General features: G+C 37.9%; 39 protein-coding genes and 2 pseudogenes. 22 read left to right on the top strand and 19 right to left on the bottom strand.

Features of this window, described 5'->3' with window-relative positions; genetic code table 11:
- Positions 1–312: 312 nt before the first annotated feature.
- Positions 313–522, bottom strand: a complete 210-nt coding sequence (locus HWX04_RS03730; protein ID WP_175868875.1) for a cold-shock protein — start codon at positions 520–522, stop codon at positions 313–315.
- 258 nt (positions 523–780) lie between these two features.
- Entirely contained in the window at positions 781–4266 is a 3486-nt protein-coding gene (gene carB / locus HWX04_RS03725; protein ID WP_175868874.1) for a carbamoyl-phosphate synthase large subunit, read from the bottom strand.
- Between the two features lie 712 nt (positions 4267–4978).
- Between carB and HWX04_RS03720 the strand changes: the two genes are divergently transcribed.
- Positions 4979–5524 carry a methylated-DNA--[protein]-cysteine S-methyltransferase gene (locus tag HWX04_RS03720; RefSeq protein WP_175868873.1) on the top strand — a complete coding sequence of 182 codons (546 nt, stop codon included), beginning with the start codon at positions 4979–4981 and terminating at the stop codon, positions 5522–5524.
- Here HWX04_RS03720 and HWX04_RS03715 read toward each other — a convergent pair.
- The 9 genes from HWX04_RS03715 to thiC all read right to left on the bottom strand — a co-directional run bounded on the left by HWX04_RS03715 (position 5511) and on the right by thiC (position 17128).
- Positions 5511–7832 carry a sensor histidine kinase gene (locus HWX04_RS03715; RefSeq protein ID WP_175868872.1) on the bottom strand — a complete coding sequence of 774 codons (2322 nt, stop codon included), beginning with the start codon at positions 7830–7832 and terminating at the stop codon, positions 5511–5513. The two genes, HWX04_RS03720 and HWX04_RS03715, sit on opposite strands and share 14 nt — an antisense overlap.
- Positions 7833–8119: 287 nt before the next feature.
- Positions 8120–10747, bottom strand: a complete 2628-nt coding sequence (gene pepN / locus HWX04_RS03710; protein ID WP_175868871.1) for an aminopeptidase N — start codon at positions 10745–10747, stop codon at positions 8120–8122.
- 68 nt (positions 10748–10815) lie between these two features.
- The gene (locus HWX04_RS03705) at positions 10816–11655 is read right to left on the bottom strand and encodes a uracil-DNA glycosylase (RefSeq protein ID WP_175868870.1); all 840 of its coding nucleotides are present in this window, start codon (positions 11653–11655) and stop codon (positions 10816–10818) included.
- A 371-nt stretch (positions 11656–12026) separates the two neighbouring features.
- Complete coding sequence (locus tag HWX04_RS03700) at positions 12027–12809, bottom strand: hydroxymethylpyrimidine/phosphomethylpyrimidine kinase (RefSeq protein ID WP_246257399.1); 783 nt, start codon at positions 12807–12809, stop codon at positions 12027–12029.
- Complete coding sequence (locus tag HWX04_RS03695) at positions 12779–13384, bottom strand: thiamine phosphate synthase (RefSeq protein ID WP_175868869.1); 606 nt, start codon at positions 13382–13384, stop codon at positions 12779–12781. Before HWX04_RS03695 ends, HWX04_RS03700 begins: the two co-directional genes overlap by 31 nt.
- The gene (locus HWX04_RS03690; protein WP_175868868.1) at positions 13384–14154 is read right to left on the bottom strand and encodes a thiazole synthase; all 771 of its coding nucleotides are present in this window, start codon (positions 14152–14154) and stop codon (positions 13384–13386) included. The genes HWX04_RS03695 and HWX04_RS03690 overlap by 1 nt, the downstream gene beginning before the upstream one ends.
- Before the next feature lie 5 nt (positions 14155–14159).
- Positions 14160–14357: a sulfur carrier protein ThiS gene (thiS, locus tag HWX04_RS03685; protein WP_175868867.1), complete on the bottom strand. Its 198-nt coding sequence runs from the start codon at positions 14355–14357 to the stop codon at positions 14160–14162.
- Positions 14358–14360: 3 nt separating this feature from the next.
- The gene (locus HWX04_RS03680; RefSeq protein WP_175868866.1) at positions 14361–15311 is read right to left on the bottom strand and encodes an FAD-dependent oxidoreductase; all 951 of its coding nucleotides are present in this window, start codon (positions 15309–15311) and stop codon (positions 14361–14363) included.
- Positions 15308–17128 (bottom strand): phosphomethylpyrimidine synthase ThiC, encoded by a 1821-nt coding sequence (thiC, locus tag HWX04_RS03675; RefSeq protein ID WP_175868865.1) that lies wholly within the window; start codon positions 17126–17128, stop codon positions 15308–15310. The genes HWX04_RS03680 and thiC overlap by 4 nt, the downstream gene beginning before the upstream one ends.
- A gap of 1409 nt (positions 17129–18537) precedes the next feature.
- Between thiC and bgtC the strand changes: the two genes are divergently transcribed.
- Positions 18538–19512: a gene transfer agent tail collar protein BgtC gene (gene bgtC / locus HWX04_RS03670; RefSeq protein WP_175868864.1), complete on the top strand. Its 975-nt coding sequence runs from the start codon at positions 18538–18540 to the stop codon at positions 19510–19512.
- Positions 19513–20356: 844 nt separating this feature from the next.
- Here bgtC and HWX04_RS03665 read toward each other — a convergent pair.
- From HWX04_RS03665 to HWX04_RS03645, 5 genes are all read right to left on the bottom strand, one after another.
- Positions 20357–21190 (bottom strand): heme ABC transporter ATP-binding protein, encoded by an 834-nt coding sequence (locus HWX04_RS03665; RefSeq protein WP_175868863.1) that lies wholly within the window; start codon positions 21188–21190, stop codon positions 20357–20359.
- Positions 21187–22266 carry a FecCD family ABC transporter permease gene (locus HWX04_RS03660; protein WP_175868862.1) on the bottom strand — a complete coding sequence of 360 codons (1080 nt, stop codon included), beginning with the start codon at positions 22264–22266 and terminating at the stop codon, positions 21187–21189. The genes HWX04_RS03665 and HWX04_RS03660 overlap by 4 nt, the downstream gene beginning before the upstream one ends.
- Before the next feature lie 20 nt (positions 22267–22286).
- Entirely contained in the window at positions 22287–23192 is a 906-nt protein-coding gene (locus HWX04_RS03655) for a heme/hemin ABC transporter substrate-binding protein (protein WP_175868861.1), read from the bottom strand.
- Positions 23193–23203: 11 nt separating this feature from the next.
- A complete protein-coding gene (locus HWX04_RS03650; RefSeq protein ID WP_175868860.1) occupies positions 23204–24247 on the bottom strand; it encodes a hemin-degrading factor in 1044 nt (347 codons plus the stop codon).
- Positions 24248–24511: 264 nt separating this feature from the next.
- Positions 24512–26689 (bottom strand): TonB-dependent hemoglobin/transferrin/lactoferrin family receptor, encoded by a 2178-nt coding sequence (locus HWX04_RS03645; protein ID WP_175868859.1) that lies wholly within the window; start codon positions 26687–26689, stop codon positions 24512–24514.
- Positions 26690–26928: 239 nt separating this feature from the next.
- On the opposite strand from HWX04_RS03645, the gene HWX04_RS03640 reads away from it, so the two are divergent.
- Positions 26929–27714 carry an energy transducer TonB family protein gene (locus HWX04_RS03640; RefSeq protein ID WP_175868858.1) on the top strand — a complete coding sequence of 262 codons (786 nt, stop codon included), beginning with the start codon at positions 26929–26931 and terminating at the stop codon, positions 27712–27714.
- Between the two features lie 1020 nt (positions 27715–28734).
- On the opposite strand, the gene HWX04_RS03635 is transcribed toward HWX04_RS03640, so the two are convergent.
- Positions 28735–30828 (bottom strand): lytic transglycosylase domain-containing protein, encoded by a 2094-nt coding sequence (locus HWX04_RS03635; protein ID WP_175868857.1) that lies wholly within the window; start codon positions 30826–30828, stop codon positions 28735–28737.
- A gap of 250 nt (positions 30829–31078) precedes the next feature.
- Between HWX04_RS03635 and dapA the strand changes: the two genes are divergently transcribed.
- Both dapA and smpB read left to right on the top strand, forming a co-directional pair.
- The gene (gene dapA / locus HWX04_RS03630; protein WP_175868856.1) at positions 31079–31963 is read left to right on the top strand and encodes a 4-hydroxy-tetrahydrodipicolinate synthase; all 885 of its coding nucleotides are present in this window, start codon (positions 31079–31081) and stop codon (positions 31961–31963) included.
- 18 nt (positions 31964–31981) lie between these two features.
- On the top strand, positions 31982–32458 hold the full coding sequence (gene smpB, locus HWX04_RS03625; protein ID WP_175868855.1) for an SsrA-binding protein SmpB: 477 nt from the start codon (positions 31982–31984) through the stop codon (positions 32456–32458).
- A gap of 24 nt (positions 32459–32482) precedes the next feature.
- Here smpB and HWX04_RS03620 read toward each other — a convergent pair whose 3' ends face one another.
- Complete coding sequence (locus HWX04_RS03620) at positions 32483–33151, bottom strand: uracil-DNA glycosylase (RefSeq protein ID WP_175868877.1); 669 nt, start codon at positions 33149–33151, stop codon at positions 32483–32485.
- 562 nt (positions 33152–33713) lie between these two features.
- Here HWX04_RS03620 and rpoZ point away from each other — a divergent pair.
- The 11 genes from rpoZ to panB all read left to right on the top strand — a co-directional run bounded on the left by rpoZ (position 33714) and on the right by panB (position 43084).
- Complete coding sequence (rpoZ, locus tag HWX04_RS03615) at positions 33714–34112, top strand: DNA-directed RNA polymerase subunit omega (RefSeq protein ID WP_175868854.1); 399 nt, start codon at positions 33714–33716, stop codon at positions 34110–34112.
- Between the two features lie 128 nt (positions 34113–34240).
- A complete protein-coding gene (locus HWX04_RS03610; RefSeq protein ID WP_175868853.1) occupies positions 34241–36502 on the top strand; it encodes a RelA/SpoT family protein in 2262 nt (753 codons plus the stop codon).
- Positions 36480–37058: an orotate phosphoribosyltransferase gene (gene pyrE, locus HWX04_RS03605; RefSeq protein ID WP_175868852.1), complete on the top strand. Its 579-nt coding sequence runs from the start codon at positions 36480–36482 to the stop codon at positions 37056–37058. The genes HWX04_RS03610 and pyrE overlap by 23 nt, the downstream gene beginning before the upstream one ends.
- Before the next feature lie 91 nt (positions 37059–37149).
- Complete coding sequence (locus HWX04_RS03600) at positions 37150–37722, top strand: DUF2062 domain-containing protein (protein WP_175868851.1); 573 nt, start codon at positions 37150–37152, stop codon at positions 37720–37722.
- A 37-nt stretch (positions 37723–37759) separates the two neighbouring features.
- The gene (acpS, locus tag HWX04_RS03595; RefSeq protein ID WP_175868850.1) at positions 37760–38161 is read left to right on the top strand and encodes a holo-ACP synthase; all 402 of its coding nucleotides are present in this window, start codon (positions 37760–37762) and stop codon (positions 38159–38161) included.
- Positions 38162–38241: 80 nt separating this feature from the next.
- Complete coding sequence (lepB, locus tag HWX04_RS03590) at positions 38242–39054, top strand: signal peptidase I (protein ID WP_175868876.1); 813 nt, start codon at positions 38242–38244, stop codon at positions 39052–39054.
- Positions 39035–39742: a ribonuclease III gene (gene rnc / locus HWX04_RS03585; RefSeq protein WP_175868849.1), complete on the top strand. Its 708-nt coding sequence runs from the start codon at positions 39035–39037 to the stop codon at positions 39740–39742. The genes lepB and rnc overlap by 20 nt, the downstream gene beginning before the upstream one ends.
- Positions 39735–40640 carry a GTPase Era gene (era, locus tag HWX04_RS03580; RefSeq protein WP_175868848.1) on the top strand — a complete coding sequence of 302 codons (906 nt, stop codon included), beginning with the start codon at positions 39735–39737 and terminating at the stop codon, positions 40638–40640. The genes rnc and era overlap by 8 nt, the downstream gene beginning before the upstream one ends.
- Before the next feature lies 1 nt (position 40641).
- Positions 40642–41388, top strand: coding sequence for a DNA repair protein RecO (gene recO, locus HWX04_RS03575; RefSeq protein ID WP_175868847.1), 747 nt, complete (start codon positions 40642–40644; stop codon positions 41386–41388).
- 23 nt (positions 41389–41411) lie between these two features.
- Entirely contained in the window at positions 41412–42272 is an 861-nt protein-coding gene (panC, locus tag HWX04_RS03570; RefSeq protein WP_175868846.1) for a pantoate--beta-alanine ligase, read from the top strand.
- Positions 42269–43084: a 3-methyl-2-oxobutanoate hydroxymethyltransferase gene (gene panB, locus HWX04_RS03565; protein WP_175868845.1), complete on the top strand. Its 816-nt coding sequence runs from the start codon at positions 42269–42271 to the stop codon at positions 43082–43084. Before panC ends, panB begins: the two co-directional genes overlap by 4 nt.
- Before the next feature lie 123 nt (positions 43085–43207).
- Here panB and HWX04_RS08535 read toward each other — a convergent pair.
- Positions 43208–43288: pseudogene (locus HWX04_RS08535) on the bottom strand (DUF4102 domain-containing protein); the annotation flags it as partial.
- An 883-nt stretch (positions 43289–44171) separates the two neighbouring features.
- Between HWX04_RS08535 and HWX04_RS03560 the strand changes: the two are divergent.
- From HWX04_RS03560 to HWX04_RS03535, 6 genes and pseudogenes are all read left to right on the top strand, one after another.
- A complete protein-coding gene (locus HWX04_RS03560; protein ID WP_175868844.1) occupies positions 44172–45797 on the top strand; it encodes an ABC transporter substrate-binding protein in 1626 nt (541 codons plus the stop codon).
- A gap of 370 nt (positions 45798–46167) precedes the next feature.
- Positions 46168–47769 (top strand): ABC transporter substrate-binding protein, encoded by a 1602-nt coding sequence (locus HWX04_RS03555; protein WP_175868843.1) that lies wholly within the window; start codon positions 46168–46170, stop codon positions 47767–47769.
- Positions 47770–47881: 112 nt separating this feature from the next.
- Complete coding sequence (locus tag HWX04_RS03550) at positions 47882–48955, top strand: ABC transporter permease (protein WP_175868842.1); 1074 nt, start codon at positions 47882–47884, stop codon at positions 48953–48955.
- 2 nt (positions 48956–48957) lie between these two features.
- Positions 48958–49887, top strand: coding sequence for an ABC transporter permease (locus HWX04_RS03545; RefSeq protein WP_175868841.1), 930 nt, complete (start codon positions 48958–48960; stop codon positions 49885–49887).
- A gap of 79 nt (positions 49888–49966) precedes the next feature.
- A pseudogene (locus HWX04_RS03540) lies at positions 49967–50764 on the top strand (ABC transporter ATP-binding protein); the annotation flags it as partial.
- Positions 50751–51533, top strand: coding sequence for an ABC transporter ATP-binding protein (locus HWX04_RS03535; protein ID WP_175868839.1), 783 nt, complete (start codon positions 50751–50753; stop codon positions 51531–51533). The pseudogene HWX04_RS03540 and the gene HWX04_RS03535, both read left to right, overlap by 14 nt.
- Positions 51534–52116: the final 583 nt, after the last annotated feature.

Below are 52116 nucleotides of genomic sequence, written 5' to 3'. Positions count from 1 at the left end.
TCCTTATATTATATCAACAAATGATTATTGCTTTAAGGATATTCTATAAGAGATTATATTGTATGCAATAAAAAACTTATAAAATACTCTGAAACAGGTTTTATATTGTTGTTTCTTGAGAATTTTAACAAGGAATTCTTCTCTTAAGGATTATAAAAGTTTTATAGAAAGGATAGGAATGTCTTGATAAATTGTGCAAAATAGATAAGCAGAGTTTTCTTTTATCAAGGTCAATTTCGCTTTATACAAAGCAAAAAAATCTTCGTCATTATAGACGAAAATTTTTAGATAAAATATTGCAGAATTTAAACTTTAAAGAGCTGCAAGGTTGCTTGCGGCAAATTTTCCTGAACGACGAACTTGAAGAACTTCATAAGAATTTTTTTGCCTTTCATTAAGATTGCTTAGACCAGAACGCTCAACGGCTGAAATGTGTACAAATACATCTGCACTGCTATCACTAGGCTGAATGAATCCGAAACCTTTTGTTGTATTAAACCACTTAACTGTTCCTGTAGACATAGGAAACTCCTTAGACATATAATTATATTGTATACTGAAGCTTATAATTCTTCAATACGGTTGTAGATCGAAATTAGGTGGGAGAAGCTTCGCCAAAAGTGCAGAACGCACAGGAAAGAAAGTCACGTAACCGAAAATTCAATAGAACTTATATAAAAGCCTTTAGCATAAAAAGCAAGCTTTAATTGCTACTTTTTATACAAAGAAACAATCGAGAAAGAGCATCAAAAGCGTATGCTTTTCCACATAGCAAGAAATTCAACTGAAATAACTTTGCAGGGCACGTACTTCAAGGCGCTTTTTTTTGAGTGCTTTGATCGCTTCTACGACAGCTTCAGCTCCTGCTATTGTTGTATAATAGGGGACATTTTGCATGAGTGCTGCATAGCGTAATGATTTGGAATCTGATATGGCACTGGGAGTGCTGGTTGTATTAAAAATCAATTGAATTTGGCGATTACGAATAGCATCTTCAATATGCGGGTGTCCTTCTAAGACTTTGTTGATTTTTTTTGCCTCAACATGATGTTCGGTGAGAAACTTTTGTGTTCCACTTGTGGCAACAACAGAAAAACCAAGCTCTATTAAACGTTTTACAGAATTTAAGATGCGTTTTTTGTCTTCATCTCTTACAGAAACGAATAAAGTTCCCTCCTTAGGGAGCTTTACACCAGCTCCAAGTTGCGCTTTAGCAAAAGCAAGCGCAAACTCATAGTCAAGTCCCATAACTTCACCAGTTGAGCGCATTTCTGGACCAAGAAGTGTATCAACACCTGAAAAACGAGTAAAAGGAAAGACGGCTTCCTTAACGGCAATATGTTGTTTTTTCTTCGAAGAAGGTAATCCACCATAAGCTTGAAGAGCATTGTGAAGCGTTTCTCCTGCCATAATACGTGCAGCCATTTTAGCAATAGGGCGACCAATTGTTTTTGCAACAAATGGAACTGTTCGTGAAGCACGGGGATTGACTTCTAAGACATAAATAGTGTCATCTTTAATGGCATATTGTACATTCATTAAGCCACGAACATGAAGTGCTTGTGCTAATGCTTTTGTTTGGCGTTCTAATTCAGCGACGATGCTATGTGAGAGCGTATGGACTGGTAAAGAACATGCTGAATCACCGGAGTGAATTCCTGCTTCTTCAATATGTTCCATAATCCCCACAATCAGTGTTTCTTTGCCATCACACAGACAGTCAACATCTACTTCAATGGCTTCTGTTAGATAGGTATCAAAGAGAAGCGGATTTTTACCAAGCAATATATTGATTTGTCCTGTTTTATCATTGGGATAACGGGCTTTGATATCTTCTGGAATTAATTCAGGAACACTTTCAAGTAAATAATTTTGCAAGCTCCGTTCGTCACGGATAATTTGCATAGCACGCCCCCCTAAAACATAAGAAGGACGTACAACCAATGGGAATCCTAGCTCATGGGCAGTAAGGCGTGCTTGTTCGATTGAGTGGGCAATTCCATTTTTAGGTTGTGTTAAGTTCAGTTTAAATAACAGTTTTTGAAAGCGATCTCTATCTTCTGCTAAATCGATGGCGTCAGGTGAAGTCCCTAAGATGGGAATGTTGTGTTTTTCGAGGGCGCTTGCCAATTTCAATGGTGTTTGTCCGCCAAATTGAACGATGACTCCAACGAGTTCGCCTTTTTCCTGTTCTGCTTCTAAAATAGCAATAACATCTTCTGTGGTTAAAGATTCAAAGTAAAGATGATCAGAAGTATCATAGTCAGTTGAAACGGTTTCAGGATTGCAGTTAATCATAATCGCTTCAAAGCCTGCATCACGAAGGGCAAAGGCCGCATGGCAGCAACAGTAATCAAATTCAATCCCTTGTCCAATGCGGTTTGGACCACCGCCTAGAATAGCAATTTTTTTGCGTTCAGAAACGTATGCTTCTGAGTTTTCTATACCGGCAAAGGGAACTTCATATGTTGAATACATATAGGCTGTAGGAGAAAAAAATTCAGCAGCACAAGTATCAATCCGTTTGAAGACTTGTTTAACATTCAGTGATTTACGCAAAGTGGTGATATCATCGGGTTCTTGTCCGGTAAGGGTGGCTAATCGCGCATCTGAAAATCCCATAGCTTTTAACATACGTAAGTTATCTGGATCTTGAGGCAGTCCATAGATGCGGATACGCTGCTCCATTTCAATGATGGAGGCTATTTGTTCTAAAAACCACGGGTCAATTTTGCTGATTTGATGAATTTCATTTAAGGGTAAGCCTGCGCGCATGGCTTCAGCAATATAGCGTAGACGGTCAGGACTTGGTATAGCAATGGCTGAGCGTATAGAACTTTTTTCATCACCTTCAGCATGTTCTGGGATGATAATTTCATCAAGACCTGTCAGTCCTGTTTCAAGTCCACGGAGTGCTTTTTGTAATGATTCTTGAAAAGTACGTCCAATGGCCATGACTTCTCCTACAGATTTCATAGCCGTCGTGAGGACAGGTAATGTCCCAGGAAATTTTTCGAAAGCGAAACGAGGAATTTTTGTCACGATATAGTCAATAGAAGGCTCAAATGATGCTGGTATCGCACCACCTGTGATATCATTTTTTAATTCATCAAGTGTATAGCCAACGGCTAATTTTGCGGCTATCTTGGCAATAGGAAAACCCGTTGCTTTTGAAGCAAGCGCTGAAGAGCGAGAAACGCGGGGATTCATTTCAATAACAATGAGACGCCCATTTTCAGGATTGACAGCAAACTGTACATTGGATCCTCCCGTTTCAACACCAATTTCACGCAAGACAGCAATCGAAGCATTGCGCATACATTGATATTCTTTATCGGTTAAGGTGAGAGCAGGTGCTACGGTAATCGAATCACCGGTATGAATCCCCATCGGATCAATGTTTTCAATAGAACAAACAATGATACAGTTGTCGTTCTTATCACGAACAACTTCCATTTCATATTCTTTCCACCCTAAAACACTTTCTTCAATTAAAACTTCTGTTGTAGGAGAAGCTTCAAGCCCACGTTCAATAATTTCATAAAATTCAGAGCGATTATACGCGATTCCACCCCCAGTCCCACCAAGGGTAAATGAAGGACGAATAATAGCTGGAAGTCCAACAACATCAAGCGCTTGAACTGCCTTTGCTGTTGCGTGGGCGATATAATGTTGTTTGCGATCAGCTTCGGTATGTCGCCAGTTGCGTTCAAGTTCTTCGAGGGCTTTTTCAAGGGCTGCACCAGAAAGTTTTTCTTTAAGTTCATCACGCATTTTTGCATATTGTTGGCGATTTTCTTCTTTCAGTTCTGTTGCATTGGCTAACATAGACCGTGGTGTTTCCAAACCGATTTTTGCCATCGCTTGGCGGAATAAAGCACGATCTTCCGCTTTATCAATAGCTTCGGCATTGGCCCCTATCATTTCAACATCATAGCGGTCTAAAATACCCATACGCTTTAACGATAAAGCGGTATTGAGAGCTGTTTGTCCTCCCATGGTGGGCAAAAGGGCATCGGGACGTTCGTGGGCAATAATTTTAGCAACAATCTCAGGCGTAATGGGCTCTATATAAGTTGCATCAGCCAAATCTGGGTCTGTCATAATCGTGGCGGGATTAGAATTGACCAAAATAATTCGGTACCCTTCTTCTTTTAACGCTTTACAGGCTTGTGTGCCTGAATAGTCAAACTCACATGCCTGACCAATGATAATAGGTCCTGCTCCGATGATAAGAATAGATTTTATATCTGTGCGTTTGGGCATGGTTTTTTCCTATAACAAATATCCGTGTACGATTGTGGCAAGAAAAATATTTAAGTTTTGAGGCTACAGTCATTTTATAAGTTAAGTGACAAAGAAAGTAAGCACTAAAATACCTTTTCCATGCTTTTTTTCATAAAATTTGGAGATAAATTCCTTTTGGGGGTTGAGTTACCTTATCAGTATATCAAAAGGATAAACCTTTTATAAGAAAATAAGAGAGTTACGAAACACAAGAATATTCAAGAATTCGTGAGGAATAAAACATAAATCATTACGCTTTGATGAAGGTTCGTAAAATGAAATGGGAAGTTTATCTTTGTGGTTTTGTAAAACACTACTGTTTAAAGCGGTGATATAGGGTATAAAATTATACATGAGGTATTTTTTGTTAGAGTGTGTAACAAAATTCAATCTAGGACTTGTCAGGAAAGTTTATGAAGTGAATTATATTGAAGAAGTTGAGGTCGGAAACTGTGAGAGAAGAAGCTGGTTTATTTAAAAATTGGCTCTGGTCTCAGTCTTGCTTCTTTAGGGAAAGCAGAAAGCAAATCTCTGTCTGTTTCCATTCCATAAAATAGTAAGGGGGTATTTTAGTACAATAACGAAGAAGATAATTCCAGAATAATCATGTTTGGTTTTAAAAGATGGTCAATAGTCTCCCTTTATTTTATAGATGATGTTCAAAACTTTTAAAAACATAAAGAAAGTTAAAATGCTGAACATTTCTCAAAAGAGAATATTCTGTCTGACAGATGTATCCATAGGAAAACTTTTGGTGGCTAAATCTCAAAAAGGGATTTGTCATGTAGCGTTGGGAGATACGACAGAGCAATTATTACAGGAGTTTTCGGTACGCTTTGGTGATGCGCAACAAGTTGGGGGAGATACTATATTTATTCGAGAAGTTTCTCATATTATAGCCATGATAGAAACGCCTAAATTGGTGAAAAAATATGAATTCCCCTTAGATATAAAAGGGACAGTTTTTCAACGGCAAGTATGGTCACTATTATGCAATATACCGTGTGGTGAAACAACTTCATATGAGGGATTAGCGTGCCGTGTGGGGGTGCCAAATGCTTTTCGTGCCGTGGCGAATGCATGTGCACGTAATGAATTAGCTGTGATCATTCCTTGTCATCGTGTTGTGCGTAAAAATGGTTTTATTTCAGGGTATCGTTGGGGCATTAAACGGAAAAAGATTTTGCTACAACGTGAACAAACAGAGGAGATTAAAAACAAATTTAACTTTGTGTAATGGGCATTATAATCGTTACCGTAGTTCCTTTCATTTCTTTTGAAGTAATTTCAAGTTTTCCTTTGTGTAGTTCTAATAAGGAGCGTGAAATAGCTAATCCAAGACCTGAGCCCGTATGGGATTTAGTAAGCTGATTTTCAACTTGTTCAAAAGGTTGACCAAGTTTTTTGATGGATGATTGCGGAATACCAACACCTGTATCTGTAATTTTAAAAATCAGGTTATCTTTTTTCTTGAAAGCGCAGACATCAATATTTCCACCAGAAGGCGTAAATTTAACCGCATTAGAGATGAGATTAAGGAAAATCTGTTTCATTGCACGTCCATCAACTTCAGCATGAAGTTCTGGGGTGATATTTGTTGTAACAGCAATATTTTTTTCTTGAGCTTGAGGCGTTAGTGTTCGTACTGCTTCACTAATGATGGGCTCAAGATCGGCATTTTTACAATCAAGCGTAAATCTTCCAGCTTCGATTTTTGACATATCAAGGATATCATTGATAAGGGTTAGAAGATGGGTCCCTGAATTGTAAATATCATGCATATATTCCTTATAACGTTTTGAACCAAGGGGGCCAAAAGTCGATTGTAACATGATATCTGAAAAGCCAAGAATAGCATTCAGAGGTGTGCGCAATTCATGAGACATATTGGCTAAAAATTCTGATTTAGCTTTATTAGCACTTTCGGCACGCTCTTTTTCTGCTTTTAGACTTTTATTAAGTTTTTCAACTTCTGTTGCGCGTTGTTGAGCACTCCCTCGTGTACGTTTGAGTTCTTGAATAAAAGAAAAAAGCCGCCGTTCACTGTCTTCAAATTTTTCCTGTTGTTGTTTAAGCTCAGAAATATCCGTACCAATACAAACCAATCCTCCGTCTTGGGTTCGCCGTTCATTAATTTTAAGCCAACAACCATCTGCCGTTTGGCGAATACTGGTTAAGTTACCGGTACCATCATCTTTGAGGGGATATTCACTGAGTGCAGGGCGTGCCATGGCTTCAACAGTTGCACGTTGAATCCCTGACTGTAGAATTTGTTTAGGAATAGCGGCATATTCGCAAAATTTGCTGTTGGACATAACTAAACGTCCCTCAGCATCCCACAAGACAAAAGATTCTGAAATATTTTCAATCGCATCACGGATGCGAAGGTCGGCTTGCGCTGTTTGTTCAGCCAATTGTTGCTGTTCACTAATGTCGAAGGAAATACCAACCAAATGGGGTTCTTCTTCTTCAGTAACTTCGGCGCGAAGTCGCATCCATACATAATGACCATCAGCATGACGCATAGGAACATTGATATCGATATGCTTTTTTTTGCCTCTCATTAATTCTTGAGCAAGGTCAAAAAAATTGGCATCATTAGGATTAATAATGGCGCTAATTTGAGAAATCGAGAGTAATGCATCTTGAGGAACATAGCCAAGCATGTCGTACATTGCTCGTGACCAATAGACACGTCCACTTGCCATATTCCAATCCCATAATCCACAACGCCCACGCATCATTGCCATATCAATACGGTTTTGAATTTTTTCGGAAACAAGATCTGTTTTACGTGCTCGTAAAAGTTGATTATAATAAGCATAAAGAAGAGCGAGAATAATACCGCTTGTTCCAATGAAGAGGGTTATATTAAGCGAAAAAAATTTGCGCCATTCCATAGCACTATCTTGCATTTTTTCGCTAATGAATACCCCATATTGCCCGTTTGCTGTTTGGTGAAATGAAGCAAGAGCAGGGGTATCCTTGCTTATTGTAATTTTCATAATCCCAGCGTGTTGTCCAAGAGATTGTAAAGCAATGCTGTCAGAGATAAAATCTTGCAAAGGTTTTCCTAACACGATATCTGAACTGGATGAAGCCAAGACATTGCCTTTTTGATCAACAATGGCGATTAAAGAGCTGGGACTAATAAGATCTTGATTGCGAAAAGTGGTGAGGATATTTTGCAAATGATCATGGGAAAGGGTAGAGACTTTTCCTTTCTGAGAAACAACCAATAAGTCACGATCAATTGTCTGGGTAATATGAGAAGCTAAGAGAGTAAGGGTAGAACGCGTGCTTTTATCAATTGTATTGCGCCAATCATAGATTGATACAAAACGAATGACGGTAAGGACAATCAGAAATGTGACAATGACAAATGGAAGTGAGCGTCGTAACCAAGGTTCAATAAAGAGAAGCTTTTGGTAATCAGAGCCAGAAAACAGATGAATACGCTTTGTCTGCGCTTTATGGCTTTGAGCGCTCGATTTTGAATCAGCATATATTTCCGTTGGCGCATTGTATGCGTCCAATTTAGTCATCTCTTGTTCCTTTAATTCCGGAATAATGTGATTTTAAAACTGCTTTGATCTTCATGAGTGAACCCCATTAAGTGCAGTGAATCAAAACAGGAGTCTTCTGTCTAGTCTTTTTTTAAAAAAAAAGTATTTTACTTTTATCAATGTGGAATATGAAAAGGAAAAGGCATTTGTGACATGACCGATAAACAGACTTAGATTGCCTGTTTATCGGTTTAATGATGATCTAGGTATTTGTATAATTTATTTAAAAAATATTATAGAATATTGATGTAAAATATTTTTTTGTTTCAAATGAGCAAACGATTGATGATATCAGCGACATCGCTTGATAATTTGGGCGCCGCAGCAATTGTTTTTAATTCAGTTTCAAGTTTTTGTTGACGAATGGGTTCTAATTGTCGCCAAGAACGCATCATTGTTAATAATCGTGAAGCGAGCTGTGGATTTTTTTTATCAATTTCTAAAATGATTTGGCAGAGAAAATGATAAGATGCTCCATCCATTCTGTTGAAGCCTGTGGGGTTATGAGATGCAAAGACACCGATCAGGGACCGTACACGATTAGGATTATCTTGTGAAAACAGCGGGTGTTGCATGAGCTTTTGAACATTCTCGAGTGTTGAGGCGCCAGCAACCATTGCTTGAATAGAAAACCATTTATCCATGACTAAAGGGTCATGCCGATAGCGATTTTCAAAATCATTTAAAGCATTTTGTGCCTGCTCACTTTCATTAAAATGTTTCACGAGCACAGCGATACTCGCCATTCGGTCAGTCATATTATTAGCCGTTGCATATTGTGTCGCAGCACGACTTGGATTAGCCTCAGCAATGGAAAGATAATCCAGTATTCTATTCTTTAATGCTCGCTTTCCAACTTGTACAGTGTGTGGTGAATAGGGCTCTTGGGTTTGCATCTGCCCATAGAATTTTGTTAAGAGCTCTTGATGTGTTTGTGCAAGTGAAGCTAAAAATTGATTGCGGACATAATGAATACGATCTGGATCAATATTTTTACCGATTGTATGAGCAAGCTCAACTTCACTAGGTAAATTTAAACAGAAGGCACGAAATTCAGGTTCTAAGTTTTCATCTATTATAATCGTTTCAATCAGTTTTAGCAGAGAAGAAGGGAGTGTTGCTTTTGTTTGTGTTTTATCTTGAATACTTTGAATCAAAGCTTGCGTCATTAATTGATTAAGAGACTGCCAGCGATTGATGTGATTGTCATCATATTGTGCAAGAAAAATAAGTTCGCTTTCATTGAATGGTGTGTGTAGAATGATTGGCGCAGAAAAATCTCGCAGCAGTGATAAAACGGGTTTTTCGCGCAGGCCTTTTAATGTAAAGGTTTGGCTTTCCTTGGACAGCAGCATAACGTCTGATTGAATATCCGTTTCCGCTTCATAAGCGAGGTTTTCTCCATTAGCTCCTAACAAGCTAAATGCGATAGGAAGAAGCATAGGCTTTTTTGTATTTTGTTGTGGGGTTTCCGGAATATGTTGCTTGGCATGAATTGTTAAAACACCATCACGATAATGATGATCGATTTCTACGTTGGGGGTTCCAGCTTGTTCATACCACAGCATGAATTGAGAGAAATCTCGGCCAGACACTTCAGCAAAACAGGCGATAAAATCTTCAATTGTACAAGCTTGTCCATCATGACGTTGAAAATAAAGATCAGTGCCTTTACGAAACAGAGAGGGACCTAAAATCGTTTGTATCATGCGAACAACTTCAGCACCTTTTTCGTAAACCGTTGTGGTATAAAAATTATTAATTTCGCTATATTGACGAGGACGGACAGGATGAGCAAGAGGTCCTGCATCTTCGACAAATTGCGTTGTTTTTAATGTTTTTACATTTTCAATTCGCTGTAGGCTGCGTACATTTTGATCTGATGAAAATTCCTGATCACGATAAACCGTGAATCCTTCTTTTAAACAGAGTTGAAACCAATCGCGACAGGTAACACGATTACCGCTCCAATTATGGAAATATTCATGGGCAATGATGCGTTCAACATTTCTATAATCCTGATCGGTTGCTGTTTCGGGATCGACAAGAACATATTTATCATTAAAAACGTTAAGTCCTTTGTTTTCCATTGCCCCCATGTTAAAATCTGAAACAGCAACAATATTGAAAACATCAAGATCATATTCGCGCCCGAAACATTGTTCATCCCAACGCATGGAACGTTTGAGCGCATCCATTGCATAAACAGCGCGTTTAGTTTTTCCTTTTTCTACATAGATACCAAGCTCGATACGTCGTCCAGATACAGTTGTAAAATGGTCTTCTAACTTATCAAGATCGCCACCTACTAGAGCAAAGAGATAAGATGGTTTAGGATAAGGATCTTCCCAAACGGCAAAATGGCGATTATTCTCTAAAGTTCCTGTTTCTACTAGATTACCGTTTGAAAGCAAGATTGGGATTGTTTGGGAATCTGCTTCAATTTTCACTCTATAGGTAGAAAGAACATCTGGGCGGTCGTAAAAATAAGTCATACGACGAAAACCTTCTGATTCACATTGGGTGCAATAAACACCATTTGAAAGATAAAGCCCCATAAGTTGGCGGTTGCTTTCAGGATTCACTTCCGTAACCAATTTCAATGTAAAGGGAACCGCTGGTGGCGTTGTAATTTCTAAACATGAAGGCGTAACTTTATAAGCGTTTGGGGCTAATATTTCATCATTAATCGCAACAGAAATTAAAGTAAGATCATCCCCAGAAAGTACAAGAGGTGTTAATTTTTTTGTATCGTGACGGGGCTCAATAGACAATATGGCTGTAACAGTGGTTTTTGTTGGTGCCAATTGGAAAGAAAGTTGTGTTTGGGGGATAGCGTAAGGGGTTGGCTGATAGTCTTCCAAACGATAAAGAGATGGTGTTGGCTGTTCCATAGTTTTCCCATTCGTATTTTAAGAGTTCAAGAAGGTGTTTAATTTTAGAGTTAAAGAAGATTAAAGAATTACAAAAGGCTATCGAGGCGATTTTTTACTTCTAAGAAGTCTATCCATGTAAGCTTCTTTTGACTAGGGGTTCTAAGAAGATAAGCAGGGTGGAAAGTTGGCATAACAGGTATTTTTATATTATACTCACTTTCATAAATATGCCATTTCCCTCGTGTTCGGATAATCCCACTTTGAGATCCCGTAAGAAACTGTGCAGCAACGCCTCCCAGTGCTATAAGCACACGAGGACGCGCTAAATAAATGTGCCGTTCAATAAAAGGGCGGCACAAGGCAATTTCTCTTGGTGTTGGTGTACGATTCCCTGGTGGACGCCAAGGAATAGTATTTGCGATGTACACATTATTTCTTGTTAAGCCAATTGATGCGAGGATTTTATTTAGTAACATTCCTGCTTTTCCCACAAAAGGAATGCCTTGTATATCCTCTTCTCGTCCAGGGGCTTCACCTATGAGCATCAGGGGGCTTCCTGCTGTTCCATCTGAAAAACAGGTATTTTTTGCTGTCAATTTTAATGAACAGCCATTAAATGCAAGGAGAGCAGATTGTAATTCATCAAGTGTCTTTGCACTTTTTGCGCACTCTATAGCTGTAGATTCGTTTTGTATAGCCTTAAAATTATGCAGCGGCTGATGATCTAATTTTACGGTTGGAGATGTTTTGGGGGATGTTTGTTGATTATGAGAAATGTTCAAAACAGGTGTTAATTTTTTCTCTGAACAAGCAGACTGCTTAAAACGATCAATAGGCAAGTCTGTCAAAACAGCATCTACACCACTTTCTTTATAAAAGTTTAAGAGTTCTTCATAGGAAATTGAGCACGGCGGTTGATTTAACATTTTATTTTTTCTAATGATCTAACGACTATAGATCAAACAAAATTATCCTTCAAGTTTTATAAATATGTTTGTTAATGCATAAAAACGCTGACAGCATTTTCTCTTTTCACCAAAAAGACAAATCATAAAATGTAAATGCTTACGGTTCATCTTTAAATAAATGTACAATTTTTTAAAATGCGCTAATATAAATTTTAAAACATACTACGTCCTTCATGATAAAAGAACTCTCTGCTGAATGCAAGTGATTAAAAATAAAACTTTGATCATTATGTTTTATATTTAAATAATTAATGAAAATTATTTTTTATTAAATGAATACTATTTATAGTGATTAAAATACATAAATATTACTTTTATGTAATCTCGTATTATTTAAAAATATTGTTACAATGGGTTAAAAGCAATGTGTGGGTATATGCTTTTGCTTGTTTTACGGCTGAAATGAGAGGTTCATTAAGTGCTAAATGGGCTGCAATAGCACTTGAGAGAATGCATCCTGTGCCACGCATTGTTCCTTTTAAACGTGGAGCAGAAATATTTATGACTTCCATGTTGTCAATAAAGCTATCAATTGCAAGAGGTCCCTTTGCATGCCCCCCTTTTACTAAAATAGAGCGTGCTCCCAATGACAAAATTTTTTTTGCTTGTTGTATTGTCTCTTCATGATGAGATGCCAGTGGGGTTTGGCTAAGAAGAGCCAGTTCGTCTCTATTGGGGGTTAAAAGAGTAACATATGGGAGAAGCTGATTGAGCATAATTTCTATGATTTTTTCCGTTGTTAGTTTTCCTCCTGATGAGGCAACCAGTACAGGATCAAGAATAACTGGAATATGAGGATAATCTTCGAGTACACGACAAATTGCTGCTATAATTGCTTGATTTCCTGTCATACCAATTTTTATTGCGCTGACAGAATGAGCCTCTAGAGCACTGCGCATTTGCGCGGCAACAAGTTTTTCATTCATGGGTACAATTTCAGCAACGTGATGATCATCTTGTACATTTACACAAGTGATGGCTAAATTTGCTTTGATGTGAAAATATGCAGCTGTTTCTATATCACGAACAATGCCAGCACCTCCTGTTGGATCAGTGCCTGCAACAATGAGAATAGAAGGTGTCAACGCCATGGCTGGGTCACTTTGAGCCATTGTTCTACTCGCTCTTCGGGCTTTTTGTGGAGGATAATGTCGGTGACAACAGCCGCGCTATTGGCTCCAGCTTTCAAAACACCTATTGCGCGTTCTGGAGTCAAACCACCAATGCCAACGAAAGGTAAAGTACCAATCTTTTTTCTCCATTGCTTGATTTTTTCTAATCCTTGAGGTTGCCATTTCATTTTTTTCAAGATTGTCGGATAAATAGGTCCAAGAGCAATATAATCAGGATGAACAGAAAGTGCGATATCCAATTCATATTCATCATGGGTGCTAAGACCAAATCTTATACCATTTTTACGAATTGCAGGAAGATCAGCATTGCTTAAGTCTTCTTGCCCAAGATGAATAAAATGGCATTTTTCATCAATGGCTATGCTCCAATAATCATTAATAATGAGTTGTGCTTCCCATTTATCACAGATTTTTTTTGCATGTCTAATATGTTGACGGATTGTTTGAAAGTCTTCGTCTTTCATGCGCAATTGTATGAGTTTTACACCAAGAGGAACTAAGCGTTCAACCCAATCAGCATTATCAACGATGAGGTAAAATGGATCCAATTTCATCAAAATACCGCTTTACCAATAACGGGCGTTGAAGGAACCGCTACATTGCGTGCTTCGAGAATACCTGCTTTATATCCCATACGCCCTGCCTGAATAGCTTTAGAAAACGCTTCAGCCATCAAGACAGGATTACCTGCTTTAGCAACTGCGGTATTAAGCAGCACTGCGTCATAACCCAATTCCATAGCAACAGCAGCATGGGATGGGCGCCCAATGCCAGCATCAATCACAAGAGTAACATCAGGAAGGTAAGCGCGAATAGAACGCAGTCCATCGATATTATGAGGGCCTTTTGCCGATCCAATAGGGGCACACCAAGGCATAATGACACGGCAACCAACATCTAAGAGTTTTTCAGCAACAATGAGATCATCGGTTGTATAGGCAAAAATATGGAAACCTTCACTGTTTAAAATTTTTACTGCTTCGATGAGAGAAAAAACATTTGGCTGTAAGGTATCTGAATTCCCGATAATTTCGAGTTTAATCCAAGAGGTTTTAAAGAGGCTTCGGGCTAAATGGGCTGTCGTCACAGCTTCTTTAACAGTATAACAACCAGCGGTATTGGGAAGTATCGTTATATCGAGCTCTTGAAGGAATTGCCAAAACTGTCCCCCTTGTTTTCCACCAACGCTTTCTCGGCGTAATGAAACAGTTACAATTTCTGTATTCGATTTATGAATAGCATCACGCAGAATTGAAGGTGAGGGATATTGCGCTGTACCTAACATAAGACGGGATGAGAATTCACGTCCATAAAGATTCAACATAAATATTAGCCTCCTTGCATTGGGCTTAAAATTTCTACTTTATCTCCTTCATGCAAAATAAATTGGTCGCGCGCCACGACAGGAACAACCTCAGCATTAACAGCAGTTGCTAGCCAATCTCCCTCATACTCCAATTCATCAAGCAAGAGTTTAAGGGTACTCGCTTCTGTTTGAAGTTTTTCACCATTAACAAATATCTGCATATTTTATTCCAATACCAATTTCATCGCTCGTTTTGCCATTTCTGGAGATAAAAGAAAACCATGTCTGTAAAATCCATTCACAGAAATGTGATTACCATATTTGTATACAGAAGGGAAGTTATCAGGATAAGCTGGACGAACCCCAATGCCCGTTTCAACAATTTCTGCTTCAGCAAAAGCAGGGTGCAATGTATAGGCAGCGTGAAGCAATTCCATCATTGACCTTACTGATATGGCACCATCAAAGTCACTTTCAATCATTGTTGCGCCAATCATAAAAATATTATCTTGCCGTGGTACAATATAGAGCGGAATACGTGGATGAAGAAGACGAATTGGGCGGGAAAGTTTAATATCCCTACAGCGTATGAGCAGCATTTCACCACGCACCCCCCGTATATTTTTATCTTTTCCTAAATGTGCTATTCCTGTTGCATCAATGACCATATCAAAATTTATTTCAGATGTTTCTGTATCAACAAAACATGCACCGTTTTTTATCAGAATTTCTTTTAAAGCAATAAGTGCTTTGCGAGGATCAAGATGAGCTTCATTTTCATAAAAAAGCGCATGGTTAAAACGTTCTGCAAGATCGGGTTCAAGACACCCTATTTCTTCACCATTTATAATCCTATGATGATGTGTCCGCTCTGAAAATCGTTCAAGTTCTACCTTATCTCGTGCTGGTGCGACAACTAAAGTTCCTTTTCTTACGACAAGATCTGGAAATGTTTTGTGCCACCATTGTATAGCTTGTACACCAAGATCTTCAACAATCTGTTCAGTATTTTCTCTTTCGCAGTAAGGGGAGAGCATTCCGCCTGCATACCAACTTGCCGTTCCTATAGGAGAAAGAGGAGGGGCCGATACAGTAATATGAGCGCCTTTTTGTTGTAACATAAAAGCAACGGTTAAACCACCGACCCCCGCACCTTTAATAAGAATATTCTTCAACTGTTGACCCTCTTTTTTTGAGGTGCTTCGACATAAAGGTCACCACTTTCTTGATATTTTTCAGCCATAGCGACCATACCTTCACCTTTTGTCTTTTGGAGTGATGCAGCATCACGAATATCATGAGAAATACGCATAGAACAGAATTTTGGTCCACACATGGAACAAAAATGCACCAATTTATGGGCATCTTTAGGCATTGTTTCATCATGAAAGGTACAAGCTGTTTCTGGATCAAGAGATAGGTTGAATTGATCATGCCACCTAAAATCAAATCGTGCACGTGAAAGAGCATTATCGCGCAACTGTGCTCTGGGTAAACCTTTTGCAAGATCAGCAGCATGAGCAGCGATTTTATAAGTGATAACGCCCGTTTTGACATCATTTTTATCGGGAAGTCCTAAATGTTCTTTAGGGGTTACATAGCACAACATAGCGGTTCCAAACCACCCAATCATAGCCGCTCCAATGGCTGATGTAATATGGTCATAACCAGGAGCGATATCAGTTGTAAGAGGGCCCAAAGTATAAAACGGAGCTTCATGACACAGATCGAGTTGCTGTTCCATATTTTCTTTAATTTTGTGCATTGGGACATGCCCTGGTCCTTCAATCATAACCTGTACATTTTTTCCCCAAGCAATTTTTGTCAATTCTCCTAAAGTTTTAAGTTCGGCAAATTGTGCTTCATCATTAGCATCAGCAATAGAGCCAGGGCGTAATCCATCTCCTAATGAAAGAGAAATATCATAGGTGCTTGCAATATCACAAATTTCATCAAAATGTTCATAGAGAAAGCTTTCTTTATGATGATGGAGACACCATTTTGCCATAATAGAACCACCCCGTGAAACAATACCCGTTACACGATCAATGGTCATCGGAATAAATGGTAATCTTAAGCCAGCATGAATAGTAAAATAATCAACGCCTTGTTCTGCTTGTTCTATAAGGGTATCACGGAAAATTTCCCATGTTAAATTTTCAGCCACACCTTGTACTTTTTCGAGTGCTTGATAAAGAGGAACAGTCCCGATGGGTACAGGGGAATTTCGAATAATCCACTCACGAATATTGTGAATATACCGTCCTGTCGAGAGATCCATCACGGTATCTGCGCCCCAACGAATAGCCCAAACCATTTTATCAACTTCTTCTGCCATTGAAGATGTTACGGCAGAATTACCAATATTGGCATTAATTTTAACACGAAAATTACGTCCAATAATCATTGGTTCGCATTCTGGGTGATTGATATTCTGAGGAATAATGGCGCGTCCATTTGCAATTTCATTCCGAACGAATTCCGCAGTATAAATTTCTGGTATTTCTCCCCCCAAAGGACTTGATTGCGTTTGTTGTTGATCTTTTATGGCTAACCCTTCATTTTCTCGTATAGCGACATATTCCATTTCTTCTGTAATAATACCCGCCCGTGCATATGCCATTTGTGTAATTTCTTTGCCATTTTTTGCACGTAGAATAGGACGCTTTTGTTTAAAGTCGGGTATAGGAGAGCTCGTTAATCCATTATCTTCAGGTTTAATTAAGCGTGCAGGATAAGGTTCAGTATCAGCACGCTTAGAGAGCCAAGATGAGCCAATTGCGGGTAAACCTTTTGTAAGATCAATGATTGCATCTTTATCGGTATAGGGGCCAGAAGTATCGTAAACATTTAAAGGTTCTTCACCACTCCCATCAGTCAATGAAATTTCACGCAATGGAACACGCACATCAGAAAAAAGGGGGCTCTGTTGATAAATTTTTCGTGAGGCTGGAAAGGGGCTGCAACTGATTGATGGAATATTTTTTGGCACAAATTTTTTCCTTCTAAACGACAGAGTTCAAAAACTAAGGTGGTATGGGGATATATTTAAATGATCAATTATGTACTCTTGAATGAAGGGGATATAATAATGCTTTTATACCAAGACACTTCAAATAAATATCAAGAATCTTTATTGAAAAGATTAATGCAATATTTAAATAATATCTGCACTCCCCCATCTAAACACTTTATATTAGCACCACCATGATTGGCTTAAATACGGACATTGTCAATCACAAAGATATACTTTTAACGATTTTGGTGTATTTTTTAAGAATGAAAAAGAAGTATAAAGTGCGTATTATGAAGTGACAAAACTATAATACTAAGAAGTTGCCTTTGATAGCTGAGGGGGGGGGGGGGAGCAAGTGTTAAATCAGAGGCATGTTTTTTTGTTTGGATTGATAAAGCAGATGAGTTAGCAAAATATTTTAGAGAATGTTTATTTTGATAGTGCAATGAATTAAGGAAAATAGCAATAATGGCGAGATCATGTTCAGAAGGATTTATTGTTCTTGCAAAAAAAATATACATATAATAAAATATGCACATAAAGAGAGCTGTTCTAGGTGTGGGAGGGGAACGGATGGTTATGGTGCGTTGGTTTTAAAGAGCCGCGAGATATGTTCATAAAATTTGAGAGTGGGGTTATATTTCTTAAATATCCGGATCAGATACAACCTTCAGATTTGAGAAAAGTCTGTGATGTTTCCTTAGTATTTCAGTTCTCTGAAAGTGTGAAGAAATTATCATATCGGATATATTCATCTATGATACATTGAGGTTGAACGGAAGTCTGTTCAAACATTGGTGCTGATCTCGTAACACAATTTCAGAAATAAATTGAATGAAGTAGGATAATGTATCTTCATGTAAATAAAAACATAATGAGGCATGCAAAGAATTTGAAGCTAGCTTTTGAATTTTTTAAATACAGATCATAGTCAAAAGAGAGACTTAATATCTTAATATATTGAATAAATAACATGTCTCATTAAAAAATTTAAATCAGCTACTTTTTATGCAGATGACAAATTATTGCATTCAATAATAGTTATATGAAATCCATAGTAAGGAAAAATTTAAACAGTATTTGTAAACTTTGCAACAAGATGCAAGATTTGAAAATACGACTGTATAATGACAGCAAAGCAACAAAACAAGATACCAAATAACAGCAGATGAGGTGTTCCATTACGTGTTAGAAGTGGAAGCATGAAGACTAATATTATAAAATAGTCTGATGAAATTAGCTTATTAAATTGAAAGGAGTAAAGAGAGAAAGAATACGTAAAATACGGATGGTCAGTGGTTATGACGGATCAATGCTGCAGGCACATTTTAGAGCACAGAACGAGAAATTATTAGAAAAACTATGAAAATAATGGGGGATTTATAATGTCTAATATTTACGATTGGTCGCTAAAGGCTGATGAAAATGCTCATTCAGATAATATTATTAATTGGGCAGAAGGTCAGCCGCCTAGTTCTGTCAATGATAGTGCACGGGCGATGATGCAACGCGTGCGTGAATATCTTGCAGATAATGGTGGATCTATTGACTCAAGCTTTATGATCAATGCGGAAGATAAAACAACATTAATTACTTTAAAGACAGTTTCACCGATAAAGAAATATAACAATGATATCATCATACGTTTTAAAGCCCATGGTGTGAATATTGGCACGACGACAATAAAAGTTAATAACATGGGAGAAAAGCCTATCTATAAAGCGACGAATACAGGTGTTATATCGTTAGAAGGAGGAGAGCTACAAACAGACGGTATTTATGAGATGGTATATAATGGCAATGTTTCAACGGAAGGTCGAGATGGTTGGTATTTATTAAATCCTACAGCACCAAAGATAGAAAGTTTTCCCGCTGGATTTATTGCCACATTTGCTATGCAAGAAGTACCAATCGGTTGGCTTTTATGTGACGGTAAGGCCTATAAGCGCGAAGATTATCCGCAGTTATTCAAGGCTATAGGGGATAAATGGGGAAAAGACAGTGAAATAACCTTTAAAGTTCCAGACTTTAGAGGCATGTTTTTACGTGGCTTTGATGATGGTCGGGGTTTAGATGATGATAGAAAATTTGCCGATGAACAACAAGATAGCATAAAATCGCATACGCATATTGGGACCATTGAAGAATCAGGCAAACATACGCACAATTTTCAGTATAAAAGGGCTGTATGGTCAATGGGTAGTAATGGGAGAATAGAGAAATGTTATATTTATGATTCTCCTTTTCAAGGAACAACAGATTCTGCTGGTGCACATACACACAAAGTAACTCTTTCCCATACGGGTGAAGCTGAAACACGCCCTGTTAATATAACAGTCGTCTATGCTATCAAATCATGAGTTGATCGGGAAATACAGAATCTATATACATTTGATAAATTTTATTAACGCGGAGTAATTCCGCGTTATTTTCTATGCATGTGAAGAGAAAACCTATCTTATTAATACGATACTTGAGAGAGTCAAAAAAACAATTTTAAAATGATAGGGAGGGAGAATTAATAATATAATTTTTTTTATAATTGTATGATAACATAGAAAAAATATGTAAAAATCATTTTAAATTTGCTGTTCAGTGATCTAGAGATATGTTATTTTCATAAAGTGTTTTGATGGGGGGGAGAGTGATAGCATTATTCAATCTAAGGCATAAAAAAGCGCGATATTTGTAACGTTTTTTGTTGCGCAAAAATAGCCCTCTCCTATATGAGCTAATTCATCCTCAAAAAGAGATTTCTCTCATCTTATTATCAATCCATTTCTTTGCATTGCCGTGGGTATAGGTTTTATTTGTAGATAGTATACTCTCTTTAAGTGGAATTACATTATATTTGTTAAGCCACAGATAAACGTTATCATTATATACTCTGTCCTCATCTTAATGATGTATTGTTTTTGCATTAAGGTGCCTAAAAGAAGCCTTATTGAGTTTATTTTAAAGGACTTTGTTTAATCGTTTCGTTCTTGTGATGTGCCAATAAACAGTTTTGTTAATAAAGGGGGGTAAAATGACCATTATAAATCAATATTTACCTATTAATAAAAACAGCTAAAGCATACACGTTATGAAAAAATAACATCATTAAAGCTGCAAATAAATCTTTTATGGATTTAGAGGAAAGGAGTTCGTTAAAAAATAAAACAGACTCTTTAATATTTGCGTGTTTTCATGGTGCTATGGATTTTAACTTTTAGATTGAATCCGATAGCTTTGGGATCTAATTTCATAGGAGGATGCCATTTGAGGGAGTATAAATGGGATATCTTCTTTAGGTAATTCAGAAACATTTAAGGAACAATGGTAAACATCGCGAAGATTTTGTGTTGTTAAAACGGCAGAAGCATTTCCTTCGCAATGAATCTCTCCCTCCTTGAGCAAAATCATGTTATCTGCATAATGTGCCGCGAGATTGAGATCGTGAAGAACAGCAAGAACGCCACCACCAGAATGGGCAAATTGTTTTGCAATGTCCATAACGATAATTTGATGTTGAATATCGAGGCTAGCAATAGGTTCATCTAATATCATCCAACGAGGAATTCCATTATAAACGGGTTTCCAGATTTGGCAAAGAACACGTGCAAGTTGTACGCGTGCTTGCTCCCCACCTGATAATTGGTGATAATACAGGTTACCGTAATCAGAAAGGTCAACGCGTTCTAAAGCTTCTTGGATAAGATTTTTCAGTTCGGTTTTGGTAATGGTAATGGGGTTTACAGAAAGGCCAAGCCCTACAACTTCATGGACTAAGAATGGAAATACGAGCGTTATTGATTGAGGTAAAATGGCTCGCATTTTTGCCATTTCGTGAGTCTTTGTTTGACTTACATCATAACCATTTAAGGTTATTTTTCCACTATAAGGAATTTCCCCACTTAATGCTTTGACAAAAGTACTTTTCCCTGATCCGTTTGGACCTATAATGATGGTAAAAGCTCCACTTTTAGCTTGAAGATTAATGTGGTTAAGAATCTGTTTTTTTCCGCGCTGAACGCAAATATTTGTCGCTTCAATCATGAAAAATCTGTTCCTCGTTTGCATATAAGGATCCACAGGAAGAAGGGGGCACCAAAAAGTGCTGTTACAATTCCAATGGGCAATTCTGAGGGGGCGACAATTAAGCGTGCAAACGTATCAGCAAAAATAAGTAATGCTGCTCCCAAGAGAGCAGAGTAAGGAATGAGATAACGGTGATCAGGACCAATGAGCTGACGTAAAATATGAGGAACAATAATCCCAATAAAACCGATACCACCACTAACGGCAACAGCACTTCCACACATAAGAGCAACAAGGGGAATAGTAATATTTTTCACGCGTTGAACAGAAAAACCGATATGACCAGCAACGGCTTCTCCGAGTGCTAGAGCATTAAGTGCTCGTGATAAAAAGGGGGAAAAAAGAAGACCAACAAAGATGAAAGGGAGAACAAGCCATACTTTCAACCATGTTGCTCCCGCAAGAGAGCCAAGACTCCAAAAAGTGATATCGCGTAATTGTTGGTCATTTGCGATAAAAATCAACGTTCCGACAACTGCACTGCTTAAGGCACCAAGTGCAATACCGGCAAGCAACATGGTTGCAATAGAGGTAAAGCTATGATGCGTTGCTATGATATAGAGAACAATCGTTGATAAAAGCCCACCAAAAAAAGCGCCTATGATAACTTTGTACGGTTCTAGAAAAGGTGCAAATGAAACAGGAAAGGCAAAACCTACAACAATTGCTAAAACAGCTCCAAGACCGGCTCCTGCTGATACACCTACAATTCCAGGATCTGCAAGAGGATTACGGAAAAGTCCTTGCATCAGAACACCAGAGACAGCCAAAGCTGCTCCGATCAGTAAGCCTAAGATAACACGAGGAAGTCTTATATCAATAAATATGAGATAATCGCGTGTTTTTCTACTGACAGAAAATTCTTGCGTAAACATGCTATAAAGAAAATCAAAGAATGAAGTATTTGAAGCACCATTTAAAAGCCCGCTTAAAATACTAAAGATGAGGAATACTATGAGACCGAATAAGAGTATTTTTCTCAAATTTTCGCGATTTATTTTTTTATTTTTTTCTGTTTCAGATGCATAAACCATGGATGGATTCTCTACCAATTCTACCCGTTTTTATCGTTTTTATTTGCACCATAAAGCATATGAATAAGTTCCCTTGATGCGTATGCAGTACGTGGTCCAAACCCTAAAAGATACATAGCATCCATTTGTTTAATAGCGTGATTTTGGGCAGCAGTTGTTGCTTGAATTGCTGGTATAGCTAAAATCTTTTCAAGATTAATAGATTTTCCACTATGTGTTATAAGCAAAATAGCATCAGGATTTGCTTTCAATAATGCTTCGTTATTGAGAAGTTTATACCCCTTATAATCAGTAATGGCATTGATCCCACCGGAAAGTTTTATAATACCATCAGCCGCTGTATCTGTTCCAGATGCCATAACGCGCCCATTTTGCACGGATAAAATAAAAAGAACACGCTTTGGTTTCGTTACCTTTGCCAAGAGAGCATCATTGTCTACAAAATCACGGCTCACTTTTTGAATTAATGCAGCGGCTTGCGCTTCACGATGGATGGCTTTTCCAACGAGGCGAATTTTTTCTATAACACTTTCTCGAGAATAGTCTTCTGGTATGATTACGATAGGGATTGATGTTTTTTTGAGAATTTCAATTGTTGAAGGAGGCCCACTTCCTTCAACAAGCAAGATACCTTCTGGAGCAAGAGACAAAACACCTTCAGGTGAAAGAGCACGCATGTAGCCAAGCACAGGAAGTTTGAGAGCTTCTTTGGGATAAACGCTTGTACTATCACGTGCTACAAGTTGATCTTGTGCTCCTAACGCATAAACAATTTCCGTCAGGGAGCCGCCAATAGAGACAATTCGTGCATTTTCAGAAAAATGTGTGGTAGGCTCAGCAATGACACGTTGAGAAAAAAAGCTAAGAGAAAGCAATATAAAAAGAAGGAAAGAACTTAAGTGTCTTCGCAAAAGAACTATATACATATTTTATCTTTCTAAGCGACGACTAGTTCTTGATAGGGAGGAAGAGACTTCAATAAAGAACGCCAATCCTCACGCTCTTTTTCACCTTCTTTGCGCAAGCCAAATAATTGAACAATCATTCCATCATTTTTATCGAAAACTTCAAGTGAACTGACATAACCATCAAGGGTAGGTTTGCGAACGTGCCATACACTAGCAATCCCAGACGTAAGTAAATGAAGGTCAAACCCTGGATCAAGAATATTCAGCCAAGGTCCCATTTGCTTAATATTTTTTACAATCCCACTAAAAATTTGAATACACCCCTTATTCCCAACAAAACACATAATGGGCAATTCTTGGCGTGCCACTTGGTTAAGCATTATTTCAACAGCATCGGCATGCAATTCATCGGCAAATTCACTGCCAACATATTTTACAGCATGATGCCGATTAATTTTAAATTCAGAAATAATTTTATGAAATTGGTGYACATCTGTCATTTTACGCCAACGATCCCGAAAATTTTCAATATCCAATTCTGTTATGTCACCTTGAACTGGAAGAGAAACGGGAAGAATGTCAAGAATAGAGGACTGATCTTCAAGAAGGAGCTTTTCAACGAGTTTATTCCACTCTTCCATATTTGTCATATCTTTAGAATAGACTTTTAAAGTAGCAACGCCATGTTGATCAAAGAACTGTAGACTTTTTGTAGGTTTTCCAAGAACAATGACATCATATTCAAAACCGAACTTCCAATGTTTTGCAAAAATACGCAAATCAATTTCACCAAGTGTAATAGGAATATGTTGATTTTGAACAATTTTTTCAAAACGTCCTGTTATTTCGTGAACAGCATGTTCGTTGCGTGTTAAGACCATGACTGTTCCAAGCCGAGGTGCACTCTCCAAGAGAGTGGCGACATCCGTTTTTAGTCTTTTTGCTTTTCCAATAGTACAATAAGCCGCAATAAGCTCCGCTTCAGATATACCAATTGAAACCGCAAAATCGCGGTTTCGCATTTCTTTTTTTTCTTTACGCAAACGAAGAATCATTTCAGCTGTATATGCCATAGACTTTACCTTATGTTACTTAACTCAAAAACTAACTTTCAAATTTTACAATTCCAAGGCAATAGATTAAACTCTTTTAAGAGTTTAATCTATCATAAACGAACGCTCTATCGCCAACAGCTGAACAAACAAAAAATGATAAAACAGAAAGAATTAAAGCTTTTCTATCAAATCTTTGTAATTTTAAAGATGTTGAAAATAGAAACACAATAATTGATCCTTTTATCGATATAATTTTATTGACCTAATTGTTAACAGAAGAAACTAAAACTTTTGTACAAAGGACACCTTAAAGTTACGACCAGGCTGGCTATAATAATCCTTCGGTGTTGAACTTCCACTTGAAGGAAGTTCTGATGCATCCCAATATTTTGTATTAAAAAGATTATAAACACCAGCTCTTAAGATAGGTCCTGTTTCACTGAATGGTTTCCACCATCCTGTCATATCAACGACATGATATCCTGGATTTTTTTGGTAATCAGAATCTTTCGCTACTTTGTCGCGTTTGGCTGCCAGAGTGACAATAATATCGCTTCCCCAGGCCTCTTTGGCATATCCTAATCCGATAACTGCTTTCAAAGGAGGAATTGAGTTAAGATATTCCTTTTTATCAAGATCTTTTCCTTGTGAATAAGCAAGAGCGACATTGCTATGAAAACCATTTTTAAGAACTAAATGCGCTTTTGTTTCAACACCAAAAATTTGTACGCGGAAACGATTCATGTAATGCCGACGCGCAAATCTGAATTCTTCTGATGGCCCTCTATCCTCAGTATCTATGAAATTTTTATATTGATTGATAAAAGCATTGAAGGAACCACCGAAGCTTGCATTTCCATATCGTAGGCCAACATCATAGCCATTGCTTGTTTCTGGTTGAAGATCAGGATTTCCTTTCACGTAATAAGCGGAAGGTTTGACATAAGAGACGTAAAGTTCTGAAATACGTGGTGCACGAAAAGCTTGTGCCCACTGAGCATAAAGCGTCACTTGATTACGAACATCCCACTCCATGCGTAATTTAGGAGAAAAGCGTGAACCATTTCTTTCTGGAGGGAATTTATCAGAAATCAGTGCTTTCTCATAAGAAGGTGTTTTCTGAGGAACATATTTGTACCAATCATATCGGATACCAGGCGTTACACGAAAACGACCATCAACGAATCCAATTTCATCTTCAAAAACAAAACCTAAATTGTAACCATTTGTGTCTGGTGAATCTGAGCGATTAGCAGGAACAAAAAGACATCCTCGAGCATATTCTTTTATATGACAATTATCTTTACCGAACAGATAGTGATGAAATTTAGATAATGAAACATCTGTTGCAAACTTTAACGTATGGCTTACAGTACCAAAATCCACTTTTTTAAGCGCATCAGCATTGAAGCCATAATTGATATTACGCAAAAAGTTATCTCTCAAATAATCCCCTTTGGGGGCTGAAACACGAACGCCAGTCATAAAGTAACGACTTGATTGCCTTTGCCAATAAAGCTTTCCACTAAACGCATCAAGAACCGCGTCATCATTACCATTATAATTATAAGAAAGAGAAAAGCGCTCACGAAGTTTATCATCCCGCTCATAAACGGAACCTGGAGCATATCTTTTAGATGAATTTAATGCATGTGTATTACTATTATGACCAAAACGCTCTGCGGTAAAACCAAGCCGATGATTATCACTCAAATATTGATGAATTTTAAAAAGCAGGTTATTTTTGTCAAAGTGAGAGGGGTTTTTACGCGTGCGTTCTCCGTATCCTTCCACTGTTCCCATATTTTTACGCTCATGACCTTCTATATAAGACCCTTGAAAAAGCAAAAATGTCCGGTAATTGCGTACAGCAAAAGCTTGATCGACGCGCCAGCTGTTATCAACAGAATTATAACCACCTTTTATAAGGCTTCCCCAATTCTTCCCTTCTACGATAAGATCTTCAGGATTAAGGGTACGCAGCGCAATCATTCCCCCTAGGGCACCAGAACCATAGAGACTAGAATCTGATCCTTGAATAGTATCAAACGTAGAAAGAGCATTGAAATCAAAAGTTGTGTTTCCACCTCCACCACGGAATATATCATTAAACCATGGAAGAGAAATACCATCTATTGTCGTAAGAACACGGTTTGAATCTAAACCACGAATAACAAAACTATTATTTTGTGAATTATAGGAGACAGAAGGATTAAGACGACTCACGTCATAAAGATCAGTTATTTGTTTTTCATCAATATTCTTATTTGTTTTACGGTCAGTTAGAATGGTTATTGAATTTGAATCAGCTTCTATTTTTTTTCCTTTAATAAGGATTGGTTTGAGCTCAGTCACAACATTCTTATCGCTGTTTTGTGCAAAAACAAATGAAGGTATACAAACCGACAACGCGCCCAAAATCACACAGCTTTTATGGATATTTTCTCGTCTTATTCGCATAACACATTATAACCTTTTTTTAAACATCCCCTCTCTAAGCTTGAAATTTTATTAAAAACGCTTGACTTAACCCTATCAAAATTAGCCAACCAAGCATGAATGATTTAACAATATAAAATCACAGGGAAACCATATTAAACATGATAAAATCAGTCAAGAAAAAAGTTGCAATTTTAAAATAGCTTGTTTTAATGAGATGAAATACCAATAGTGCACTTAGAATTGCGGCGGAAGAAACGATGAACTTTGCAAATACGAGGCAGTTATCAACCCTTTGGATTGGTGCATTTGTGGGAGCTCTTTCTTTGCATATTGCATTGGGAGCGCCGTTTTATTTTCAAAAGACTGGTGTCAATAATGGCATGCTCTCGTCAACGGTTATGCTCACTCTTGCCCAAGAGAGTCTCTATCTGGATGCTGATATAGATTCGCAGAATCCAGATCATGATACAGATTTACCAAATGTTAGCACAAAATCAGAACGATTACAGCCAGATCTTGCAGAGCAAGAACCAGAGATATCTGAGACGGTGGATGAAATTCAACCGGAACCGGAAGAGCCGCAGCCTCCTGTAGAAAAAGATGATTTTACAGAAAAATTTTTGGAAGAATCTCTTCCTCAAAAAGTAGAAGATAAAATATTTGAAAAAAAAACAAGTCCAAAAAAAGTGATTAAGCGGCCTCTTTTAAAGGCTGTGCGTTCATCTCCCGCCAGACAGAGTGGCAGTACAGCAGGGCTTGAAGATATGGTGTTAATGGAGTGGTTAGCAAAGGTACAGTCGCAATTAGAAAAGCAAAAAAATTATGTTGTAGGACAGCGTATCAGTCGAGCAAAAGGAACAGTGAAGTTAGAATTTAAGGTGCATGAGCGGGGAAGTATTGTTTTTAGCCGTGTTGTTGTTTCTGCTGGAGATCCGGAACTTGATCGATTGGCTATGGCAGCTCTTCAACGTATTGGTTCTTTTCCTCCCCCTCCACCATCAAAAGTAAATAAAACAATTAGAGTATCCTTAATATTTAGCTGATTTTTTATAAAGGTCTCTGCTTGGATAATATATTGGTTTAGAATGATTGCTTATCATTTTATCATGTGAATAAAAAGTTTTCTCTAGAACTTTTTGACGTTGATCAATCAAAACCATTTGCTTGATACGTCACAAGGGAGAATATGGTTAAAAACTTTAGCAGTAAACATACTTGTGAATGCTCTAAATGAAAGGACTTTAGCAACATTGAGCTCTAGGGAATGATAGGGCTATCGCTTTTACCTCATTAAAAGCAATATATCTAATCGATTTTTATACAATTCGTGAGAGGATTTTTATAACCACTCTTCTGGTTCACCGTTGTGAAATGAATTTAGAAACATTCAAAAATGTCTTTATTAAAATAAAAAGAGGCATGAGAAATACTATATACTCTTTGGGCTAGATATTCTGTTTTGTATAAATGATGCGAGCTTATATATAAAAATGAGAGAAATAAAAGGTAAAGTTTCATCTTTATTCTTAAAAGATATTGATATGTTTTAAAGGCATAAAATTGAATGAAAAGGGAAGGAACAGGGGGTATTTTTATCTTTAAGGTTTTCTCACACAGTAAGTCTGTCTTTTTGCCTTAGAGATGATCCAAACAGATAGATGTAATAATGCACGCCTATAGGGGCTAGAAATATTGTAAGCAGAAAAAACACCTTCAAAACATGCTATTGTACAAGATTTGAATGTTAATGAATAAGCAATAGAAAAAGGATGTGCTATTCGTTTCATTTTTTTACATTGATAACCTCTAGGATATTATTGTTTACGCGTTGAGAAGACATGAACAATTTGTGCAGCATGATGATTTATAATGATAATTCATTATTTATATTTGGAATGAAAGCTCCAAATAGCATAAAATTTCTCATTTCGACTCTATTGATACAAAATCAATTAAAATCACTTAACTTGCACGTCAAAAGTTACGTTGTATGTGGGTATTCTTTAAGAAGAAATAAAAATGTCTCTTAAGAACGCAATACTATTTGGGAAGATTAAGGCATATTATTTCCATCGACCAGAAAGCAGGTCGGTTTTTATATCTATTTTCCCAGTGAGTCTTGCTTTGTAAACACCGTAATTTTCCATGACACGCATCACGTAATTCCGTGTTTCTGTGTAAGGGATACGCTCAATCCAATCAATGACATTATCGAGAGATTGTCCACGAGGATCGCCATAACGTTTTATCCATTCATTGACCCGACGGGGCCCTGCATTATAGCCAATAAGAGTTAGGATATAGGATCCATTAAAACGTTCCAATTGTTCATTGAGAAAATGGGCCCCTAATGTCACATTATATTGAGTATCACTGCTGAATTTTTGATGAGACCATGCGATTGAGTATTTTTTTGCCAGTGCTTTTGCTGTTGTAGGAAGTAATTGGAGGATCCCTTGTGCCCCTGCTTTTGATATGGCTGTTGGATTAAATTCGCTTTCTTGGCGTGCAATGGCATAGATAAATGATTTTTCTTCTACAGAAAAGTGAGCAGAAGCGGGTATAGCTCCCAGAGGATGAGAAAGTGCCCCGACATTTTTCCCCTGAAAAGCAGCCGTTTTTCCAATTTTGAGGCTGGTATAATAGTCACCATTTTTTTCTGCCATAACAGCCAGAAGAGCTAATTCACCGGGGCTTTCTATTTTTTTTCCGAGTTCTCTATAAAAAATTTTAGCAAAATCAGCATAGCCGGCTTCTTCAAGACGTTGAATTGCTTTGATAGCTTTTCGTGCACTAAAATGTTGTCGCTCAGCGGTTGTTGGTTTAGGAAAGTAAATGTTAAGCTTTTTTTGGTTGAGCCGTGCGGCAGCTAATTGACCATAATAAGTTGCACCAAAATGAGCTGCGCGATGAAAGTAATGCTGGGCATTTTTGTGTTCTCCTAGCGTTTCTGCTGTTCGTCCCATCCAGTAATAGCCACGTGATGCAGAAAAAGGTAAAGAAGAGAGTTGAGGAATGCGTGAAAAATGCTGCATTGCCAATTTAGGGTTATGAAGAAACCGTAGTGCATACCATCCTGCATGAAATTCAGCATCGACGGCTAATGCAGATGTCAAGCCAGTATGCATCGCAACAAGTTGATAAGCCATTTTTGGTTGGTTTAAATCGAGCATTTCGCGAGAAAGGGCGCGTTGCTCTTTCCACAAAGAATGGGGGTTCATAAGATGGAAAGTATCTTTTGAAGTTTTCATCATCAGTGTTGCGGCTGCATCATATTGCCCTGTTCGCCGAAGATGGCGTATTCGAGCAAATTGGAAGAGAGGATCTTTTTTCCATGTTCTCTCTATCGCTCGTAATTTTTGTATTGCTCTAGGATCATTTTTCTCAACAGCCACAACAGCATCAAAAAGAGATTGAGCATGAGCTAATTTGGCAATGCGTGCCGCTGAATCAAAATGATGTGCATACAGCATAAACTGCATGCGTTTTAAATGATCAATAGGTTTTAGGGCAGCGCTTGCATTTTTAAGAACAAACATTTCCTCTTTTGCATTCAGCTGTGTTTTATGCCACCACGGTGCAATAACATGTTGAGCACGGGTGATTTGTCCCATTGCAATCAGTGCTTTAGCGAAGAGAGCCATGCCTTGTGCTGTGAGGGGGGGGTGATGAGAAAATTTTTGGATGATGGCGCGTGTGTTATTGGTTTCGTTAAGAAAAGCCCGCTCAGCGTTGCGTTGCATCGTTTCTACCCCAGGCCATCCTTTAAGCAAGTTGATTGCATTATATATTTCAGAGCTTGGTATATTATCTTGGTTTGATAGCCCCAGCGCCCATGTCAAAATATAACGATCAAGGTTATGTTTTTCCATTGAATTACGCAGGTTTATTGTCTTTGCAACATTAGTGTTTGCAAGGGCATCAAGCCCAGCTTTTAGCTGCTTGAGTGTCGCAGTATTGCCCGATGTCGTGTATCTTTGTTGAAGAGGCTCTTGAGCTTCTTGTTTGACAGTAAGGGGGGTAGGGCGTACCGAAGGGATGGGTGTTTTCCCATGTAAAAGAGGTGTTTGTGCATAGGCACCTGAAACCAAAATTCTTATTGCCAGTAGAAATGCGCTAAAGGTTGATACGAAAAGAGAGGTGGAAAATACACGCATAGAGAAAAGACCTTGAGACCTTGCTTTTTGTAAAAAAAACTAAGGTTTTATAGAACACAAGCATGAAAAACACGTTAATACAGACCGCTTATTTTAAAGAAATGTTTAAAATTTAAGGAGGGATATGTTCATCTTATGAAGGCTTTTTTGAAATTCATCTTGCTTCAATGATAGAGCAAGATTATGCTCTATTTAAAATTTATAAAGGCGATTATAAAAAAATAAAAGCGAACATTATAGGGAGTTTATCATGCTCAAGGGAGCTATAACTGCGCTTATCACACCGTTTGATCTTAAGGGTGAAATTGATGAGAAAGCGTTTTGTGATTTTGTTGAATGGCAAATCACACAAGGGATTAACGGTGTAAGCCCTGTTGGAACGACAGGTGAATCAGCAACTTTAAGCCATGAAGAACATAAGCGAATTATAGCATTGTGTGTTGAGCAGGTCGCAAAGCGTGTTCCTGTTGTTGCTGGAGCAGGATCCAATAGCACAAGTGAGGCTATAGAGCTTGCACAACACGCGCAAAAAGCTGGTGCAGATGCCGTTTTGGTTGTTACACCCTATTATAATAGACCCAATCAGTCTGGTTTATATAAGCATTTTTCTTCCATTGCCAAAGCTGTTTCTATTCCGATTATAATTTATAATATTCCGGGTCGTTCTGTTATCGATATGACTGTGGAAACGATGAGAGACCTTTATCAAGATTTTAACAATATCATTGGTGTTAAGGATGCAACGGGCAGAATTGAGCGCGTGAGTGAACAAGGTGAAAAGTGTGGCAAAGATTTTGTGCAGCTTTCCGGTGATGATTGTACAGCATTAGGTTTTAATGCACATGGAGGTGTTGGATGTATTTCAGTTTCTTCCAATGTTGCTCCAAGACTTTGCGCACAGCTTCAAGCCGCTTGTTTTCATGGTGATTATAAAACAGCTCGGGAATTAAATGATCGCCTTATGCCTCTTAATCGCGCTGTGTTTATTGAACCTAGCCCAGCAGGTATTAAATATGCTGCTGCAAAATTGGGTTTTTGTGGTGAGACTGTGCGTTCTCCGATTGTTCCATTAACAGAGATTACCAAGAAGATTATTGATGCAGCCCTTAGTCATGCTGGTCTTTTAAAAGCATAAAGTGACATTGACAAAGCCATGAATAAAAAAAAGAATGCGTCTGTGCGAAAAATCATTGCTGACAATCGTAAAGCACGTTTTAATTTTGAAATCCTTAATAATCTTGAGGCGGGTCTTGTTCTTCAAGGAGCGGAAGTAAAGTCTTTACGTTCTAATCATGCTAATATTGCTGAAAGCTATGCCAGTTTTGAAAATGGAGAATTATGGTTAGTAAACAGCTATATTCCTGAATATACGCAGGCTAATCGTTTTAATCATGAGCCGCGACGTTTGCGTAAATTATTACTTTCAAAACGTGAGATGGCACGCTTTTTTAATGCAACATCCCGTGAAGGAATGACACTTATTCCTCTCAAGCTTTATTTTAATGAACGTGGGCGCGTTAAGTTAGAGATTGCTCTAGCCCGTGGGAAAAAACTTCATGATAAGCGCGAAACAGAAAAAAAACGTGATTGGGGCCGTGAAAAAGAAAGACTTTTAAAAAGATATGGATGATCAATTTGGATATGCTTTATTGATTTAGCATTGATCTAAGTATGTTTTTGCTGCTTGAAAAATTTGGTGAAACATAGCGTCTGTCAAGCGGCCAGTGTTGGTATTATAACGAGAACAGTGATAGCTTGAAAAAATACGTAATCTGCCAATGTTATTGATTTTGCCATGTCCAAAAGGATGAGCTAAAACTTTTGCATTAAGAGCGCGTATCGTTGAATGGTGTGCAATGGTGCCTAAGGTAATAACGGCTTTAAGTTTGGGAAGATTTGTTAAAAGAGGGGAAAAGAAAGAGCGGCATGTGTTAATTTCTGTGCCGGTGGGTTTATTTTCTGGTGGAACACAGCGAACAGAGTTAACGATTGCAGCATCAATCAGTTCAAGAGTATCGTCTGCTCTTTCTTCAAAGGTTCCTTGGGCAAAACCAAATTTTTTTAAAGTGGAGTAAAGTAAGTGCCCTGCATAATCACCTGTGAATGGACGTCCAGTTCGATTGGCCCCGCGTAATCCAGGAGCAAGACCAACAATGAGAAGACGCGTTGTGTCTGCTCCTTTATAGGGAAAGAAAGGGCGTACCGGTGCGTTATACCAACTTGGTTCTTTCGCACGCCAATCAGCAATAAACTGATGGAGCCTAGGGCATAAATTGCAATTTTTGGGGGGCTCCGGGCAAAGCGATGTTAATAGGCTATTCATGGTATTAGGCATCAATCGTTTTTTATTCTTTTGAGTCTTTTATGGCGTTATAATGGATCATGTTTTGATAAAAGACCTAGAATATCAATAAACTGTTTTAGAAGAAAGTTTAATATCAATTTATAGCTCATTATGATGTAACAAGAGGCAATCTTTCAGTCATTTCTTCGAGGAATAAGAGTGCAATAGATATAATGTTTAAAGAAAAATTCTGTCTTTCATAAATATATTATCATAAAAAATGTGCACAAAGCTTTTGTTATTGGAAAGGATTTTTAAGGGCTAGTATTTCTTTTAAAAAGATAAAGACTGCAAAGAGATATTTTGTCAAGAAATCCCTTCTTTTGTTTGAATCCAATCTATGGGAATCCTTTTAAGAGCAGCTTTGAGAAAGAGCATGAAGAGGATATACATTTTTTTATAAAGTTTCCAAAAATTTTCTCAAATAAGTTCTTTAAGCAAAAAATATAAAAGCTTGTGTTGTTTTTCTTGTGTTTTATTTTGATTATTGTATATACTCCTCTATCCGCTATTAAATTTTTAATTTGAGAAAGAGGCATAAATGGCCCGCGTAACGGTAGAAGATTGTATTGATAAAGTTGATAACCGCTTTGAATTGGTACTTTTAGCCGGTCATCGGGCGCGTCAGATTTCACAAGGCGCGCAGATTACAGTTGATCGTGATAATGATAAAAACCCAGTTGTTGCTTTGCGTGAAATAGCAGAAGAGACATTATCGCCTGCTGATTTAAAGGAAGATCTTATTCATTCGCTACAAAAGCATGTGGAAGTAGATGAGCCAGAAATGGCAAGTGGATTTATCACCCATTCAAGTGAAGCTGAAAGTGTTTTTAATACATCATCGCAAGAAGAAGGAACTTCATTTGATCATATGTCAGAAGAAGAGCTTTTAGCGGGTATTGAAGGTTTGGTTGTTCCTGAAAAGAGTGACGATTATTAATTGCGTCGATTGATATTACAGGAGTAACGATGCCATATCATATAAGGAGAAGTTATTTTTCTTGTTTTTTATTGATAAGACGAGTTCAATAAAGATTAGAGGTGTGAAAAGATAAAGGATATGCTCGTATGATGCGTCAGTGTGAGCTTGTTGGGCGTGTTCAACGTTACAAGTCTGACGTAGACGAAGCTCTTTTAAATAGAGCCTATGATTATGCAATGAGAAAGCATGCACATCAAATGCGTGCTTCAGGTGATCTTTATTTTTCTCATCCTTTAGAAGTTGCTGCTATTTTAACAGACATGCGGCTAGACGAAGCAACGATTGCTGTTGCTCTTTTGCATGATACAATTGAAGATACAAGCGCTACACGGGCAGAAATTGATCAGCTTTTTGGTTCTGAAATTGGGAAGTTGGTTGAAGGACTTACAAAGCTTAATAAGCTTGATCTTGTATCAAAAAAAGCTGTACAGGCAGAAAATCTTCGTAAACTTCTTATTGCGATTTCTGATGATGTTCGTGTTCTTTTAGTCAAACTAGCAGACCGTCTTCATAATATGCGTACCCTTGGTGTTATGCGTGATGATAAACGTCGACGGATTGCTGAGGAGACAATGGATATTTATGCGCCACTTGCGGGCCGTATGGGTATGCAGGATATGCGCGAGGAATTAGAGGATCTCTCTTTCTTTTATTTAAATCCAGAAGGTCATCGTACGATTACCAATCGACTTTCTGAATTATCAAAGCGCAATCGTGATTTGCTTTCTACAATTGAAAATGAATTGACAAAACTTTTTTTGGAAAACGGCATTAAAGCAGATGTTAAAAGCCGTCAGAAAAAATCTTATTCAGTTTTTCGCAAAATGGAAAGTAAAGCATTATCTTTTGAACAGTTATCGGATATTTTTGGATTTCGTGTGATTGTTGAATCCGTGAATGATTGTTATCGTGCTCTTGGTGTCATCCATACGACATGGCCGATGGTTCCTGGTCGTTTTAAAGATTATATTTCTATACCAAAGCAAAATGATTATCGTTCTATTCATACAACCATTGTGGGGCCTTCGAGACAACGCGTTGAATTACAAATTAGAACGGCTGCCATGAATGAAGTTGCTGAATATGGGGTTGCTGCTCATTCTATATATAAAGAACAGGGGTCCAATTATTCGACTTCGAAATTATCCAGCGAAACGAATGCCTATGCATGGTTGCGTCAAACGATACAATCTTTATCTGATGGAGATAATCCGGAAGAGTTTTTAGAGCATACAAAACTTGAGCTTTTTCAAGACCAAGTTTTTTGTTTTACACCAAAAGGTCGATTAATTGCTTTTCCTAAAGGAGCGACACCTATTGATTTTGCTTATGCCGTTCATACAGACATCGGCGATTCTTGTGTGGGCGTAAAAATCAATGGTCGTATTATGCCTTTAATGACTAAATTAAAAAATGGCGATGAAGTTGATATTATCTGTTCACACGCTCAAATTCCGCCAGCTGCGTGGGAGTTTCTTGTTGTCACAGGTAAAGCACGTTCAGCTATTCGACGTGCAAGCCGAGCAGCGGTACGTAAGCAATATTCGGGGCTAGGATATCGTATTCTTGAGCGTTCATTTGAATATATGGGAAAACAATTTTCAAAAGATGTTTTGAAAAAAGTTTTACCACGTTTGGCACGTAAAGATGTGGAGGATGTATTGGCTGCTGTTGGGCGTGGAGAGTTATTTTCCGCTGATGTGATTAAAGCGGTTTATCCTGATTACCAAGAGCGTGTAGTACAAAAGTCATCTTTTAGGCCTGGGGAAGAAGGATGGTTTAATATTGAAAATGCTCAAGGTATGATTTTTAAAGTTCCGGAAAATGAAAAAGATACAATGATAGAGGATCATCAATCTAAAGCATTACCTATTCGAGGAACTCGTGGAGATATACCTGTACGTTTTTCACCAGAAGGAGCTGTGCCTGGAGACCGGATTGTTGGTATCATGCAACCTGGTGCGGGGATTGTTATTTATCCAATACAGTCTTCGGCTTTGATGGCGTATGATGATCAGCCAGAAAGATGGATTGATGTCCGCTGGGATATTGATGCCCAAATGAATGAACGTTTTCCTGCACGGATGAGTATTTTGGTTGCCAATAGTCCTGGTTCTTTAGCTGAAATTACGCAAATAGTTTCTGCTAACGATGCCAATATTCAAAATTTATCTTTTATCCGTACAGCACCAGATTTTACAGAAATGATGATTGATTTAGAAGTTTGGGATTTAAAACATTTGAATCGTATTTTTTCTCAGTTAAAAAAGGCAGATTCAGTCAGTACAGTACGGCGGGTTCATGGGKAACAAGAAAGATTTTATAATGAATACACAAGATGTCATTGATATTTTTAAACAAGCAGATGCTATTCTAGAAGGGCATTTTATTTTAACATCGGGGCGCCATAGTGCGATTTATATGCAAAAGGCGAAAGTGTTTATGCATGCTGACTTGACGGAAAAGCTCTGTCGTGGATTGGCTGAAAAAATTAAACAATCTATCGAGGGACAAATTGATTATGTCGTTGGTCCCGCAATTGGCGGTCTTATTCCTTCCTATGAGACTTCACGTCACCTTGGTGTTCCTTCTCTTTGGGTAGAGCGTGTCAATGGCGTCTTTGAATTGCGTCGTTTTGAAATCAAGAAGGGTGCACGGGTTGTTATTGTTGAAGATATTGTGACAACGGGTCTTTCCATACGTGAAACCGTTGAGGCGCTGGCGGCAGCAGGAGTAGAGGTATTGGCAAGTGCATGTATCCTTGATCGTTCTGGTGGTAAGGTAGATGTTGGCGTTCCGTTGATTGCGCTTGCTGAATACGAGATAGCTTCTTATGCGAGTGATGCACTTCCTGCAGATCTTTCTGCTCTTCCAGCGTTTAAACCAGGCAGTCGAAATATTTAATTATCTTTCTATTTGTTATGCAAAAACTTAAAAAGATTAATTTGGATGATATAGATTGTTTCATCATCAAAAGATGTGTATTGAGAGTCATATGCTTTTTCGTCGTCGAGAACCAGTAGATTTTGTAACGCGTATTCGACTTTGGTTATGGCCACGTCGTTCATTTTCTCGCTCATTTTCTTACATCTATAAACGTATCTTGCGTATATCAGCAACACCGCATGAAGTTGCGTTAGGATTTGCTATTGGTATTTTTTTAGCCTGTACCCCTATCTTCGGGGTACATATGATTTTGGCAGTATTTTTTTCTTGGATTTTGCGTGCAAACTTTGCGGCTGCAATCATTGGGACGGTTTTTTCTAATCCCCTTACATTTTTATTGATTGTCATGGCTGATTATAAAATAGGGTATTTTTGTTTATCGCTTTTTAGCGATGTCAATGAGATTTCTCTTTCTCAAATTCGTGCTTTATTTAATGGTTTGACAGTGTCAAATTTCTCTCTCCTTTTTAAAGGTGCATGGGATACAATTATGCGTCCTATGATTTTAGGTGGAACTCTTTTAGGGGGTGTTTTTGGTGGTTTATCTTATATAGGTGTTTATAGAGCAACGGTTCGTTTTAAACAAAAGCGATATCAAAAGATTATAAAAAAAGGCGTTTAAAGAGGTGTTCATCGTAAGGAAGATCGGATAATATCTTATGATTATTGGTTTTGGAAATGATTTGGTTGATATACGACGTATTGAGAGAATGTTGGTTCGTTATGGCGAGCGTTTTATCCAGCGTGTTTTTACGGATATCGAAAGGAATAGATCCGAAAATCTCAAAAAAAATTCTTCTTCTTATGCAAAAAGATTTGCCGCTAAAGAAGCATGTGCTAAAGCCCTAGGGACGGGAATCGCTTGTGGTATCAATTGGAAAGACATGGGGGTGGTTAATTTGCCATCTGGGAAACCAATCATGCAATTAACAAATTATGCGCAAATACAACTTCAAAAGTTGTTACCTCCTCATCATGATGCGGTTATTCATCTCAGCATCACAGATGATTTTCCTTGGGCGCAGGCATTTGTTATTATTGAAGCACTTCCACGTGGATAGATGGCGTGAGAGATTGTGCTTTTTTTATTTGAGTATTATGATGAAAAAGAGTTATATTTGTGATGAAAAGGCAGTTGGTGATGGTCCAAAAAGATACAGTGCATAAAAAAGAAAAAAAAGATGGGTTTCTTGAATTAATTTCTGTTTTAATACAAGCTTTGCTTTTAGCAGCGTTTATTCGGACACTTTTTTTCCAGCCTTTTAGCATTCCTTCTGGTTCAATGCGTCCTACTTTGTTAGTGGGGGATTACTTATTTGTTTCAAAATATGCATATGGCTATTCTCGTTTTTCTATTCCTTTTTCTCCTCCTCTTTTTTCAGGACGGATTTGGGCATCTCAGCCTCAGCGTGGGGATGTTGTTGTTTTTCGTTTACCCAGTGATCCAAAGATTGATTATATAAAACGTGTTGTTGGGCTCCCAGGTGATCGTATACAAGTTCGACAAAGTGTTCTTTATATTAATGATGAGGCTGTTTCACGTCGTTTTATGGGGAAGATTGATAATTCTGATATAACGGAGGTTAATTATCCTGTTGACGTCTATCGTGAGACACTGCCCAATGGTGTGAGCTATGATACGCTTGATTTAGCTTTTATTCCAAAAGTTGATGACACGGAAGTCTTTGAAGTTCCAGAAGGTCATTATTTTATGATGGGTGACAACCGCGATAATTCAGACGATAGTCGTTTGGATGTAGGTTATGTTCCAGAGGAGAATCTGGTTGGTCGAGCAAGTGTGATTTTTTTCTCTATTAGTAATAGTTCAAGTGCTTGGCAGCTTTGGCGTTGGCCATTTGATGTGCGTTGGAATCGTTTGTTTTCTTTCATCAATACTGTTCATGATTTGCCGCTTATCAAACAAGGAAATAATAATGAAGCGTCCAATGATTGATCAGCTTGAGAAGCTGACGGGACATCGCTTTAAAGATGAAGAGAGGTTAAAAAGAGCATTAACACATTCTAGTGTCCAAGATTCGGAACGAGGAAATTATGAGCGACTGGAATTTCTAGGAGATCGGGTTCTGGGCCTTTTGATTGCAGAGATGCTGTATCAACTTTTCTCTCAAGCAAGTGAAGGCGAATTATCGGTGCGTTTGAATCATCTGGTTAATGCGCAGACGTGTGCTGATATTGCACGCGAAATGAGGCTGCCTGATATGATCCATGTTGGTTTTGAGATGAGAAATTTTGAAGGGCGTCGACTCATCAATATGCATGCAGATGTCGTGGAAGCTTTGATTGCTGTAATCTATCTTGATGGAGGATTGGAAAGCGTTCGTCCTTTCATTCAAAAATATTGGCAAAGTCGGGCAAAGAAAATGGATGCTGGTCGACGTGATGCCAAGACAGAGTTACAGGAATGGGCGCATATTCAAGGCAATGCACAACCACATTATCAGGTTATCAAACGTTCAGGTCCAGATCACGATCCTGTTTTTATGGTAGAGGCCAGTATTTCAGGTTTTGCTTCAGAGATTGGGCAAGGAAGCTCTAAAAGATGTGCCGAAAGGATGGCAGCTGAAAAAATTTTGCGACGAGAAGGGGTATGGAAAAACGTGGGAAAAAATGATCATGAGTGATGTTATGAAAACGCGTTCAGGGTTTGTTGTGCTTATTGGGATGCCTAATGCCGGTAAATCGACATTGGTTAATCAATTGGTTGGAACAAAGGTTTCAATTGTAACGCATAAGGTACAAACAACACGAACTTTAATCCGTGGTATTGTCATTCATGATGATGTGCAAATTGTGTTTGTCGATACACCGGGTGTTTTTCGTCCTCATAAGCGTTTAGAACGTGCCATGGTCTCTGCTGCTTGGGGAGGGGCTAAGAGTGCTGATGTTTTGCTCGTTTTAATTGATGCTCAAAGTGGTTTTTCGGATGAAGTTGAGATGATGTTGGATATTATAAACAATATGAAACAAGAAAAAGTTCTGGTTCTCAATAAGGTTGATACTGTTGTTAAGTCATCTCTTTTAACGTTAACCACTAAAATAAATGAACGTGTAAAGTTTGCGCAAACATTTATGATTTCTGCTCTAAACGGTTCTGGTTGCAAGGATTTACTTCATGCCTTGAGTAATATGATGCAGGAGGGACCATGGTATTATCCGGAAGATCAAATTTCCGATATGCCTATGCGTCATCTTGCTGCTGAAATTACGCGTGAAAAACTTTTTCTTCGTCTTCATGATGAGCTTCCTTATTCCTCAACAGTTGAAACAGAAAGCTTTGAAGAGCGTTCAGATGGTTCCGTTAAAATTAATCAAGTTATTTATATAGAGCGTGAGAGTCAGAAGAAAATTGTTTTAGGAGCAAAGGGCGATACAATTAAAACGATTGGTCAAGCAGCACGCAAGGAGCTTATGGAAATTATGGATCAAAAGGTTCATCTTTTTCTCTTTGTGAAAGTGCGCAATAATTGGGATACCGATCCAGAACGTTATCGCGAAATGGGATTGGATTTTTTAAAATAAGATGAAGTGGAAAGAGCAAGCTGTTATTCTTGGGGCGCGCCAATATGGTGAAACAAGTGTCATTCTTGAGATTATGACACGTGAACGTGGTCGTTATATGGGGGTGGTAAAAGGGGGACGCTCACGTCGTATGGCTGCTCTTCTTCAGCCTGGAAATTTTGTGGAGGTTGAATGGTGGGCGCGTTTAGAAGAATATTTGGGACTTTTTCGCCTTGAAGCACTTGATTTACATGCGGCACGATTAATCTGTTTACCAGAAGCACTTTATGCTTTGCAATTGATCGCTTTTCATTTGCGGCTGCTTCCTGAGCGTGATCCACACCCAGCTTTATATGATATTTTACACCTTTTTATGCAGAATTTTGATGAACCATTTGTAAATGCAGAATTGCTTGTACGTTTTGAAATGCGGCTTCTTAAAGAACTTGGTTTTGGTCTTGATTTATCTTGTTGTGCTGCAACAGGTCGTCAGGAAAAGCTTTCTTACGTATCGCCAAAATCTGGACGGGCTGTTTGTGAAGAAGCAGGGGAACCTTGGAAAAAAAAGCTTCTCATTCTCCCACAGTTTCTTGTGCAAAGAGCAACCCGTCCTGCTGATTTTAAGGATATAATAAATGCTTTTAACTTAACGGGTTTTTTTCTTATGCGTCATGTCTGGGAGCCACGAGATATAAAACAGCCATCAGTGCGCATGAATTTGATACAGTTGTTTGAGCGTCGATTTGGTACACAAGCCTTTATTTGTTGATCTGATTTGAATAGAATGAGAAAATGAAAATTTTAAAGACAATTGCTGAAGTTCGCCAATATACTTCAGAGAAACGGCGTTTAGGCTTTTCGATTGGTTTTGTTCCAACAATGGGGGCACTCCATCAGGGGCATCTTGCATTAGTACAGCGTGCAAAAGCAATGTGTGATCGCGTATTGGTTTCTATTTTTGTCAATCCAAAGCAATTTGGGCCTAATGAAGATTTTGCTCAATATCCAAGAGACTTAAGAAGCGATTGCGCTTTATTAGAAAAAGCGGGTGTTGAATGTGTTTTTGCACCTTCTGTAGATGAAATGTGGCCACTGGGAAATGATACAATTGTGCAAGTGGAAAAATTATCACATATTTTAATGGGAAAATTACGTCCAGGACACTTTTGTGGTGTAACAAGTGTTGTTGCTAAGCTTTTTAATATTGTTCAACCTGATAAGGCTTTTTTTGGAGAAAAAGATTTTCAACAAATTTTAATTGTTCGGCGTATGGTTGAAGATTTAGCTTTTCCTGTTGAAATTATTGGAGTTCCTATTTTACGTGAAGCAGATGGTGTCGCATACTCTTCACGGAATAAACTTTTAACATTAGAAGATCGTAAAGCGGCCAAAATTATTCCTGAAAGTGGAAAAGCCGCTGAAAAACTTTACCATGAAGGTGAGCGGTCGGTTGATAAGTTATGCAAAATTGTTCGTAATATTTTACGAAAAGAAATGCGTGCAATCATTGAAGCAATAGATTTACGGGATATGGAAACTTTGTCTACGGTTAAAGGAACATTGAATAAACCAGCAGTTTTACTTCTTACTGTCCGCTTTGGTGAGGTAAGGCTGATTGATCAATATATATTGCAAGAGAAGGGCAAAAAATGAGTATCCATAAAACGGTGAAGCGTATAACATCTTCTCAAATACGTACAAGGAAGGGACAACAGCCGATTGTTTCTTTAACAGCTTATCAAGCTTATACTGCACGGATTGCAGATCCCTATTGCGATATCCTTTTGGTGGGTGATAGCGTTGGTATGGTTGTGTATGGGTTTGAGACAACGCTTCCTGTTAATTTAGATATGATGATTTTACACGGAAAAGCCGTGGTGCGTGGATCTCAAAAAGCTCTTGTCGTTATTGATATGCCTTTTGGCTCTTATGAGGAAAGTAAAGAGAAGGCATTTTTAAATGCATCGCGTATTCTTGCACAAACAGGGTGTGGAGCTGTTAAGCTTGAAGGTGGAGTTTATATAGCGGAAACAATAGATTTTTTATGTAAACGTGGCATTCCAGTGATGGGACATATTGGTCTTACTCCCCAAGCGGTGAATCGTTTTGGTGGTTTTAAGACACAAGGACGTAAAGAGAGTGATTGGCAAAGAATTGAAGCAGATGGAGCAGCGATTGAAAAGGCAGGTGCTTTTGCCGTTGTTTTGGAAGGAGTTGTCGAACCTTTAGCGGTTAAACTAACAAAACAGCTTTCTATCCCAACCATCGGTATTGGTGCATCCAATCAATGTGATGGTCAAGTATTGGTAATGGAAGATATGTTGGGCTATGGGGATCATGTACCCAAATTTGTACGTCGTTATGGGAACCTTGAACAAGCCATGGAAACTGCAATCAAAAACTATGCAGAAGATGTTGCATCCCGTGCTTTTCCAGCGGATAAGGAAGTTTATAAACTGAAATAAATTTTAGTTTAAGCTAAAAAGTTCGATAAGCGAATGTTTGTCTATTGTTATAATGAATGTGCATTATTCCATATATTTTTGTATGCAATTTTATCTGTGCTTTTTTTAAAGAAACATTTAGAAACCTAATTCTATCTCGCGACGGCGCTCGCGAATGGTATAACGATAAAGCCATTGAGCACCTCCATCTTTACGCTTATGAAGGAATGGTCGATACCATCGCGCACACTTTTCAATTCTAAAATATTGCAGCAGTGCTTGGCATTTGAAAGGGTTTAGCTGAGGTATTTTTATTTCCGTTAATGACATGAACGTTGTGATCAGTAATGAATATTTTATTCATGTTTATTGATGAATGCAAAATAGTTTTTAGATGGGGACTGTTGTTGCGATATTATATTTTATTTGGGTTGTATGATCGTTGGTCTATTTGTGCGGTGGCTCATTGTTCAAGACTTGCTTAGGCAAGACAAAATAAACTGCAGCGATGAAAAATTGACGTTAAATAACTCAAGCTGCTTGTGTTAGGTTTTATTATCTGATAGTTCTTCCCTCTATTAGAGTGGGGGTTTGCTGCGTGTGAGCTTCAGTTTTGGAGAGGATACTTAAGATCAGGCGGGTTAGTATTCACTACATTGCTTCATTGAATCTCTGTATGTTGCTGTTTGAAACCAAACGTTTTGTTACAGCATGTTATTTGCTATTCTATATTTTATAGCGGCAAAGCAATGGTACGCGTTAAAGTTAAAAGGATTTGTATTTGTTATGTCTTTGGGGAAAATTGTATAATTAATTTTGTTTTGATGATTAATTGGGGGCTGATACAGAGCATTGTCGTGTGCAAAAAGCCATTATGAAAAGCATATTATATTGGTTGACAAAACATCTATTGCATGTGCGCTATGGTTTAATAGAGGCTGTCAGTCAATGAATTGATAAAATGGATGGAGTTTAAAAGGAGATGACTCTGTATAGGTGATGAGAACATATTTCTTCAATCTTTATAATTATAAAGATGCCCTTTATGATTATAAATTTTCATGTCATTTCAGTGTCATTAATTGATAAAAAATAAAGGGGAAAGTTTATGAACTTGAAGAAAAAAATATTGAAAAGGAGCAGTTGTCTTGTTTCTGCTCTTATGGCACTGGGGATGGTTGTACAACAAGTTTCAGCAAAAACGCCGGCTAATACTCTTGTAATGGCTTGGAATTTCGATGCAATCAGTACGTTTGATCCGGCTCAAAGCAATGATGTTTATGCAAGTGAAATTATTGGAAATATTTGTGATAACTTGGTCACTACAGCGGCAGGTGATCCAACAAAAATGGTTCCAGCATTAGAAACACATTGGGATGTTTCAGGGGATGATCACAATACGGTGATTACCTTTCATTTGCGTGATGGTTTGAAGTTTAATGATGGTAGATCCGCCAACGCCAATGATCTTGTTTGGGGTATGAAGCGGGTTGTCAAATTAAAAATGGCCGATGCGGCAACTTTTAATGAATATGGAATTACAGAGCAAAATGTTGATGATGCTTTGCAAGCACCCGATGAGAAAACGGTGGTGATAAAATTTTATAAGTCTTATCCTGCAGAGCTTATTCTTAATAATGTTATTGCAAATCATGTAACGGCTTTGCTTGATCATGAAACCATTATGAAGCATGAAAAAGATGGCGATCTGGGAAATCAGTATTTGAAGAGTCATACTGCTTGTGTTGGTCCTTATCAGTTAAAAAGTTGGCGCCCTGGAGAAGCTCTTTTGTTGCGTGCAAGTTCCCATTATTGGGGAGAGGCACCGAAACTGAAGCAAATTCTCATTCGCCATGTTGCAGAGCCAGAAACACAACGTTTATTGTTGCAAAAACATGATGTTGATGTTGCCCGTAATTTGACCTCTGAAGATCTTGCAGACTTGAAAAAAATAACAGATGTTAAGGTGGAAAAGGTGTTGGTGCCAAGCATGATGTATTGGGGATTCAACATGATAAATCCGATTTTTGCTAAGGAAAAAGTACGCTTGGCGATGCGCTACCTCATAGACTATGAAGGTTTTGGCAATAAGCTTCTCAAAGGTGTTGGTATTCCGCGGGCAAGTTTTATTCCTCTTGGCAACTTTGGGGCTTTGGATGAAAAAGAAGGCCAACCCTTTAAGCTTGATATTCACAAAGCAAAGCAGCTTTTAGCAGAGGCTGGTTATCCGAATGGATTTAAGGCAAATTTTCTTGTTTCAAATACTCCTTATACTTTAGCTCTTGCTCAGTCACTCCAAGATAGTGCCGCACAAGCAGGGGTGCATCTTAAAATTGAACGGGTGGCAGGGACACAGTTGTTTTCAAAGGTGGATGCCCGAGCTTTTGATACGACTTTTATCGGATGGAATAGCGGATCTACGGATCCTCATACAATTGCTTCACGTTTTGTTTATAATTCAGATAATCGGTTTGAGGCAAAAAATACAGCCTATCCTAGCTGGCAGCATGGGTATTTTGATGAATCTATGAATAAAAAAGTTGAAGAAGCATTGTTTCAAAAAGATTCACAAAAACGAGCACAACTCTATGGTGATTTACAACGTGAATTGATGCAAAAAGGACCTTATGCGTTTATTTTTCAGAAATATAATGTGATAGCGATGACACCTAATGTCAAAAAATGGGTTTCGAATAGTGCACCGCGTATTTTTTATAGTGAAATTGAAAAATAAGCGTGTCTTTTCATGTCGTCAAAGATAAAAAGAATTTGATCGTCATTGCATGATGAAAATATTCTCCCACAAGAAGCCTTTCAGTTTTTAAAGGATGAAATTGTGGGGGATGATGTCATATAGGATTGAGGTCATTTATAGGGAGGAATGAATATGGAAAGTTATATGGGGGAGGATTTGTTTATGGTTATAGATTTTCTTCATCTCGAGTATAGATTGATATATGAGAGAATTATTTTATAGATGCCTCATTTGATTAAATGAAGTTGATGTTTGTTACCATGCTGTTTAAAAGATGAAAAAAATCACAATCGCTTTGTGTGAAAAGGTACAAGTATACAAAAAGAAGAGATAAAACGGGGAAAAAAGAATGTTGAAAAGAATTTTTATTTTATTAAGCACAATGGTTTTTTTTAATGGGGCTGCAGTATCAGCATTTAGTGCTTCATCTAAAGATATATTGGTGATGGCATGGAATATTGATGCAATTAGTAGTTTTGATCCTGCGCAAACCGTTGAGGTTGTGACAAGTGAGTTATTGACGAATATTTGTAGTGCGCTCGTGCAATATGATGAGCATGATCCTACAAAAATTCGTCCTGCTATGGCACAATCTTGGGATGTTTTAGATAATGGCAAAAGAATAGTTTTTCACCTTCGTGATGATTTAAAGTTTCATGATGGAAGAGTGGCTACGGCGCAAGATCTCGTATGGTCGATGCAACGGATTATTAAATTAGGCTTGAGCTATGCTCAATTTTTAATGGATTATGGTTTTACCAAAGATAATGTTGAAACCAATATTCAGGCTCTTGATGATAAGACTTTACAATTAAAATTAGATAAATCCTATCCTATTCAGCTCATATTGACTGTTATTGGACAGTCTTATGCTTCTTCTCTGCTTGATCGGAAAACAATAGAAGCACAGAGTATTAACGGTGATATGGGGAATAAATATTTAGCGACACATTCGGCTTGTGTTGGACCTTATAAATTGGCAAGCTGGTTTCCAGGAGATAAAGTTGTGTTAGAGGCAACACAGCATTATTGGGGGAATATGCCTAAAATTAAGCAGATTGTCGTGCGACATGTAGCGGATTCAGCAAGTCAAAGATTTCTTTTGGAAAAAGGTGATGTGGATATAGCGCGTGATCTTTCTTCAGAGGATATTTTAGACCTTGAAAAAAAAGGCGGCTCAGTCAAAATTAGTCGTGTTTTGCGTCCGCAGATTATTTATCTATCGTTAAACAATAAGAATGCAATTTTTGCGAACGAAAAGGTCAGATTGGCACTTCGTTATTTGGTTGATTATGAAGGTCTTGGAAAAACTGTTTTGAAGGGAATTGCTATTCCTCGGGCAACTTATATGTCTTTAGGTGTTCCAGGAGCTTTGGATGAAAAAGAAGGTCTGCCTTTTAAGTTAGATTTGGAAAAAGCAAAACAGTTAATTACTGAAGCTGGTTATCCTAACGGTTTTAAAGCTAATCTTTTAGTGGGTAGTCTTAGTTATATGTCATCTGTTGCGCAGTCTATTCAAGCTAATGCACGCAAAATTGGTGTTGAGCTGACACTTGAAAAAATGGCACAAAATCAATTGTTAGGTCGTGTACGGGGTGGAAATTATGATACTGCACTTATGGGGTGGGGAAGTGCTGATCCTGATGGACATCCTGCTTCATTGAATCACGTGTTTAATCCTGATCCAACATTTACGAAAAAGTATAATATGTATTTGGCTTGGCGCGCTGGATATTATGATGAAAATATTAATAAAATGGTGATGGATGCTTTATTTGAGCAAGACCCTAATAAGCGTATTATGCAATATCGTACTTTACAGCATTATGTGCTAGAGCATGGTCCTATGGTTTATTTATTTCAGACATATTATACCGTTGGTATGGGACCTGATGTCAAAAAATGGGTTTGGAATAGTTACAGACTTTACTACAATGAAGCAGAAAAATAAAAAGAAGCATGTTATGGAAAAGGGTTGCAGAACATGCTTAATAAGGAATTGTTTCATTATATAAAAAAAGGTATTCGCTTTATGTTGTATCGCTACAGAGGGGATTTTTATAATGGTTTTACCATTTTCAGAGACTGAAAGAGCTGTATCAGAAAAGCAGAAAAAATTATTTTTATGGGATTTTTTGTTCAAGGGATTAAAACTTCTTATTTCAGTTTTTATCACATTGCTTGGGTTGGTGACGATTACTTTTTTTCTTGGTCATCTTCTTCCTCTCGATCCTGTTCTATCTATTCTTGGTGATAATATTAGTCAGGAAGCTTATGATGCCATGTATTATAAGCTGGGTCTTGATAAGCCGTTGATTGTTCAATATTGGAAGTATCTTCATAATGTATTTTTATTTGATTTTGGAGATGCTCTGACATCTGGACACCCTGTTTTAGCTGATATTATGCGGGTATTTCCTGCAACACTAGAGCTTGCAACTGTTGCTATTGTTATTGGTACAACTCTTGGAATTCCCTTTGGTGTTTTTGCAGCAATGTATCGCGATTCATTTATTGATTACTTTGTCCGTGTTTTTACACTTTTGAGTTATTCTACACCGACATTTTGGCTTGGGCTCATGGCGTTGTTAATCTTTTATGCCAAGCTTGGTTGGGTTGGTGGTCCAGGGAGACTTGATTTTTTTTATGAATATTCTTTTGAACCAAAAACAGGATTCTTTCTTTGGGATACGGTAAGCCAAGGACAATGGGAGGCTTTTGGGAATGTCTTTAGTCACATTATTATGCCTGCTTTGATCTTGGCTTTCGGGGCTATGGCTTATATTAGCCGTATGACTCGTGGGTTTATGATTGAGCAGCTCAATCAGGAATATATCATTACTGCACGTGTAAAGGGATTATCGTGGGCGCGAACGGTTTGGGGACATGCTTTTCGGAATGCTGCTGTTCAGGTTATTACCGTTGTTGCTCTTTCTTATGCTTTTTTATTAGAAGGAGCTGTTTTGACGGAGACAGTTTTTGCTTGGCCTGGTTTTGGACATTATTTGACAAATGCTCTTCTCGCTGGAGATATGAATGCAGTTGTAGGATGTACTTTACTTATAGGATTGATCTTTGTCGCCATTAATTTATTTTCTGATTTGCTTTATTGCATTTTTGATCCAAGGACACGTTGAATATGACAGTCAGTAATCATCATAAATCGCAATCATCATCTTCTTTGAGCTCTTGGTTAAATGATCCTGTTCCACGGTCCATAATTCAAGCAAACATACAAAGAATTTATCATGCACTGGTTAAATTTTTTCATAACTTTTCGGCTGTATTCGGTCTGTTTATTATTTGTATTATTATCATGTGTGCACTTTTTGCTCCTTGGATTGCTACGCACGATTTTCTTAGCAATGATCTGGGGAATCGGTTGCAATCTCCCTCTATGGAGCATTATTTGGGGACCGATGAATTAGGTCGTGATATTTTTAGTCGCCTTGTTTTTGGTTCTCGTATTACTCTTTATGTTGTTTTTCTCACAACAGTTATTGTCGGGCCAATAGGACTCATTGTTGGGACTGTCTCTGGATATGTAGGGGGATGGGTTGATACTGCTCTTATGCGTATTGTTGATATTTTTCTCGCTTTTCCAGCGTTGATTTTAGCTCTTGCTTTTTCAGCGGCTTTGGGACCAGGGATTGAAAATGCTTCTATTGCAATTTCAATTGCAGCATGGCCACCAATCGCACGTTTAGCGCGCGCTGAGACTTTGACGATACGTTCTTCTGATTATGTTTCTGTGGTTCGTTTACAAGGGGCATCTCCTTTGCGGATTATTTTGTTTCATGTTGCGCCCATGTGTATTCCTTCAGTGATTGTTCGATTAACTTTAGATATGTCTGGAATTATTTTAACAGCTGCTGGCCTTGGATTTTTGGGGTTGGGAGCTCAACTTCCAAGTCCTGAATGGGGGGCGATGCTTTCCTCGGGACGGGAATTTATGATGACAAATTGGTGGTTGGCAGCAATACCAGGCTGTGCAATATTATTTGCAAGCCTTGCTTTCAACCTTTTAGGTGATGGTCTTCGTGATGTATTGGATCCACGCAATGGGTAATAAATTATTAGAAGTAGAAGATTTACGTATTTCTTTTCCTACAACGCGCGGCATTTCAGAAGTTGTGCGCGGTGTTAGCTTTTCTGTCGGAAAAGAAAAAATTGGCATTGTTGGTGAATCCGGATCTGGAAAATCGATGACTGGACGCGCAATACTAAAGCTGAGTCCAAAATCAGCCATTGTTAAAGCTAAAAAAATGCGCTTTGATGATATCGATTTATTGCGTGCCAGTGAACTTCAGATGCGAAAAATCCGCGGTAAGCGTATTTCAATGATTTTACAGGACCCCAAATATTCACTTAATCCACTCATACGGATTGGGGAGCAGATTATGGAGGCTTACCGTATTCATTACCGTGTTTCAAAAGCTGAAGCACGGGAGCGAACTATATCTATGTTAAAATCTGTTCATATTCGTGATCCTGAAGATGTGATGCATCTCTTTCCTCGTGAAATATCTGGGGGAATGGGACAGCGCGTGATGATTGCAATGATGCTCATTCCGAAACCTGATTTAATTATTGCCGATGAACCAACATCTGCTCTTGATATTACGGTTAGACGACAAGTTCTATCCGTATTAGATGAACTTGTGACAAAGTCTGGAACGGGGCTTATTTTCATTAGTCATGATTTGAATATGATTGCCGATTTTTGTGATCGTATCTTGGTGATGTATGCGGGCCGTGTGCTAGAAGAGTTGCCTGCTTCTGATTTGTTTCATGCTTGTCACCCTTATACAAAGGCTTTGCTAGCAAGTTTGCCACGGCTTGATAATCCTGTTGATGTTTTGGCTGTTCCTGAGCGTGATCCTGATTGGTTGTATAATCCTACGATTGTTAATGGTGTTGAGGGGGGGCATCATGACAAATTGTGAGAATATTATTGATGTTTCTAATTTATCTGTAACGTTTGGGCACAGGTACAAGGCCGTAACCGTTGTTAAAAATGTTAATTTTCATATTAAGCGTGGTGAAGCTTATGGTTTGATTGGTGAATCCGGATGTGGAAAATCAACTATTTTGAATACATTGGTGGGGCTTATTCCAGAGTATAGTGGAAAGTTCCTTTTTGAGGGACAAGAAGTCGAGAAAAAAAGAAGTAAGAATTTTTTACGCTGTATTCAAATGGTTTTTCAAGATCCTTATGCTTCGCTGCATCCAAGAAAAATGGTCCATACAGTTCTTTCTGAATCACTCAAAATCCATGGTATGGATAATCAAAGAGAGCGAGTGGAGGATGCTTTAGATTCTGTTGGTTTAGATTCTTCATTTCTTTATCGTTATCCTCATGAATTATCTGGTGGGCAGCGTCAACGTATTGCTCTTGCTTGTGCTTTGATTATTGAGCCAGAGGTTTTGTTGCTTGATGAGCCAACATCTGCATTGGATGTGTCGGTACAGGCTGAAATTTTAAACTTGTTAAAATCATTGCGCGAGAGAAAAAAGCTTACTTATTTGATGGTATCCCATGATCTTGCTGTTGTTGCACATATTTGTGAACGTGTTGGAATTATGCATAAAGGGATTATTCTTGAAGAACTTAGCAATGATGAATTGCGTAAGCTACATGCACAACACGATTATACAAGGGAGTTTTTTGAAGCCAGTATTGAGCCTGTTGTCCATAGAGAACAAAGAGCGTGATCAATTTCACAGAAAAAAATGCGAATTTTTCTATTTTGAAGCTTCTGGAGATGTTTGTTGGTATTGTTAAAAGGGAAGGGAGATAATAGGATTTTTTTAGTCATGAATTTGCTGGACAGTGTCTGAGTTATATTATTTTAAATCCTATTAAAATCTATTAAAACTATGGTTATGAAATATACGAGTGACTTATAACATATATTCTTTGTCTGATAGTGTTATCCTGTTTTTTGCTTATCATTTTATCTTAAGCAGTTTTATTTTGGAATTTTGAGCATTAAATTTTTGAAAAATAACAGAAGAGAATAATGGCTGTATTTTACGGARAAGCTTCTCATTATTTTACAATATCATCTTAGTTTTTAGTTGTTCTCTTTTTTACAGTTTTAGGCATTATTCATTGAAAAATGCTAAGCTTTATTCTTTATAAAAGAAGAATTTTTTGTAAAAAATTTCCAACGGTTAATGACAGTTTTCAAATATTTTGCTGTTTTCTATTTTTTTAGCGCTTAAAAAACAGATTATAATAAATAAAAAGGGTAGCATGTTATGCTACCTTTTTGTTAAATTGAATAGTATGAAT

The sequence above is a fragment of the Bartonella gabonensis genome (assembly GCF_903679515.1).
GTDB classification, from domain to species: Bacteria; Pseudomonadota; Alphaproteobacteria; order Rhizobiales; family Rhizobiaceae; genus Bartonella; species Bartonella gabonensis.
The sequence above is the reverse complement of the archived record's forward strand: the minus strand, read 5'-3'. Positions and strand labels throughout refer to the sequence as shown.

Coding starts and splice junctions, on each gene's coding strand:
- HWX04_RS03640 (WP_175868858.1), top strand. CDS start 26,929: ATGAACTTTGCAAATACGAGGCAGTTATCAACCCTTTGGATTGGTGCA.
- carB (WP_175868874.1), bottom strand. CDS start 4,266: ATGCCCAAACGCACAGATATAAAATCTATTCTTATCATCGGAGCAGGA.
- HWX04_RS03560 (WP_175868844.1), top strand. CDS start 44,172: ATGAACTTGAAGAAAAAAATATTGAAAAGGAGCAGTTGTCTTGTTTCT.
- HWX04_RS03655 (WP_175868861.1), bottom strand. CDS start 23,192: ATGTATATAGTTCTTTTGCGAAGACACTTAAGTTCTTTCCTTCTTTTT.
- HWX04_RS03700 (WP_246257399.1), bottom strand. CDS start 12,809: ATGGCTCAAAGTGACCCAGCCATGGCGTTGACACCTTCTATTCTCATT.
- HWX04_RS03715 (WP_175868872.1), bottom strand. CDS start 7,832: ATGACTAAATTGGACGCATACAATGCGCCAACGGAAATATATGCTGAT.
- recO (WP_175868847.1), top strand. CDS start 40,642: ATGAAGTGGAAAGAGCAAGCTGTTATTCTTGGGGCGCGCCAATATGGT.
- HWX04_RS03635 (WP_175868857.1), bottom strand. CDS start 30,828: ATGCGTGTATTTTCCACCTCTCTTTTCGTATCAACCTTTAGCGCATTT.
- acpS (WP_175868850.1), top strand. CDS start 37,760: ATGATTATTGGTTTTGGAAATGATTTGGTTGATATACGACGTATTGAG.
- HWX04_RS03645 (WP_175868859.1), bottom strand. CDS start 26,689: ATGCGAATAAGACGAGAAAATATCCATAAAAGCTGTGTGATTTTGGGC.
- HWX04_RS03545 (WP_175868841.1), top strand. CDS start 48,958: ATGACAGTCAGTAATCATCATAAATCGCAATCATCATCTTCTTTGAGC.
- HWX04_RS03550 (WP_175868842.1), top strand. CDS start 47,882: ATGGTTTTACCATTTTCAGAGACTGAAAGAGCTGTATCAGAAAAGCAG.
- HWX04_RS03690 (WP_175868868.1), bottom strand. CDS start 14,154: ATGTTGAATCTTTATGGACGTGAATTCTCATCCCGTCTTATGTTAGGT.
- lepB (WP_175868876.1), top strand. CDS start 38,242: ATGGTCCAAAAAGATACAGTGCATAAAAAAGAAAAAAAAGATGGGTTT.
- HWX04_RS03665 (WP_175868863.1), bottom strand. CDS start 21,190: ATGATTGAAGCGACAAATATTTGCGTTCAGCGCGGAAAAAAACAGATT.
- panC (WP_175868846.1), top strand. CDS start 41,412: ATGAAAATTTTAAAGACAATTGCTGAAGTTCGCCAATATACTTCAGAG.
- pyrE (WP_175868852.1), top strand. CDS start 36,480: ATGAATACACAAGATGTCATTGATATTTTTAAACAAGCAGATGCTATT.
- HWX04_RS03705 (WP_175868870.1), bottom strand. CDS start 11,655: ATGTTAAATCAACCGCCGTGCTCAATTTCCTATGAAGAACTCTTAAAC.
- pepN (WP_175868871.1), bottom strand. CDS start 10,747: ATGGAACAGCCAACACCATCTCTTTATCGTTTGGAAGACTATCAGCCA.
- thiS (WP_175868867.1), bottom strand. CDS start 14,357: ATGCAGATATTTGTTAATGGTGAAAAACTTCAAACAGAAGCGAGTACC.
- HWX04_RS03555 (WP_175868843.1), top strand. CDS start 46,168: ATGTTGAAAAGAATTTTTATTTTATTAAGCACAATGGTTTTTTTTAAT.
- panB (WP_175868845.1), top strand. CDS start 42,269: ATGAGTATCCATAAAACGGTGAAGCGTATAACATCTTCTCAAATACGT.
- HWX04_RS03720 (WP_175868873.1), top strand. CDS start 4,979: ATGCTGAACATTTCTCAAAAGAGAATATTCTGTCTGACAGATGTATCC.
- smpB (WP_175868855.1), top strand. CDS start 31,982: ATGAATAAAAAAAAGAATGCGTCTGTGCGAAAAATCATTGCTGACAAT.
- bgtC (WP_175868864.1), top strand. CDS start 18,538: ATGTCTAATATTTACGATTGGTCGCTAAAGGCTGATGAAAATGCTCAT.
- HWX04_RS03600 (WP_175868851.1), top strand. CDS start 37,150: ATGCTTTTTCGTCGTCGAGAACCAGTAGATTTTGTAACGCGTATTCGA.
- HWX04_RS03535 (WP_175868839.1), top strand. CDS start 50,751: ATGACAAATTGTGAGAATATTATTGATGTTTCTAATTTATCTGTAACG.
- HWX04_RS03620 (WP_175868877.1), bottom strand. CDS start 33,151: ATGAATAGCCTATTAACATCGCTTTGCCCGGAGCCCCCCAAAAATTGC.
- rnc (WP_175868849.1), top strand. CDS start 39,035: ATGAAGCGTCCAATGATTGATCAGCTTGAGAAGCTGACGGGACATCGC.
- rpoZ (WP_175868854.1), top strand. CDS start 33,714: ATGGCCCGCGTAACGGTAGAAGATTGTATTGATAAAGTTGATAACCGC.
- era (WP_175868848.1), top strand. CDS start 39,735: ATGAGTGATGTTATGAAAACGCGTTCAGGGTTTGTTGTGCTTATTGGG.
- dapA (WP_175868856.1), top strand. CDS start 31,079: ATGCTCAAGGGAGCTATAACTGCGCTTATCACACCGTTTGATCTTAAG.
- HWX04_RS03660 (WP_175868862.1), bottom strand. CDS start 22,266: ATGGTTTATGCATCTGAAACAGAAAAAAATAAAAAAATAAATCGCGAA.
- HWX04_RS03695 (WP_175868869.1), bottom strand. CDS start 13,384: ATGAAATTGGATCCATTTTACCTCATCGTTGATAATGCTGATTGGGTT.
- HWX04_RS03730 (WP_175868875.1), bottom strand. CDS start 522: ATGTCTACAGGAACAGTTAAGTGGTTTAATACAACAAAAGGTTTCGGA.